Annotated in this window: 54 protein-coding genes (2 of these 54 running past the window's edge); 34 read left to right on the forward strand and 20 right to left on the reverse strand. The window is 37.8% G+C overall.

The features are described 5' to 3' along the window. From mfd to SHI21_RS01115, 8 genes are all read left to right on the forward strand, one after another. Positions 1-3,304 carry the 3' portion of a transcription-repair coupling factor gene (mfd, locus tag SHI21_RS01080; protein WP_323574259.1) on the forward strand. 209 nt of this gene lie to the left of the window's left edge, so only the last 3,304 of its 3,513 coding nucleotides appear in the window; the start codon falls outside the window, past its left edge; it ends in the stop codon at positions 3,302-3,304. Positions 3,305-3,400: 96 nt separating this feature from the next. Further along, the gene (locus SHI21_RS01085) at positions 3,401-4,255 is read left to right on the forward strand and encodes a peptidylprolyl isomerase (protein WP_323574260.1); all 855 of its coding nucleotides are present in this window, start codon (positions 3,401-3,403) and stop codon (positions 4,253-4,255) included. Positions 4,256-4,342: 87 nt separating this feature from the next. Continuing rightward, positions 4,343-5,263 (forward strand): peptidylprolyl isomerase, encoded by a 921-nt coding sequence (locus tag SHI21_RS01090; RefSeq protein WP_323574261.1) that lies wholly within the window; start codon positions 4,343-4,345, stop codon positions 5,261-5,263. A 12-nt stretch (positions 5,264-5,275) separates the two neighbouring features. Continuing rightward, positions 5,276-6,187, forward strand: coding sequence for a PdxA family dehydrogenase (locus tag SHI21_RS01095; RefSeq protein ID WP_323574262.1), 912 nt, complete (start codon positions 5,276-5,278; stop codon positions 6,185-6,187). Then, positions 6,171-8,990: an excinuclease ABC subunit UvrA gene (gene uvrA / locus SHI21_RS01100; protein ID WP_323574264.1), complete on the forward strand. Its 2,820-nt coding sequence runs from the start codon at positions 6,171-6,173 to the stop codon at positions 8,988-8,990. The genes SHI21_RS01095 and uvrA overlap by 17 nt, the downstream gene beginning before the upstream one ends. Next, positions 8,987-9,742, forward strand: a complete 756-nt coding sequence (locus SHI21_RS01105; protein ID WP_323574266.1) for a TrmH family RNA methyltransferase — start codon at positions 8,987-8,989, stop codon at positions 9,740-9,742. Before uvrA ends, SHI21_RS01105 begins: the two co-directional genes overlap by 4 nt. 8 nt (positions 9,743-9,750) lie before the next feature. Next, a complete protein-coding gene (locus SHI21_RS01110; protein ID WP_323574267.1) occupies positions 9,751-10,188 on the forward strand; it encodes an OsmC family protein in 438 nt (145 codons plus the stop codon). Between the two features lie 113 nt (positions 10,189-10,301). After that, a complete protein-coding gene (locus tag SHI21_RS01115; RefSeq protein WP_323574268.1) occupies positions 10,302-10,865 on the forward strand; it encodes a hypothetical protein in 564 nt (187 codons plus the stop codon). Positions 10,866-11,490: 625 nt separating this feature from the next. Here the strand turns inward: SHI21_RS01115 and SHI21_RS01120 are convergent. From SHI21_RS01120 to dnaA, 12 genes are all read right to left on the reverse strand, one after another. Beyond that, the gene (locus tag SHI21_RS01120; RefSeq protein WP_323574270.1) at positions 11,491-11,805 is read right to left on the reverse strand and encodes an ATP synthase F0 subunit C; all 315 of its coding nucleotides are present in this window, start codon (positions 11,803-11,805) and stop codon (positions 11,491-11,493) included. A 40-nt stretch (positions 11,806-11,845) separates the two neighbouring features. After that, positions 11,846-12,652, reverse strand: coding sequence for a F0F1 ATP synthase subunit A (atpB, locus tag SHI21_RS01125; RefSeq protein ID WP_323574271.1), 807 nt, complete (start codon positions 12,650-12,652; stop codon positions 11,846-11,848). Continuing rightward, positions 12,649-13,032 carry a hypothetical protein gene (locus tag SHI21_RS01130; RefSeq protein ID WP_323574272.1) on the reverse strand — a complete coding sequence of 128 codons (384 nt, stop codon included), beginning with the start codon at positions 13,030-13,032 and terminating at the stop codon, positions 12,649-12,651. The genes atpB and SHI21_RS01130 overlap by 4 nt, the downstream gene beginning before the upstream one ends. Further along, complete coding sequence (locus tag SHI21_RS01135; protein WP_323574273.1) at positions 13,010-13,207, reverse strand: hypothetical protein; 198 nt, start codon at positions 13,205-13,207, stop codon at positions 13,010-13,012. The genes SHI21_RS01130 and SHI21_RS01135 overlap by 23 nt, the downstream gene beginning before the upstream one ends. Continuing rightward, complete coding sequence (locus tag SHI21_RS01140; protein ID WP_323574274.1) at positions 13,207-13,737, reverse strand: GNAT family N-acetyltransferase; 531 nt, start codon at positions 13,735-13,737, stop codon at positions 13,207-13,209. Before SHI21_RS01140 ends, SHI21_RS01135 begins: the two co-directional genes overlap by 1 nt. Before the next feature lie 2 nt (positions 13,738-13,739). Beyond that, positions 13,740-14,552: a tetratricopeptide repeat protein gene (locus SHI21_RS01145; RefSeq protein WP_323574275.1), complete on the reverse strand. Its 813-nt coding sequence runs from the start codon at positions 14,550-14,552 to the stop codon at positions 13,740-13,742. A gap of 9 nt (positions 14,553-14,561) precedes the next feature. Further along, entirely contained in the window at positions 14,562-14,840 is a 279-nt protein-coding gene (locus SHI21_RS01150) for a YciI family protein (RefSeq protein WP_323574276.1), read from the reverse strand. Beyond that, positions 14,840-17,410, reverse strand: a complete 2,571-nt coding sequence (gene gyrA, locus SHI21_RS01155) for a DNA gyrase subunit A (RefSeq protein ID WP_323574277.1) — start codon at positions 17,408-17,410, stop codon at positions 14,840-14,842. The genes SHI21_RS01150 and gyrA overlap by 1 nt, the downstream gene beginning before the upstream one ends. Positions 17,411-17,442: 32 nt before the next feature. Beyond that, positions 17,443-19,926, reverse strand: coding sequence for a DNA topoisomerase (ATP-hydrolyzing) subunit B (gene gyrB, locus SHI21_RS01160; RefSeq protein ID WP_323574278.1), 2,484 nt, complete (start codon positions 19,924-19,926; stop codon positions 17,443-17,445). 51 nt (positions 19,927-19,977) lie between these two features. Further along, entirely contained in the window at positions 19,978-21,075 is a 1,098-nt protein-coding gene (gene recF, locus SHI21_RS01165) for a DNA replication/repair protein RecF (RefSeq protein ID WP_323574279.1), read from the reverse strand. A 4-nt stretch (positions 21,076-21,079) separates the two neighbouring features. Continuing rightward, complete coding sequence (gene dnaN, locus SHI21_RS01170; protein ID WP_323574280.1) at positions 21,080-22,195, reverse strand: DNA polymerase III subunit beta; 1,116 nt, start codon at positions 22,193-22,195, stop codon at positions 21,080-21,082. Positions 22,196-22,863: 668 nt separating this feature from the next. Next, positions 22,864-24,462, reverse strand: coding sequence for a chromosomal replication initiator protein DnaA (gene dnaA, locus SHI21_RS01175; RefSeq protein WP_323574281.1), 1,599 nt, complete (start codon positions 24,460-24,462; stop codon positions 22,864-22,866). A gap of 188 nt (positions 24,463-24,650) precedes the next feature. Between dnaA and rpmH the strand changes: the two genes are divergently transcribed. The 18 genes from rpmH (at position 24,651) to SHI21_RS01255 (ending at position 41,921) form a co-directional block, all read left to right on the forward strand. Further along, positions 24,651-24,803 carry a 50S ribosomal protein L34 gene (gene rpmH, locus SHI21_RS01180; protein ID WP_323574283.1) on the forward strand — a complete coding sequence of 51 codons (153 nt, stop codon included), beginning with the start codon at positions 24,651-24,653 and terminating at the stop codon, positions 24,801-24,803. A 5-nt stretch (positions 24,804-24,808) separates the two neighbouring features. Next, entirely contained in the window at positions 24,809-25,189 is a 381-nt protein-coding gene (rnpA, locus tag SHI21_RS20670) for a ribonuclease P protein component (RefSeq protein ID WP_410198806.1), read from the forward strand. Next, positions 25,186-25,401, forward strand: a complete 216-nt coding sequence (gene yidD, locus SHI21_RS20675) for a membrane protein insertion efficiency factor YidD (protein WP_410198807.1) — start codon at positions 25,186-25,188, stop codon at positions 25,399-25,401. Before rnpA ends, yidD begins: the two co-directional genes overlap by 4 nt. A 40-nt stretch (positions 25,402-25,441) precedes the next feature. Beyond that, positions 25,442-26,926, forward strand: coding sequence for a membrane protein insertase YidC (gene yidC / locus SHI21_RS01185; RefSeq protein ID WP_323574284.1), 1,485 nt, complete (start codon positions 25,442-25,444; stop codon positions 26,924-26,926). A gap of 17 nt (positions 26,927-26,943) precedes the next feature. Next, a complete protein-coding gene (locus tag SHI21_RS01190; protein ID WP_323574285.1) occupies positions 26,944-28,731 on the forward strand; it encodes a tRNA modification GTPase in 1,788 nt (595 codons plus the stop codon). Between the two features lie 70 nt (positions 28,732-28,801). Then, positions 28,802-30,658 (forward strand): tRNA uridine-5-carboxymethylaminomethyl(34) synthesis enzyme MnmG, encoded by a 1,857-nt coding sequence (mnmG, locus tag SHI21_RS01195; RefSeq protein ID WP_323574286.1) that lies wholly within the window; start codon positions 28,802-28,804, stop codon positions 30,656-30,658. A gap of 8 nt (positions 30,659-30,666) precedes the next feature. Continuing rightward, a complete protein-coding gene (locus tag SHI21_RS01200; protein ID WP_323574287.1) occupies positions 30,667-31,305 on the forward strand; it encodes a 16S rRNA (guanine(527)-N(7))-methyltransferase RsmG in 639 nt (212 codons plus the stop codon). Positions 31,306-31,357: 52 nt separating this feature from the next. Beyond that, positions 31,358-32,251: a ParA family protein gene (locus tag SHI21_RS01205; RefSeq protein WP_323574288.1), complete on the forward strand. Its 894-nt coding sequence runs from the start codon at positions 31,358-31,360 to the stop codon at positions 32,249-32,251. A gap of 16 nt (positions 32,252-32,267) precedes the next feature. Then, entirely contained in the window at positions 32,268-33,212 is a 945-nt protein-coding gene (locus tag SHI21_RS01210) for a ParB/RepB/Spo0J family partition protein (RefSeq protein ID WP_323574289.1), read from the forward strand. A 75-nt stretch (positions 33,213-33,287) separates the two neighbouring features. Beyond that, entirely contained in the window at positions 33,288-33,638 is a 351-nt protein-coding gene (locus tag SHI21_RS01215) for a bactofilin family protein (protein WP_323574290.1), read from the forward strand. Positions 33,639-33,771: 133 nt separating this feature from the next. After that, positions 33,772-34,215: a hypothetical protein gene (locus SHI21_RS01220; RefSeq protein ID WP_323574291.1), complete on the forward strand. Its 444-nt coding sequence runs from the start codon at positions 33,772-33,774 to the stop codon at positions 34,213-34,215. An 8-nt stretch (positions 34,216-34,223) separates the two neighbouring features. Beyond that, positions 34,224-34,772 carry a F0F1 ATP synthase subunit B family protein gene (locus SHI21_RS01225; RefSeq protein ID WP_323574292.1) on the forward strand — a complete coding sequence of 183 codons (549 nt, stop codon included), beginning with the start codon at positions 34,224-34,226 and terminating at the stop codon, positions 34,770-34,772. 6 nt (positions 34,773-34,778) lie between these two features. Then, entirely contained in the window at positions 34,779-35,318 is a 540-nt protein-coding gene (locus SHI21_RS01230; RefSeq protein WP_323574293.1) for a F0F1 ATP synthase subunit delta, read from the forward strand. Between the two features lie 31 nt (positions 35,319-35,349). Then, the gene (gene atpA / locus SHI21_RS01235; RefSeq protein ID WP_323574294.1) at positions 35,350-36,858 is read left to right on the forward strand and encodes a F0F1 ATP synthase subunit alpha; all 1,509 of its coding nucleotides are present in this window, start codon (positions 35,350-35,352) and stop codon (positions 36,856-36,858) included. Positions 36,859-36,883: 25 nt separating this feature from the next. Continuing rightward, on the forward strand, positions 36,884-37,753 hold the full coding sequence (gene atpG / locus SHI21_RS01240) for an ATP synthase F1 subunit gamma (RefSeq protein ID WP_323574295.1): 870 nt from the start codon (positions 36,884-36,886) through the stop codon (positions 37,751-37,753). Positions 37,754-37,765: 12 nt separating this feature from the next. Then, positions 37,766-39,184 carry a F0F1 ATP synthase subunit beta gene (gene atpD / locus SHI21_RS01245; RefSeq protein WP_323574297.1) on the forward strand — a complete coding sequence of 473 codons (1,419 nt, stop codon included), beginning with the start codon at positions 37,766-37,768 and terminating at the stop codon, positions 39,182-39,184. Positions 39,185-39,204: 20 nt separating this feature from the next. Beyond that, positions 39,205-39,630, forward strand: coding sequence for an ATP synthase F1 subunit epsilon (gene atpC / locus SHI21_RS01250; protein ID WP_323574299.1), 426 nt, complete (start codon positions 39,205-39,207; stop codon positions 39,628-39,630). 119 nt (positions 39,631-39,749) lie between these two features. Beyond that, positions 39,750-41,921, forward strand: coding sequence for a hypothetical protein (locus tag SHI21_RS01255; protein ID WP_323574301.1), 2,172 nt, complete (start codon positions 39,750-39,752; stop codon positions 41,919-41,921). A gap of 3 nt (positions 41,922-41,924) precedes the next feature. Here the strand turns inward: SHI21_RS01255 and SHI21_RS01260 are convergent, their stop codons facing one another. Then, positions 41,925-43,070, reverse strand: coding sequence for a hypothetical protein (locus SHI21_RS01260; RefSeq protein ID WP_323574303.1), 1,146 nt, complete (start codon positions 43,068-43,070; stop codon positions 41,925-41,927). A gap of 324 nt (positions 43,071-43,394) precedes the next feature. Here SHI21_RS01260 and SHI21_RS01265 point away from each other — a divergent pair, with 324 nt between their 5' ends. After that, entirely contained in the window at positions 43,395-43,820 is a 426-nt protein-coding gene (locus SHI21_RS01265) for a hypothetical protein (RefSeq protein ID WP_323574305.1), read from the forward strand. 52 nt (positions 43,821-43,872) lie between these two features. On the opposite strand, the gene SHI21_RS01270 is transcribed toward SHI21_RS01265, so the two are convergent. Further along, positions 43,873-45,051: a patatin-like phospholipase family protein gene (locus SHI21_RS01270; RefSeq protein WP_323574306.1), complete on the reverse strand. Its 1,179-nt coding sequence runs from the start codon at positions 45,049-45,051 to the stop codon at positions 43,873-43,875. 136 nt (positions 45,052-45,187) lie between these two features. Between SHI21_RS01270 and SHI21_RS01275 the strand changes: the two genes are divergently transcribed. The 6 genes from SHI21_RS01275 to SHI21_RS01300 are packed head-to-tail and all read left to right on the forward strand — an operon-like array spanning position 45,188 to position 50,962. Further along, entirely contained in the window at positions 45,188-45,499 is a 312-nt protein-coding gene (locus SHI21_RS01275; RefSeq protein ID WP_323574307.1) for a coiled-coil domain-containing protein, read from the forward strand. After that, positions 45,496-46,956, forward strand: coding sequence for a hypothetical protein (locus SHI21_RS01280; protein WP_323574308.1), 1,461 nt, complete (start codon positions 45,496-45,498; stop codon positions 46,954-46,956). Before SHI21_RS01275 ends, SHI21_RS01280 begins: the two co-directional genes overlap by 4 nt. 21 nt (positions 46,957-46,977) lie before the next feature. Then, positions 46,978-48,855 carry an NAD-dependent DNA ligase LigA gene (gene ligA / locus SHI21_RS01285; protein ID WP_323574309.1) on the forward strand — a complete coding sequence of 626 codons (1,878 nt, stop codon included), beginning with the start codon at positions 46,978-46,980 and terminating at the stop codon, positions 48,853-48,855. 9 nt (positions 48,856-48,864) lie between these two features. After that, positions 48,865-50,241, forward strand: coding sequence for a DNA repair protein RadA (gene radA, locus SHI21_RS01290; RefSeq protein ID WP_323574310.1), 1,377 nt, complete (start codon positions 48,865-48,867; stop codon positions 50,239-50,241). Beyond that, positions 50,241-50,393: a hypothetical protein gene (locus SHI21_RS01295; RefSeq protein WP_323574311.1), complete on the forward strand. Its 153-nt coding sequence runs from the start codon at positions 50,241-50,243 to the stop codon at positions 50,391-50,393. The genes radA and SHI21_RS01295 overlap by 1 nt, the downstream gene beginning before the upstream one ends. Continuing rightward, complete coding sequence (locus tag SHI21_RS01300; RefSeq protein ID WP_323574312.1) at positions 50,390-50,962, forward strand: DNA-3-methyladenine glycosylase I; 573 nt, start codon at positions 50,390-50,392, stop codon at positions 50,960-50,962. Before SHI21_RS01295 ends, SHI21_RS01300 begins: the two co-directional genes overlap by 4 nt. On the opposite strand, the gene SHI21_RS01305 is transcribed toward SHI21_RS01300, so the two are convergent. Then, entirely contained in the window at positions 50,955-52,445 is a 1,491-nt protein-coding gene (locus SHI21_RS01305; protein WP_323574313.1) for an FGGY family carbohydrate kinase, read from the reverse strand. The genes SHI21_RS01300 and SHI21_RS01305 overlap by 8 nt on opposite strands. A 32-nt stretch (positions 52,446-52,477) precedes the next feature. Next, on the reverse strand, positions 52,478-52,687 hold the full coding sequence (locus tag SHI21_RS01310) for a hypothetical protein (protein ID WP_323574314.1): 210 nt from the start codon (positions 52,685-52,687) through the stop codon (positions 52,478-52,480). A 34-nt stretch (positions 52,688-52,721) separates the two neighbouring features. On the opposite strand from SHI21_RS01310, the gene SHI21_RS01315 reads away from it, so the two are divergent. Continuing rightward, complete coding sequence (locus SHI21_RS01315) at positions 52,722-53,276, forward strand: TlpA disulfide reductase family protein (RefSeq protein WP_323574315.1); 555 nt, start codon at positions 52,722-52,724, stop codon at positions 53,274-53,276. A gap of 6 nt (positions 53,277-53,282) precedes the next feature. Here the strand turns inward: SHI21_RS01315 and SHI21_RS01320 are convergent, their stop codons facing one another. From SHI21_RS01320 to hutH, 4 genes are all read right to left on the reverse strand, one after another. Next, positions 53,283-53,639, reverse strand: coding sequence for a Kazal-type serine protease inhibitor domain-containing protein (locus SHI21_RS01320; RefSeq protein WP_323574316.1), 357 nt, complete (start codon positions 53,637-53,639; stop codon positions 53,283-53,285). Positions 53,640-53,684: 45 nt separating this feature from the next. After that, positions 53,685-54,896, reverse strand: a complete 1,212-nt coding sequence (gene hutI / locus SHI21_RS01325; protein WP_323574317.1) for an imidazolonepropionase — start codon at positions 54,894-54,896, stop codon at positions 53,685-53,687. A gap of 170 nt (positions 54,897-55,066) precedes the next feature. Then, positions 55,067-56,737 carry a urocanate hydratase gene (hutU, locus tag SHI21_RS01330; protein WP_323574318.1) on the reverse strand — a complete coding sequence of 557 codons (1,671 nt, stop codon included), beginning with the start codon at positions 56,735-56,737 and terminating at the stop codon, positions 55,067-55,069. Next, positions 56,737-57,671: the 3' portion of a histidine ammonia-lyase gene (gene hutH / locus SHI21_RS01335; RefSeq protein WP_323574319.1), read on the reverse strand. It continues 601 nt past the right edge of the window; only the last 935 of its 1,536 coding nucleotides appear in the window; the start codon falls outside the window, past its right edge; its stop codon occupies positions 56,737-56,739. The genes hutU and hutH overlap by 1 nt, the downstream gene beginning before the upstream one ends.

Genomic DNA, 57,671 nt, shown 5'->3' on the forward strand with positions numbered 1-57,671 from the left:
GATAAATAAAGATCAAAAAGAATTTGAATTGCTGTTTTATCCTGGGCTTGATGCATCTCTATATTCCGGAGTAATTTCGTCGGAGAAGAGTTTTTACGATCGGCTTGAGGTCCTAAGTAAATTAAGTCGAATCGATCAATCGAAAACAAAATTTATTCTTGTGACATCGTTTGAGGCCTTATCACTTCGAACTCCACCACGATCTTTCTTTAAAGATTTTAGTTTCAGTATTCAAACAGATGACGTGATTGCTCCCATTGACCTGGCAAAAAAGTTGGTTGGTATGGGTTATTCTTCGGCCACATCAGTCGAAGAGCCTGGGACCTTTATTCAAAAAGGCCAAATTTTTGATATTTACCCTGTTGGAGCACAACCTGTTCGTTTGTCGTACTTTGATGATTTGATCGAAAGTATTTTTCCGATTGATCTCGATACACAAAAAACAATGCGTGAAACTCCTTTAACAGAAGTGTGTATTACACCGGCCGCAGGAATTTTAGCTCATCATGATTTCCCAATCACGTTGCGAGAAAATCTTCCGCAGTTCGGCCCTTCATTCAAACAAAAATTCGAATTTAGAAAAGCATTATTTAACCGCTTAAGTGATGGACTGCTTTTTGAAAATTATCCAGTGTATCTTCCGCTGTTTTTTAAAAACCCGGAAACACTTTTTGATTACTTCAACATTGAACAAACACTAGTCACTGTTTTAAATGCCAATGAAACTGAAAGATCTCAACTAGAATTAGCTGAAGGACTTCGTTTTGATTATGAAAACAGTGAAGAGAATATTAACAGTGAAAATATTCTTCCGACTTACAATAAAATTTATGACTTTTCATACTTTGAACATATCAGAGATAAAAAAGCGATTCTTATCGATCAAGTCAATCTCGACATGGTGTTTGGCAATATTGCTGATTCAGTAGACCTGCGTTTAATTAAAACAAAAACATTTTTAAACGAACACATCAATCCGACATTAGCTAAACCTGAATACATTAAAGCGGCCTTAGACTTTATTAAAAAACACTTCCAATTCCAGGGAAAAATCTACTTTTCTTCGTATAGTGATTCATCGAAAAATGAAATTAAACATTTAATTGATTTACAGAATTTCGACAGCGATCTTAAAAAGAGAATTGAGTTTTTACCCTTTAGAGTTTCAGAAGGTTTTTATTACGAAGGTGAAAAATTTCTTATCATTAGTGATGGAGATTTATTTGCTGCTAAGAAAAATAAAGAGAAGAAATTTAAAAAAGTAGATCTCGATCTTTTCGCCGAACAACTTGCAACACTAAAGCCTGGTGACTACGTTATTCACAGTGAATACGGAGTAGGGGAATACTTAGGACTTGAAGCGCTTGATATCGGCGGCGACAAAAGTGATTTCCTTGTTTTAAAATACGCCGAGAACGATAAAATTTATGTTCCTGTTTATAAGTTAAATCTAATTCAAAAACATGCGGATGCTACGGCTTCACTAAAGTCGGATAGTCTTCGCACAAATAAGTTTACATTACTCAAAGCTCGCGCTCGAAATTCAGCTAAAATATTAGCTTTCGATTTGTTAAAACTTCAGGCCGAAAGACAGTCATCTGTCGCTTATGCATTCAATCCTCCTGATCATTTATACAGAGAGTTTGAACTTGCTTTCCCATACGAAGAAACTCCTGATCAGGCACGTGCGATTGAAGAAGTTTTAGAAGCTATGCAAAAGCCAGTGCCGATGGATTATCTTGTTTGCGGTGACGTAGGATTTGGTAAAACAGAAGTGGCGATGAGAGCAGCTTTCAAAGCTGTTGAAGATAAAAAACAAGTGGCAGTTTTAGTTCCAACAACGATTTTAGCACTTCAACATTTCAATTCATTTTCAAAACGATTTAAAGACTTTCCGGTAAGAGTTGAATTCATTTCACGCTTTAAAACGGCCAAAGAATCAAAAGAGATTTTAGAAAAAGCAGAAAGAGGCGAGATCGATATTTTAATCGGTACGCATAAGATACTATCGAGCAAATTAAAGTTCCAGGATCTGGGATTAGTTATCGTCGATGAAGAACAACGCTTTGGTGTTGGTCACAAAGAAAAACTAAAATTGATGAAAGCATCGGTAGATTTCTTAACATTAACGGCAACTCCTATTCCAAGAACATTACAGATGGCCTTCCTTGGTCTGCGCGATTTATCACTTATCAAAACCGCTCCACCAAGAAGACAGTCGATTAAGTCTTACGTTATTAAAGAAGACGAATTAACAATTCAGATGGCCCTACAAAAAGAATTACAACGTGGTGGTCAGGTCTTTATTGTTCACAATAAAGTTCACGATATTGAACAGTATGCTGCTTCAATCAGAGAGCTTGTTCCTGAAGCAAGAATCACTTTTGCTCACGGACAAATGAGTGAAAAAGAACTTGAAGATAGAATCAATTCTTTCTATAGCGGAAATTATCAGATCTTAATTGCGACAACCATTATTGAATCAGGTATTGATATTCCCAATGCCAACACAATGATTGTCGATCGTGCAGACACTTATGGTCTTGCTCAGCTTCACCAGTTGCGCGGACGTATTGGCCGCTCTGATAAAAAAGCATATTGTTATTTTGTCGTGCCACGTATGCGCGAAATTTCATCAATTGCTCAAAAGCGCTTGCACGCTCTTCAAACATACGCCGATATGGGTTCAGGATTTAACATCGCTTCTGTGGATTTAGAAATTCGTGGAGCAGGGGATATTCTTGGGGCCACTCAATCAGGCCATGTTGAAGCTGTTGGACTCGAGCTTTATATGGAACTTTTAAAAGACGCCATTAATGAAATTCGCGGTGAAAAGAAGTTGCTTAAAAAAGATATCGAGATCGTCACACCATATCCTGCCTTCATTCCAAATCACTACATCAGTGATGCAAGTGAGCGCTTGAAACAATACAAACGTCTATCAAACTGTGAAACGCATTCGTTACTTGAAAGTATCCGAGAAGAATTCCAGGATGTTTATGGGATCTTCAGCGATGAGCTTTCAAATCTTTTTGTGGTTCTTGAGACCAGAATTTATCTTCAAACTCTGGGACTAAAGTCAGTATCAGTTGGTGGATCGGCCATTACGTTACGTTTTGATAAGCAATTCTTAGAAAACGACACTGAACTAAGAGATCGCGTGGTGAACTTCTTTATCTCTCGTCCTAAAATCTATCAATTTACTCCAGATTACCGAGTGATCTTCAACCAAAAAACGGCCGTTACCCAAAATGATTTACTCAAGTTTTCAAAGACCATCAGTGAGCATTTAATTCCATCTTAGCGTTTTTATTCTTCCTTTTTACAAATTCTGTTATCATTAAAGAGAATTAAACATAAATCTCGTTGTGAAGAATTAACTTTTCTGAGGATATTAGTGATGAAAACATCAAATTACTTAGCGATTCTTGCCCTGGCATTTTCTGCGACTGCTTTTTCTCAAGATAAAGAGCAACCAGCAACAAATCCAAGAAACACAAATCCAGAAGCTGTCGTAGCAACTGTGAATGGTGTGGAAATTAAAAAAGGACAGCTTGACCAAGCTTATGAACAAAACCTTATGTACGTTTCCGATAAGATCGTTACAAAAGAAAAAGTTTTAAACGATATCATCAACCGTGAAATCGGGATTAAAAAAGCGAAAGAAGCAAACTACCAAAACGATCCTGTCGTGAAAGCGAAAATGGAAGACGTTTTATACCACGCTCAAATTTCAAAAGACCTTGAGAAGAAACTTCAAGCAATCACTGTAAGTGATAAAGAAGCTCAGGACTATTACTCAAAAGCTCGTGAATACCGCACAGCTCATATCCTTTTCCGCATCAGAGTCGCTCCAGATAAAGGCGAGACAGAAGAAGCAATGAAGAAGGCACTAGAAGTTTACAAACAACTTCAGTCAAAACCACAATTGTGGCCGGAACTTGCTAACAAGTACTCACAAAGTTCAACTGCACCAACTGCAGGAGATCTTGGTTACCTTCCAGCTGTTAAGTATGCACCTGAATTCTTCAAAGCTATCAACGGTAAACCAAACGGTTACATCTCACCACCAATCAGAACTCAGTTCGGACTTCACATCATTAAAGTTCTTGGCGTGAAAGAGTGGAAAGAAGTTGACCCAGCACTATACAAGAAGATTGTTTACGATCAAAAACGTGACAGAATTCTTGATGAGTACTTTGCTGACGCACGTAAAACTGCACAAATTAAAATTAACAAAGAATTCTTAAAATAGATCGGACTTAGCTCTTGCGACTTGCGTAGTAGAATCATATAACTTACTCTTAATAGCCAACAAAGCTATAATTTTGAGTAGGTTAAAATGAAACTCGCAAGTCGCTTTTTTTTTGTTTTCACAGTTCTTTGCTCGTTATCTGCACAAGCAAAACTTCTCGATAAAATTTCTGCCATCGTCGACGATAATATCATCACAATGTCTCAAGTTAACCGCACGGTAAGTAATCTTGCGATTAAGAGAAACGTGGCGCCGATGATTTATGACAAAACTTCGTTCACTGCTGCTGAAATTCTTCAAATCTCAATCAACAAATATTTAGTAAGATCAAAACTTACAGAAATTGGTTACACAATTACTGATGATCAGGTTGATGCTCAAATTAAGCAAAACCAGGAACGTCTGGGTGTTGATAGAAAAGCTTTAATGGGATTCTTAAAACAACAGGGAACTTCGTTTGACGAATACTTCGAGTCTTTAAGAGAAGCTATTGAGTACAGCTATTTCGTTAACCGTGTTATCTCTCCGATGATTTCAGTCTCTGAGCAAGATGTAAAAAACACTTACTACAAAAACAACATCAAAGACTCGCGTATGAACTTTAAATACACGTTAGTCGATTACGCTATCCCTCAAGAAAATATCGGTAAACCCGGTAAAGGTCAGATGGAAGATGTCGTAAGACAATACAGAATCAACAGTAACCTTCCTGAAGCTTACTCAACGATGACTGTGAACAACCTTGATGACATTACTGAAGAAGGAATCACGGCTGAGTTTAGAAACCTTTTAAAGTCTACTGATGAAGGTGCTCTAACAACTCCAATCGTTATCAACAATCAATATCACGTTTTCTATCTTGCTAAAAAGGACCTGGTTGAAACTGAAGCCTTTGCTTCTCAAAAAGATAAGATCAAAGATCAGCTTTTTGAAAAAGCAGTAAAAGCAGAAATCGCAGTTTGGTTTGAAAGAGAGAGAAACAAACACTACATTAAAATTTCTCTATAATGGATTCTAGAAATGATTTATGTAACTCAAGGCCATGAAAAAGGAATTGGTTTAGAAATCTTTCTAAAATCGTTTTTAATGTTATCTCGTGAAGAAAAATCTCAAGTGGTCCTGGTCGCCGATAAAAGCGCCCTGGACCAAAACCTAAAAGATCTAAAATTATCTAAAAGCAGTTTTAAAGACCTGAACGTTGTTTCTCCAAAAGCCGATGCAACTCTACCATTATCGACAACAACACTAGTCCACGCGCTTAATATCATCACACCAGATGATATCTTAATCACGCTTCCAACTTCTAAAGATCAGTTAATTTTAAATGGTAAAAACATGGCAGGTTATACAGAGTTCTTCAGGAGCTTTTATAACAACCCCAACATTGCCATGACGTTTAGAGGAATCTCACAAAACGTTTTATTAATCACTGATCACGTCGCACTTAAAGATGTGCCCAACATAATCACTAAAGATTTAATTGTTGAGAAGACCAATACGACAATTGAGTTTTACAAAAAGTACTTTTCCACATTTGATGAAGTGATCTTCTCTGGAATCAATCCTCACGTAGGTGAGAATGGGATTTTAGGAAAAGAAGATTTTATTATCAAAGACGCCATTGACCTTTTAAAAAAGAACCACATCTTAAAATTCAGCGGCCCTTATTCTGGCGATACATTACACATGCATAATGATCCATCAAAAGATCAACTTTTTGTTTATATGTTTCACGACCAGGGACTAGCGCCATTCAAAGCAATGCACGGCCTGATTGGATTAAATATTTCCATGGGTCTTCCTTTTCTTCGTCTAAGCGTTGATCACGGAACAGCTTTTGATTTGTATGGTAAAAATAAGGCGAACCCATCAGGAATGATTTTTCTTTTTAAACAAGCTTTTGAGGTTACCAAATATGTCATCAATCAATGAAATTAACGTAGTTAAAGCTGCCGTTCATAATTTAAAAGATGTCTCTATCTGTATTCCTAAAAATACTCTGACGGTTATTACCGGGCCATCTGGTTCTGGAAAATCGTCACTCGCTTTCGATACTATTTATGTTGAAGGGCAAAGAAGATATATCGAATCTCTTTCAAGTTATGCCAGACAATTCTTAGGTCAATACCAACCACCAGAAGTGGAATCAATTACAGGATTAAGTCCCGCGATTGCTATTGATCAAAAGACATCAAGTAAAAACCCAAGATCAACAGTTGGAACGACAACTGAGATCTATGATTATCTTCGCGTTCTTTATGCTCGTATCGGAACTCTTTATGATCCGGATACTGGAGTTGAAGTAAGACGTTACACTCCCTCACAAATGACTCGTGAAGTTTTAAAGGTTGGGGATAAAGCTAAATTGCAAATTTTAGCTCCTATTCCATACAACGATAAAATTAAATTCAAAGACCTATCAAGCAAGTTCCAGACTATGGGATTTACTCGCGCTCGCCTTGATGGAGAAATGGTTTCACTAGAAGATGCAATTAAAGCTCCTAAGGGAAAGTTCCAACTTGATATTGTTGTCGATCGTATCGTTCTTAAAGATGATATTGAAAAACGCTTAACTGATTCAATTGAATACGCTCTTAAACTTGCTGAAGGTAACGTTCAAATTCTTGTTGATGACAAAAAAGTTCTTAACTTCTCTGAACACAATAAATCTACAAATGGTGACAAGATCTACCCAGAACTTGAACCAAGACTTTTTTCATTCAACTCACCAATTGGTGCGTGTGAAGTGTGTAACGGTTTAGGTGAGACAAAGATTTTTGACTTAGACCTTATGCTCTTCGATGAGAACCTTCCACTTCTAGAAGGGGCCATCACTCCTTTATCAAAAAGAAATTCATTCCTATATAAGATGGTTGAGTCGATTGCCGATGCTGAAGGTGTAGATGTTTCTGTACCTTTCAAGAAACTTCCAAAGAAGATGACTAACATTCTCTTTAACGGTTCAGAGAAAGTTTACCGTTACTCTTTTACTTCTGAAAATTCACACTTTGAATTCTCAAAAGCTTTCCCGGGACTATCGGCCTGGCTTGAAAAGAAATACCTGGAGTCTGGATCTGACAAAGTTCGTATTGAACTAGAAAAGTACATGAACATTAAATGCTGCCCAAGCTGTAAAGGACTTCGCCTAAACCGCGTTGCTCTTTCTACATTGATCGGCGACAAAAACATCATGGAAATCTGTACGCTTTCAATCGCAGAGTGTTTCACATACTTAAATGCCATTAAGCTTGAAGGTGAAAAGAAAATCATCGCGGATAAACTTTTAAAAGAGATTATCTCACGCTTAAAGTTCCTGCTTGATGTTGGTTTAAACTACTTAACATTAAATCGTGGAGCAGTGACATTGTCTGGTGGTGAGTCTCAACGTATTCGTTTAGCGACTCAAATCGGTTCAGCTCTATCAGGAGTTCTCTACGTTCTTGATGAGCCAAGTATCGGTCTTCACCAAAGAGATAACGACCGTCTGATTAAAACTCTAAAAATTCTAAGAGACCTAGGTAACACTGTTTTGGTTGTTGAACACGACGAAGACACAATGAATGCCTGCGACTATTTAATTGATATGGGCCCTGGTGCCGGTATTCACGGAGGAACAGTTGTTGCTCACGGAACATTGGAAAAAATCCTAGCTGATAAAAAGTCCCTTACAGCAAGATTCTTAAACGGAACAGATCGTATCCCGGTTCCCACAACAAGAAAGAAGGCCACTAAGTTCTTAAAACTAACAGGGGCCACTGAACATAACATTAAAAAACTTAATGTTGATATCCCTCTTGGTGGACTGGTTTGTGTAACAGGAGTTTCTGGTTCTGGTAAATCAACACTGATTCACAAGATCCTGGTTCCTGCTGTTAAAACTTATTTAACAAACACTCACAAAACACTTTATTCAAAAGCTAATTACAACGCTCTTTCTGGCGTTGGTGAAATCAAAACGATTATCGAGCTTGATCAATCACCAATCGGAAGAACTCCACATTCTAACCCTGCGACTTATACAGGTCTCTTTGATGAAATCAGAGAAATTTATGCTTCAACTAATGAATCACAAATCAGAGGTTACAAAATCGGCCGCTTCAGCTTTAACGTGAAGGGTGGGCGATGCGAAGAATGTGAAGGTAACGGCGTAAAGAAAATTGAAATGCACTTCCTTCCAGATGTTTATATTACTTGTACAGAATGCAAGGGAAGACGCTACAACGCTGAAACTCTTTCAGTTCTTTATAAAGGAAAAAACATTTCTGAAGTTTTAGAAATGTCGATCGAAGAAGGTTTCGAGTTCTTTAAAAACCACATGAAGATCAACCGTGTTCTTGGAACACTAAACTCAGTTGGTCTTGGTTATATGAAACTAGGTCAGCCAGCGACAACACTTTCTGGTGGTGAAGCTCAAAGACTAAAACTTTCTCGCGAACTCTCTAAAAGAACTAAAGGTCATTGTTTGTATGTTCTTGATGAACCCACAACAGGACTACACTTCCAGGATATCAAAGTTCTTCTTGGCGCTCTTCAACAGTTAGTTGAACAAGGCCATACATTACTTGTTATCGAGCACAACCTTGATGTTATCAAGACTGCCGACCATGTTATCGACCTAGGGCCTGAAGGTGGATCTGGTGGTGGAGAAGTTGTAGCAATCGGAACACCGGAAGAAGTAGCAAGAAACCCAAAATCAATTACCGGTAAATATTTAAAGAAAGTACTAAAAGCATGATTAAGATAACTGAAAGTACCGATCCAAGGATCGCTGAGTTTATTTCTATTAGAGACCACGTATTAAATTCGAATGATCTCATAGTCGCTGAATCAGAAAAACTATTCCTACAATTTAGAGCAAGTGGCAGAACGATTCATAAAGTTCTGGCCACTCCTGCTTTTATCGAAAGACATCAGCTTGCTGGTGAAAATATCTTCGCTGCCGACAAAAACGTTTTAGAAAGTGTCGCTGGATTCAAAATTCATTTCGAAGTTCTTCTACTGGCCGAAAAACCAAAAGATGTCCCTCTGAATGAACTTGATAATAGAATCATTCTTCTAAACGGTTTAAGCTCTCCTGAAAATGTTGGAAGCATCGTCAGATCGAGTGCTGCCTTCGGAATCAAATCAATGATCACCGATGAGCAAACTTGTTCACCTTTTCTTCGCCGTTGCATCCGCGTTTCTATGGGAAATATTTTTGCCATGAAAACTCACCATGCAATTAATGTAAGAGGGGATTTAAAGAAGCTTAAAGATTTAGGTTACACAATTTTAACTACAGCAAACATTCCCGGATCCATTGATCTTGCGACTTACACTTTCCCTGAGAAGTGTGTTCTTATTATCGGAAGTGAAGGACATGGTGTAAACCAGGACATATTAGATTCTTCAGATCACATTCTAAGAATTAATATTGATCCTCAGGTTGCCCATTTGAATGCATCTAATGCTGCTGCAATATTTTTATCTCATATGAGTACTATCTAGGAGTTTTTATGGAAGCCAACGTTAAGTGGAATTCAAAGTTAAGTTTTACTGGTTACGTACGTGGACATGAAACGATAATGGATACCTCACTTGCTAATGGAAGTTTAAATAGAGGCCCAAGCCCAAAAGAAATGTTACTGAATGCCATCAGTGCATGTGCTGGAATGGATGTTGCTTCGATATTAGAAAAGAATAAAAAAGATCTTCTTAACTTAGAAATTCTTGCTAAAGCAGACATGACTAAAACAACTCCGTCATATTTTTCGATTATTAACTTATCTTTCAAGCTAAGTGGTGGCGTAGATAAAGAGTGGGCAATCAAAGCTTGCGAAGCTTCAATGACGAAATACTGCGGTGTAAGTTATATGCTTAGCAAAGCATGTCCTATTCATTATGAAGTATTACTTAACGGTGAAAAAGTTTTCGCTGGTGAGTCTAAGTTCTAGGTCATACTGACACCAAAATAATTTTTATACTCTCATAATCTGACAGACCATTGTCGGCTTCAATAAATATATCCTATGTTAGGTTAGTCACTAATCTTCCGGGGGGAAAATTTATGAAATGGCTTCTACTATTAACATTACTTTGTTCTCAATCACTCTTTGCTTCTCAACTATCTGACCTTTCATTTCTGTACTACAAAGATCAGGCCCAAAACATTGCTCACGATAAATCTTTTGATAATCCCGGACAATGCAATCCTCAATCTATGAGCTGTCTTAGAGCGACTTGCTCAAGACTGTCTCCCAGTAATTGTGATGATGATTATGAAATCAAAAAAGTTATTGATATGTGTAAAGGTGGGGTAAGTGGAGACTGCGTTTTTAATTCTACTAAAAGAATGAGCCCATCAAACGTTGACGACATATACGAAATGGAAAAAATTGTTAATGAATGTAAGAGCAATATCGGTGGATCGTGTATTGATGTTTACATCACAAGATTATCAGAGAGTAGTGTTGATGATAGTTATGAAGTGACTAAATATTTAAAAAAATGCAGTGGCATTTCCAATGATGTTGCCGACTGTGCTTCATTTACTTGTTCTCGATTATCAGCAAGCTCTTGTGATGATGATTACGAAATCGATAGAATTATAAAAACTTGCAGTAATTTATAAATTTGAGAAGGGGCTTAGGCCCCTTTTTTATTTTCTTACCCACTATTGACAAAAATCTAAACACCATTTATTCTGAAAAAAGTTATTACCATTTTCACAAGGGAGGTACATTCATGATTCTAATTAACAAAATGATTTGTACTGATCTTAGTGTTTCCGATTGTGGCACCGTCTACTAAAGTTACCGCACTTTAAATCATTACATTCATCTAATTAATTAAACAGCTTACTAACTTAGTTACAGTATCGACGTTTTTTAATTTTTATTAGTTCTCTTATTTATGGAGTTTTTTATGGAACAAATGTTTCACAGGCATCTATTTGCCTTTTTTCTAGAATTCAAACAGTTCGGATTTTATTTCAGTAAAGCAGTTACAAGTTTTCTGAAATTGAATTGGGACGTATTACGCCTAAGTGTGTTTCTACTTCGTTCAGCTGCCCACATATTATTTGTCGGCCCATCTATGATCAAGTGGTATTCACCAACTCAAATGAGTCCAGTTGACCGGAACTCATTCGAACACTTTCCAAGGAAATTCTAATTTTATGGAAACACTTTTAGGCAAAAAAAAAGGGAGCCCGAAAGCTCCCTCTTTTTTATCTTTCAAATTCTTTCGAATTAGAATTACACAAGGAATGTAGAGATAAGAGCGAAAATTACAAGTGATTCCATAAGTGCAAGACCTAGAATCATTGGAGTTTGGATCTTATCAGCAGCAGCTGGGTTACGAGCGATACCTTCTAGAGCAACTGAAGCAGCTTTTGATTGTGCTTGAGTTCCACCGAAAACAGCGATCCCTAGAGCGAAGAAGTAAGAGATGTACTTAATAGCTACATCTGACATACCTGTAGCAGCAGGTCCACCTTGAGCGAATGCTTGAGAAGCTACAAGAGAGAAGAAAAGGATGAAAGCTAAAATTACTGGAAGTTTCTTTGACATGATAATCTCCTGGTCAAAAAGTTTAATAGTTGGTCTTCAATTAGTGGTGCGCGTGCTCAGCATGATCGTGATGAGCAGTAGCTAAACTAACATAAACCATTGATAACATCGTAAATACGTAAGCTTGAATAAATGAAACCAGGATCCCAAGAACCATAAACACGATTGGTACTAACAACGGTGCAAGGTTAGAGAACGTTCCAAGTACCATGTGATCCCCGTACATGTTTCCATATAGACGAAGAGCAAGTGAAACTGGACGAATACAAGTCGAGATGATCTCGATTGGGAAAATTAGAATTGCCATGTACCAAAGTGGACCAGCAAAGTGTTTTAGATAATTGATTGTTCCCATTTCTTTACAACCTTTGAAGTTGAAATAGATGAATGAGAAAACACCAACTGCAAGAGTTGTGTTGATTGATTCTGTTGGAGGTAAGAATCCTGGAATTAATCCGATCATGTTTGAAAGGAAAATTACAATGAACATAGTCGCAACGAATCTGTAATATTTTGGAGCTGATTTTTCTCCAAGTACTGCGCGTGCTTGTGTGTAAATGAATGAACCGTAAAGTTCAACGATGTTTCTGTAAGTGATTCCACGATCTGGAATAACTGCTGCATCGATGTTCTTAGTTTTAGCACGGTAGTAAAAACCAGTCGCAACTAGAACTAATAAAACTAATACGAAAGTTGGGATGTGTTCGTAGTGGTGAAGACCAGCTTCGTGAACAGCATGTTCAGCGCCAGTTACTTTCCCAAGTTGAGTCATCCAAGTAAATCCACCTTCTGCATGTGCATTAGATGTAAGTAGAGCAAGAAGAGATACTAGCGAAAATTTTCTCATTTATTAGACCCTTGTTCCTCCCCAGATTTCTTCATACTGAGGTAGAGGACAACTATTTGTAATACATAAATTAACACTGGAATTATTATCCGTTTTCCCATAATTTGTACACCGAAAATTAGCGCGACAAGTAGCACAATAACCTTACCGATGAACAACATAATTAAGTTAGTTTTATCAGGTGCTTCCTTTCCGCTAGCAACATTTGTAATTTGCATTACACCATTCACTAACATCCATTGATTTAGGCACGCAGCAAGAAAAATCGTTAACATGACTTTTAGTTCGGCCATATCACGAGCTAGAAAGTAGTCGATAGCAAGAAGAACTGCGGATAACAGTGCGTATTTTTTAAGATTAATTTTTTCGGCGATAAGCATAATAAACCATGAGGAATAATAATCCTCCAATAATGAACAAGAAAAGTAACACTGCTTGTGTCTGGGTTAGTACCCCGATTTTCGCGAGATGCATAGCCCCCCAGACGGCCACAAAGATGGTCGAAGGCAAACTCATGGCAAGACCCATGATCTGTAACCATTTTTTATTTTTCATTATTTTTTCTCCAGGTCGATATCATCCCAGACTAAACATAACTCAGTCATTTTCTGATCGGCCACGTTTTCTTCTTTTGAGTGGCCTTTGTAAACACCGCCGGCCTTTTTATAGAAGTCGATCGTGGGATTGCCATCTAAAACCCAAAGGTAGCCCTTGGTGAATCCTCGAGCTTTAAAAACGTTGAAGTAATTTTTTAATAATTGAAAGCCTAAGCCTTGATGATGATATTTCTTTAGCAGATAAATCGCATAAACTTCTGCGTAATCTTTATACTCAGGATCTCTTGCAACTTTTCCGTTAGCAAACCCAACTATTCCATTATCACTACATTCAGCGACGAAGGTCACTTGTTCTGGATCAGTCGTTACTCTTTTCCAAAGTTGGTATCTATTTTTAAAATAGAGGGGACGATCATCTAAGAATTCTTGTGGAAGTAATCCAACGTAAGCTTCACGCCAAGAATTGATATGAACGTTGGCAATCTCAGCTGCATCTTGATGTGTTGCTTGTCGAATAATAACTGCCATATTTAACGTCTTCTCGAAACTCGTCTCTGATAAAGAGAGTTCAATCTATTTTGAATAACATCCGGATTCGGATAGTCATTAGCAATCGAATAATAAATATCGTAGGCCATCTTCAAATTCTCAGTCGACTCATAAGCATTCGCCACCATGAATTTCGCCTGCACGATATACTCTTTTTTCGTTTCACGCTTCAAGTATTCCTGCCAAACATAAAGCGCCTTATTAAATTCTTTCTGCTCAAAGTAAATCAACCCTGAGTAATAAAAAGATCTAATAAAGTATTCGTGATTGGGGTCAGCTTGAATTTTCGTTAACTGATTTAAAGCAGAATCTTTATCATTCAAATAAAAATACGAAAGTGCGATCTGCAGCTGAAAGAAATCAAAGTTTTTTAATTTCGGTGTGAACTGAGAAAGGCGAGTGTAGTTCTTAATCGCAACTTTATAGTCCTTCACATAGTTAAAGTTCACATCAGCAAGTTTCTCTTCAGTCTTAATCAACCAAAGTGGATCTTCCGTTAGTTCCTTAACTTCATTGTAATAATGAACGGCTTTTTTATACTGGCCCAGATAAATAGAGTAGAGCTCACCTAACTGGTAACAAATCTTCAAGCGTAAATCCTGAGAGGGATTACTCTTTAAAATATCTTCGTAAAGATAAGCTGCTTTCGCATACTTTTGTTCAGTAATGTAGTTTTGAGCGTCGATAATTCTGCGGTTAATTGGGGGAGTGAAGTCACAAGACGCAAGCAATATCAGAGCAGTTAATACTACTGTGAAACTCATCAAAGGAAATTTGCGTATCCTTGCAAACATGAATCCTTCCTAGTAATTAAAAGTCGCTGATCTCTTGGTAACGGCAAAGTCTGTGATCTTAAATTCAGAAATTCCCTCAATGAAGAATGGATCAAGAGCAATTATTTTATCTAATTCACTTCTTTCCATCTCACGAGCGAGGATCACTCCACCATCTCTAGGGTTCTTAGGCCCCGAAGCAATAAAGGTCCCATTAGCATACTGATCATCTAAAAAAGTGCGATGAGCTTCCAGGAATTTATCCGCTTCACTCATCGCTTTTTTATAAGTCAGTTCAATTATAAACATTATTCTTCGTCAGTCTCTGGAGCATCAGTTTCAACATCGTCAGCTTCTACAGCTTCAGTTGCCGGAGCAGCTTGAACAGCTGGTGCTGATCCTTCTGCCGCTACTACTGTTTCTACTTCTTCATCCGGATCAATAATTTTCTCAACTGCTACAACTGCTTCGCCTTCTTTCAGCTTAATCAGACGCACACCTTGAGTCGTTCTTCCCATTAGAGAAATACCAGAAATTTTCGTTCTGATTACTTGTCCTTTATCAGAGATGATCATTAGATCGTCTTTATCTGTAACTGGTTTAATGTCGATGATTTCACCGTTTTTCTCAGTTAATCTCATCGCTAGAATCCCTTTACCACCACGAGATTGTTTTCTGTATTCAGAAACACTTGTACGTTTACCGTAACCTTGTGAAGTAACAGATAGGATTTCTACTGAGTCATCGATAATTTCCATACCGATAATTTTTTCGTCTTCAGTTAACTCAATCCCTTTTACACCTTGAGAAACACGTCCAAGTGGACGAGCATCTGTCTCAGCGAAACGGATGATTTTTCCTGAAGAAGAACATAGAAGAACATCTTTTGTTCCATCAGTAATTCTTACTGATAGAAGATTATCTCCTTCAACGATCTTGATTGCAGTTAATCCTGATTGACGGATGTTTTTGTATTCTGAAAGTTCAGACTTTTTAACAATCCCTTTTTCAGTTGCGATCATTAGGAATTTCCCTTCGATAACATCAGGAAGAATCATAATTTTCTTAACAGCTTCACCAGCTGGCATCTGAATTAAGTTAACAATATTTCGTCCCTTAGTCGTACGATTTCCTTCTGGGATGTTGTAAACCTTAATCGAGAACACTTGACCTTTATTCGTGAAAATAAATAGAGTCGAGTGAGTGTTGGCCGTGAAGATTGATGTGTAGAAATCGTCATCAGCTCCGTCAGCACCTTTAACACCAGTACCACCACGTTTTTGCGTGCGGTATGTATCCATCGCCATACGTTTTACATATCCCTTGTGAGTGATAGTAACGATAACGTCTTCTTGTTTTACTAAATCTTCCATGTGGATTTCGTCAGCTTTAGCGACAATTTCCGTTCTACGTTTATCACCGAAGTTCTCAAGAATTTCCTGGCACTCAGTTTTAATAATCGCAGTAATTTCTTCATCACTTCCAAGAATTAACTCTAAACGAGCAATTTCTTTCATGATGTCGTTGTAGTCTTTAATAATCTTATCGCGCTCAAGACCAGTTAAGCGTTGTAGTCTCATATCTAAAATAGCTTGCGCCTGGATTTCAGATAGAGAGTAGTTACTCATTAACTTAGTTTTAGCTTGAAGAGGTCCTTCAGACTTTTTAACAAGTTCAACAATTTCGTCGATGTTATCAACGGCAACTTTTAAACCTTCTAAAATGTGAGCACGCTCTTTTGCTTTCTTTAATTCGTAAACAGTTCTTCTAATTACGATTTCTCTTCTGTGGTCTAAGAAATATAGAAGTTGTTCTTTAATGTTTAGAACTTTTGGCTGACCGTTAACGATCGATAGGAAAATAATCCCGAACGATGTTTGAAGTGGAGTCGACTTGTATAATTTATTGATAATTACAGTCGCGATTTCACCTTTTTTAAGGTCAATTACAACACGAATCCCTTCTCTCGAAGATTCATCGCGAAGATCTGAAATCCCTGTGATTTCTTTTTCGTTAACAAGTTCAGCAATTCTCTCGATAAGTTTTGCTTTGTTAACCTGGTAAGGAAGTTCAGTGATAACAATTGAATCACGGTCTTTCTTAGCATTGTGTTCAACGTCCATTTTTGCACGGATTTGAAGAACACCTTTACCAGTGTGGTATGCAGAACGAATTCCTTCTGTACCGTGGATTGCTCCAGCAGTAGGGAAGTCTGGTCCTGGAATAATTTTCATTAATTCATCAATAGACGTTTGCGAGTTATCAATCAACGCCAATAGACCATTCATGATTTCAGAAAGGTTATGTGGAGGAATGTTTGTTGCCATACCTACAGCAATACCAGATGAACCATTGATCAAAAGGTTTGGAACTTTTGTTGGAAGAACTTTTGGTTCAACCAAAGAGTCATCATAGTTGGGTTGCCAGTCGACAGTTTCTTTATCTAAATCGGCCATCATTTGTTCTGACAGCTTCTTCATTCTGATCTCTGTATACCTCATCGCCGCGGCGTTATCACCATCGATCGATCCGAAGTTCCCTTGACCATCCACCAGAGGATATCTCATTGAGAAATCCTGAGCTAGACGAACGATTGCTCCGTAAACAGCAGAGTCACCATGCGGGTGATACTTACCGATAATATCACCAACAACTCTCGCTGATTTCAGGAAAGGTTTGTTGTGATAGTTATTAAGAGAGTCCATAGCAAAAAGTACGCGTCTGTGAACTGGTTTCATCCCGTCGCGAACATCTGGAAGAGCACGTCCAACGATTACCGACATTGCATAGTCTAGGTAACAGCTTTTCATCTCATCCTGGATTACTACTGGTGTAATATTCCCGTGATTGATTGGTGTGTTGTTGTTGTCATCAGCCATATTATTTTATTCCTTTAACTTAATACTAAAAATTAGACGTCTAGATTTCTTGCATTCAATGCATTTTCTTCAACGAATTTTCTACGCGGTTCAACTTGATCACCCATTAGTACTGTAAAGACTTGATCCGCCTCTAAAGTATCTTCAATCTTAACTTGAAGAAGTGTTCTGTTTTGCGGGTTCATAGTAGTTTCCCAAAGTTGCTCTGGGTTCATTTCTCCTAGTCCCTTATAACGTTGAATGTATGCGCCTTGTTTACCATCTTGAATAACGAACTCAGAAAATTCCGTAAGAGATGTGAACTCTCTCGTGTCTTTTTCACGTTCAATTTTAAAAGCGGCCTTAGCGTATTTCTTGATCCCGTCGAAGCTGTTAACTAAATCAGCATACTCAGGAGAGCGTAGGAAGTTTGCACTAATTTTGAATTTCTTAGTTCTTGAAGCCGTCTTAATTACCAGGCGAAGTGATGAAATTTTTGTATCAACATCTTCTTCAGCAACAATTGAGTAAAATTTTAACGTTTGGTTTTCTAGAGGCTTGAAGTAGTCAGTTAATTTCTTAGCTGCAGCTTCAACTTTAGAAAAATTCGTTAAATCATCAGGACGAAGATCAGCATCTTCAACTAATTTCTTAAGAAGATCTGTATCGTAATGAGTGTCGTAATAAGAAAGAGTTTTTCTATAAAGACTTTCTTTATTGATTAGAAGTTTTGCAGCTTCCCCAGTGATTAACTCACCATCAATTGTAATTTTTGAATCTTGAGTCGCATTGTTAACCAGGTATTCTTCAAGACGTTTATCGTCTTTCAGATACGTTTCCATCTTACCTTTTTTATATTTATAAAGAGGTGGTTGAGCGATGTAGATATACCCTTGTTCAATCAATTGCGGGAATTGACGGTAAAGTAGGGTAAGGATCAGCGTTCTAATGTGCGATCCATCGACATCGGCATCGGTCATGATAACGATTTTGTGGTATCTAAGTTTAGCAATATTGAATGTCTCTTTACCAACACCAGTACCAAAAGCTTGAATCAAATTCTTGATCTCTTCTGATGCTAACATTTTTTCGTAACGAGCTTTTTCAACGTTAAGAATCTTACCTTTTAGAGGAAGAACAGCTTGTACTCTACGATCGCGACCTTGTTTTGCAGATCCGCCCGCAGAGTCCCCTTCTACGATATATAGTTCACACTGAGCAGGATCTGATTCCTGACAGTCTGCCATTTTCCCTGGCAAACCAGAGAATTCTAAAACGTTTTTACGACGAGTAAGTTCACGTGCACGACGAGCAGCTTCTCTTGCAGCAGCAGCATCAACTGACTTTTTGATTACAGCTTTACCAATTTCCGGATTTTCTTCCAGGTATTGTTTGAAACTTTCACCAACCAGTGAGTTTACGATCCCTTCAACTTCAGAGTTACCAAGTTTAGATTTTGTCTGCCCTTCGAATTGTGGCTCTTTTAGTTTTACAGAAACAACAGCTGTTAAACCTTCTCTCATATCATCACCCGTTAGAGCGATTTTGATGTTTTTAAGAAGATTATTATCTTTTGCGTAGTTGTTTAGAACACGCGTAAGTGCCGTCTTAAATCCAGAAACGTGAGTTCCACCTTCTGGAGTAGAGATGTTGTTTGCGTATGAAGTGATGACTTCGTTGTACGAATCAGTCCACTGAAGTGCAACTTCAGCTTCGTAATCATCTTTTGTCTGGATGAAATATATTACTTTTTTATGAATCGCACTTTTGGCACGATTTAAGTAATTAACAAATTCAGAAATCCCACCTTCGAAGTAGAATAATTCACCTTTGTCATTTCTTTCGTCTTTCAAAGAAATCTTTAAACCACGATTTAAAAACGCCATCTCGCGGAATCTGTTTGCAAGAGTATCGTAGTTAAATTCATGGAATTCAAAAATTTCGTTATCAGGTTTGAAAGTAACTTTCGTTCCTGTTTCTTTTGGATTTTCAAGTGTACCAATTTCTTTAATAACAGCAGTTGCCTTACCGTGATCGAAATTTAGTTCGTGAAGTTTTCCGTATTTTTTAATTTCTAGTTTTACCCATTTTGATAGAGCGTTTACAACTGCGGCACCTACACCGTGCAGACCACCTGAAACTTTATAAGCTCCACCGTCTTCGTTGAACTTTCCACCAGCGTGAAGTTTTGTGTAAGCAAGTTCAGCACCTGAAACACCTTCTGTCGGGTGAATATCTGTTGGGATTCCACGTCCGTTATCCACAACTGTAACTGAGTTATCAATGTGAATAGTAACGTCAATAAAAGTACAATATCCTGCTAATGCCTCATCTACTGAGTTATCAACAATCTCATACACACAGTGGTGAAGTCCGCGCATACCAGTATCACCGATATACATTCCGGGTCTTTTTCTAACAGCATCTAATCCTTCAAGGATTTTGATTTGACTAGATCCATACTCAGTCGAGACTTTCGAAATCGACTCGTGCGCCTCATCTTTGTGGTCTTTGCTATGTTCTTTATTTTCTTCCAAAGCGGTACTCCTCTCTACGTTCTAAATTCCATTTTTTGTGTGTGAGAAGTTTTAGTGAACTAGGGAACCATTCTTGATGTGAATGTTATTGGCCCCGCTGATTCGATCTAATTCTTCCTTAAATTTCTCATTGGCCGTAGTTATCAAAACTTGAAATTCACGTTTTTCTAAATACTCAACAAGTCTTCTCCATCGATGCTGATCTAGCTCGCCAGAAACGTCGTCAATTAGCACGATTGGATAGGACATATATTTATACCGAAAAAGCTCTATATAGGCAAATAACAGGCTTAAATAACTCATCTTTTGTTGGCCTAAAGAGCAGAAATCGAAAGAATTTAAACCGTCAAAAAGGAGCACATAGTCATCCTTGTGAGGGCCGTAAGAAGTATGGCCTCTGTCACAGTCTGTTTCTAGGTTGTTGGCGAATAATTTTTGAATATTTTCCGCAGACATTCCAATAATTCGTGAATCAAGATTGATTTTTAAATTATGCTTTTCTGAAAAGAGTGACTGAAACGTTTCACCAATCAATGGTTCTAACGCTTCGAGGAATTCAACGCGCTTTTTAGTTAAGTGAAATGAAAGTTGCGCCAGCTCGACGTCGCCGGCCAAAACTTGCTCTTTAAAACGGCTTGGTTTCTTGTTTAAGAGCGTATTTCGAAATCTTAAGGCCAAGGTATACTTCGCCAGATTTTTCTTATATTGGTCGTCTAATTGGCTTAAAAAATAATCCAGCCATTCACGGCGGTCACTAGCACTGTTATGAAATCCGTAGGAATCAAACGGATTGATGAACACAACTTTGATATCCAGTTTTCTTTTTATGGGTGCTCCATCTAAAAACCAAAGCACATTATCATTGGTCATTTTAGAGGTGTAACTAACGGGACCATTGTCATCGTTTTCCACAACAGAAGAAAATATTATTTCAGGTTTTCCACCATCAATGGACAAAAATTGTGGAAAACTCGTATTTTTACGGAAGGATTTTTTGGTAGCGAGTACATTGATCGCTTCTAAGATATTTGTCTTTCCATTACCGTTCTCTCCGATGATGCAATTAATGCCAGAAGAGAAGGTAATGATGTCGGGATTTAAATTTCTAAAGTTAGTTACTTGGAGCTTAGAAATTTTATAGTTGTTCATGGGCCTATAACTTCAGAGGCATCACGATGCAAAGATAGTTTTGATTCTTAGTCGATCTAATAACAGCTGGTGAAAGCTCATTATTAAATTCCATTCTAATATCTTCATCACCAAAGATTGAAAGAATATCCATTAAGAACTTAGCATTGAATCCAATTTCAAATTCTTTACCAGAATAATTAATCGGGAACTTTTCAAATGCATCCCCTAGAGAAGGGTGATTTGCAGCGACAGTCATTTCGCCTTCTTTCATAATCAACTTAACACCGTTAGATCTTTCGTTGGCCATAATCTTGATACGTCTTACAGCATTTAAAAAAGAGTTCTTATCAATGTCAGCATGGTTATTCGTTTTCTTAGGAATGATCGCCTGATACTTCAAGTATTCTTTCGCAATCAATCTAATAGCTAATAAATAAGTATTATTAGCGTTCAAATAAATGAACGATTCATCAACTGAGATACCAATCATTTGATCAGGGTATGATTCAGCGATTTTCTTAAGTTCAGCTACACCTTTCTTTGGAATGATAATTCCATTAATCAGCGCTTCAATCTTATTGTTTGATAATTCAGTTTCTACTAATGAAAGTCTGAAACCATCTGTAGCTACAGCTCTAAGCTTGCCTTCAATCTCTTGAAGATAAATACCACTTAGGAATAATCTCGTTTCATCATTTGAGATTGCATGTGATGTCTTGTTAATCATTTCTAAAATTTGAAATGTATTTAACTTAAACTCATTAGCATTCGTACCAAATTGTAGGTGAGGGAATTCTTCGCTTGTATAAATTAGAAGTGTGAAATTAATTGATCCACAAGTTAACTTTAAATTATTTGAACCTTCTGGAAGTTCAATTGTTAATTCTTTTTCTGGAAGCTCTTTTACAATATCAAATATATTTTTAGCATTTACACAAAATACACCTGGCTTTTCCACAATACAGTTAGCAGTAACTTTTGCTGATACTTCTAGATCTGTTGCAGTCATTTCAATTTTATTCCCAGATGCTTGGATCTGGATGAAGTTTAAAATTAAACGAGTATTTTTCTTATCAACTACAGATAAGATTTTATTTAATGTTTCTTTTAATTCATGAACTGAAATTTTAATTAGCATTGAGAGTTTTCCAAAAATTTATATATAAGTTTTTATCAACAATGGAACATTGATTCAAGCTTCATTGGGTCTAAATGAAGTTCTAAAAGCTAGAAAAATATAAAGTTTAAGTTCTGCAAATTTGAAATCAAATTTAGAGCTCTGTCGAAGTCATCTCTGTCTTATATATATTTATATTATTAATACTTTTATTATTACACTGTGGATAAGTGGAAAAGATACGAAAGCTTTTTGATTTCAATCCTTTAATCAAAACACCTACCTTGATATTTTGGGATAACTTTCCCACATTTTCAAAAAGCTAACGGATATTCTTTTTACTGGGGCCATATTTTCACTTTTATCCACAAGTTATCCACGGCCTTCTCACATTACTTCATAGATAACTTTTATTGGCCTCATTGGGCCTCGTTTCACAAAAGTTTTCCACGGCCTTTTCCACATTGTTGATAACTTTTTGTGGATAACTGAGGCCCCGAAGTTTACTTTTGGCCCAGGGCCACAAACAACTGTTTTTTGCATGGCCATGCGCCATAATCTCGGCCGTTATGTGAACAAGGCCGTGGAAAGGCCGTTGATAGGCCGTGGATAACTTTTGTGAATAAGACGCAGTTATGCACATACATATTCACATATGTTCATAACTGAGATTTATATTTTAATATTTTTTAGAGATTAGATTCGATCGCGTTGATGTCTTTTGACAGCGATGAATCAGTTTTAACTTTTTCTGAGATCGTATTAACAGCATGGATTACAGAAGAGTGATCGCGCCCACCAAAGTAAGCTCCAATTTCCTGTTGTTTTGCATTGACGACTTTTCTAGCAAGGTACATGGCCACGTGACGGGCCTTAGTAATGTCCTGGTTTCTACCCTTAGACTTTAAATCTGCCAGCGGAAGTCTGAAGTATTGAGCTGTAGCTTTGGCCACAGATTCAATCGTGATCTCTTTTTCGTTCTCGCTATTAGGAAGCATTAACTGCTCTTTTACGAGGTCGACTTCGATTTCGACATTCATCAACTCACTTACAGCTTTTAAACGCACTAGTGAGCCCTCAAGCTCTCTAATGTTGGTTTTAATTCTTGAAGCAATCAATGTTAGAACATCTTCATTAATATAAAGATCCAGAGCTTCCATTTTACGACGTAAAATAGCAATTCTAGTTTCTAGGTCGGGTGGTTGAATATCAACTACCAGACCCCATTGAAGACGAGACTTAATCCTTTCTGAGATCCCGGTAATTTCTTTCGGGTTTTTATCAGAAGTGAAGATAAGTTGTTTTCCCTTGTTGTGCATTTCATTGAACACATGGAAAAACTGATCCTGAGTTCCTTCTTTGTTTTTTAACTCGTGAATATCATCGATCATTAGAACATCGACTCTTTCCGTGTATTTTTTGAAGAAATCATTAATCTTGTTAATTTTCATTAATCCAATCATCTCTTCCATGAAGTCACGAGTTGTGATCAGGCAGATGTTATAACTTGGATGTTTTTCAGCAATTTCATTGGCAACAGCGTGCAGAAGGTGAGTCTTCCCAAGGCCTGAATTACTGTGGATATATAAAGATGGGTATTTCCCGTCTTTTCCTGGATTAAGTGCCACTGCTTTTGAAGCAGCTTGGGCGATGTTGTTTGTCGGGCCCACGATAAAGTTATCGAAGGTCTTAGATCTATCAACTCTGATTCCCGATTTATTAGGATTCATGTGCTCGATATACTCAGCATCCACGCGCGACTTTAAATCGTCTCTAGTAGGGGTTAGATCAAGCGTAAACTTGGTAGCTCCCATCGCTCTAGGCCTGTCACTTGTATCTTTAATGTGAAAGTTCGCTGAACTAAAATTTGGTGCCACATCGTTTGATTGATCTTTGGCGTTAATAATAATTTCGTACTGAGTTCCCAGAACATTATAGATAGATTTGGCGATTTCTTCTTTATATAGCTCGGCCGATTTTTTAATGAAGGCCGTGCGCACTTCAAAGATCGCATTTTGGTTAGCGATCGATTTAAGCTCTAATGAGTTTTCGAAATATGTGCTGAATTTTAACTCAGGCACAATAGTTCTTAGGTGGTTTAAAACTTCCTGATTAATGAGACTTAGCTCATCTCTAGATTCTTCAGACTCATTATTAGTTGTTTCGATACTTTTATTTTGAGATGTTTGTTCATTAGAGAATTGACCAAAAAAATGATCATTCGGCTTAGTTTCGTTTCCGATAGAGAAAAAATGTTTAATCAATTGAGATGGAAACTCTTGCGCCATTATTAACCCCGAAATATCTTCTGCCTGAAATGTGAGAGCATTTTGTAGCATGGCCCAAAAGTTATGAGCAAGAAAACAGATTTTTACATTTTCTTACATGTAACGCGCGTCGTTTGTCATTGACCTTTCATAAAAGAAAATATAGTTCTATCAGTTCAAATTATTATCGATCTAGAAAGGATAGCTGTATGAGCAAAAGAACTTGGCAACCAAAGAAACTAAAAAGATTAAGAGTACACGGATTTCTTAAGAGAATGGCTAGCCCAGGTGGAAAGAACGTTATCAGAAATCGTAGAGCGAAAGGTCGTTCTCGTTTAACGGTATCTTCAAGCACTAAGTAATACTTGTGGCCGACTGTAAGTTTGAAAAAAGCTTTCGACTTCTGTCGGCCCGAGACTTCGATGAATTAAAGGTCGGATCTTCTTCGTATAAAAAAGCCGCACTGATAGTTTACTTCAAAAAGAATTCTTATAATCAATCAAGAATAGGTCTTTCTATACCCAAAAAGATAGGTAAGTCACACGATCGCAATAGACTTAAACGTTTAATGCGCGAATTTTTTCGTACATCTCCTTATAAATTTTTAGGTTACGATATTTTACTGGTCGTTTCATGGTCGAGAAATCTTCTTCCTGAATCTTCAGAGGTAAAAGAGGCAACTTTATTAAAAAATCTCAGAGAATATTTCAATTATCTAGAAGATCAGAAGCTACGGTCTGATCCATGAAGTTTATATTCTTAGGAATTATTCGTTTCTATAGATATTTTATCTCCCCATTATTTGGCCCTAAATGCCGCTTCTATCCAAGTTGCTCATTATATTCAAAAGAATGTTTCGAGCGGTTTCCCATTGGACGAGCAGTATGGTATTCATGTCGACGAATTAGTAGATGTCATCCTTTCTGTGAAGGTGGTCACGACCCCGTCCCAGAAGAGTAATTAATTAAAATAATATAACGTTATTTTTGGAGTCCATTGCATGTTTAATACAGATCAAAAACGCGCTTTTATCGCCGTCCTTTTATCAGGGTTGGTTCTTTTTGGGTGGCAATATTATTTTGCTCCAAAAACACCAGTAGCAACAACTGCTCCTGCGAATGAAATCGCAACAACAAAAGACTTAACAGCACAACCAACAGCAGCTAATCCAACAGGTGCAGCGACTATGGCAGCTGGAACTCCTGCAGCTGAAGCAGCACCAACAACTCTTCAAGCTTTCACTCTTAAAAAAGACCAATTTGAATTCACAATCCACAACGATTTATCAGTTGTAGATATGAAAAACCCTAACTCGGTTTTCGATTTCAAATCACTTTCTGATTCACAACAACCATTAAAGATTCAAGTTGTAACTGATTACGGTGCACTTGATTTATTCTTCAACATGGTTCAAGAAGGTCCGAATAAAATCGTAGGAACAAACGCAAACTACGGTGTAAATTTCGAAGCATTCATTAAAGATAACGGTCGTGTTCACGTTGCTCTTAGCTCTGCTAAAGCATACAAATACCGCTTAATTTTCACTGCTACAAAGAAGAAACTTGATAACGGTCAAGTACGTCACTTCACAATTTTTACTAAAGATGCAAAAACAATTGCAGTTGGTGATGATAAAGAAGTTGATGGAAACGTTAACTGGCTTGGAACAGATTTCAACTTCCATTTATTCGCAATGGTTTTACCAAAAGATACTCCAGCTCGTTACAAAACAACTGAAGCAGGACAAATGTTTGTTGAAATTCCAAATGCAACGAATACTTTCGGAGCAGATCTTGTTTTCACAAAGAAAAACTACGATGAGTTAATTTCATTGGGAGATAACCTACATTTATCTGTAGATTTCGGATGGTTCGCTATCCTTGCAGTACCAACTCTTAGAGCTCTTCAATTCGTTTACAGATTTATTCCGAACTACGGTATCGCAATTATTCTTGTAACGATTCTAATTCGTTTAATCACTTTCCCTCTTCAATACAAGTCATTCAAGTCGATGAAGAAGATGCAAGGAATCCAGCCGGAACTTGCAAAGATTAAAGAAAAGTACAAAGATGAACCGCAAAAAATGCAAAAAGAAACTATGGATCTATTCAAGAAAGCTGGTGCGAATCCACTTTCCGGATGTCTTCCATTACTTCTGCAAATGCCATTTTTCTTTGCTATTTACCGCGTACTTTATAGTTCGGTAGAACTTGTTGGTGCTCCATTCTTCGGATGGATTCACGACTTAAGTATTCACGATCCATTCTACATTTTACCAGTGTTAATGGCCGGAGCAATGTTCGCACAACAGAAGCTTACTCCAACAACTACAATGGACCCTACACAAGCTAAGATCATGATGTTTATGCCTGTAATTTTTGCATTCATTATGAAGAGCTTACCAGCAGGACTTGTACTTTATATTCTAGTTTCTACAGTAGTAGGCGTTCTTCAACAGATGATCGTTTACAAAATGGCTGACTAGGGTTTATTACATGCCATATGAATTTTTATACCGATGATAAAACTATAATTGCTTGCAGTACTGGAACTCAATCCAATACTGCAATTGCAGTTTTAAGACTCTCGGGATTTAAAAATTTAATCGATCTACAAAAATTTTTCTCCTTCGATCTCTCAAAAACAATCAACCGCAAATCACATCTCACAAATATAATTTTCGAAGATAAAATCTTTGATAATGGTCTTCTAGTTTTCTTCCCTGAAGGGGGGAGTTACACAGGAGAAAACGTTCTTGAATTATCAATTCACGGAAATCAGCTCAATATTCAAAGAATTCTCGAACTTTTTGTGAATCACGGTGACTGTAGATCAGCAGCTCCTGGAGAATTCACATACCGAGCTCTAAAAAATAAGAAACTAAGTCTTTCACAAGTGGAAGGCCTGGACATGCTTTTAAACGCGAACTCAAGTTTGATGCTGTCTCAGGGTCTAGACATCCTGCAAGGCGACCTGCATGCCCAATACTTGGCCCTTTATGACGCCTATTTGAAATTAAAAGCGGCCGTTGAGATCTCGATCGACTTTTCTGAAGATGTTGGGGTGGAAGAAACTCAAAAACTTTTCCAGGACTCATTCGCCAAATTCTTCAAATTGATCTCGAGCCTAAAAACCAGGACCGAAGGAAATATCTCGTCGTTGCTTTCACCAGAAATTGTCCTGGTAGGGCAGACCAACGCGGGTAAGAGTTCTTTGTTTAATATTCTTTTGAAGCATGACCGATCGATTGTTTCAAATATTGCCGGGACCACTCGCGATTATGTATCGGAAGTGATCCACATTGATGGAACCAATTTCAAGCTGGTCGATACGGCCGGGATTCGTGAATCGAGTGACGTTATTGAAAATATCGGAATCGATAGGGCCATGAATATTTTATCCCGCTCTTTTTACAAAATTTTAATCGTAAATCCATACGAAACGAACGCTCAATATTTAGCAAAATTCACTGATGTAGATTTCGACTTTTTAGTCGTTTCTCACAGTGATAAATCGGATTTTGATTCGCAAGTTTCTACTGTAGATTTCTCAAAAATTAAGACAAAAAATATAGCGAAAGCTAACTTCAATTCACTCGAAGGTGGTTCTATAGGACCATTAACTATTCTTGGTCCTATGGGACCACTTATGGATTCTGGTTCTATAGGACCAGACTCAAAAACCGCCGGTCCTATAGAACCAAATTCGAAAAATCTTGGTCCTATAGAACCAGATTTCGCAAAAACTGGTCCTATAGAACCAGTTGAAAAAAGTGTTTCTCCAATGAAGAATGAAAAAGAGGGTAGTGCGGATTCAAAAAATTCAGCACAAATTTTAAAGAGTGGTTCTATAGAACCATCTTCAAAAAACCCTGCCCCTATAGAACCAAAACTCGAAAAAAGTTCTTCGAATTCGCAAAGTGGTCCGATAGGACCAGGCCCGGTAGGGCCGCATCCCAACTCCGAAAAAGTTGCCCCTATAGGACCAAAAAATGAAAACCAATCTGGTCCTACTGGTCCTATAGAACCAGTTTTAAAGTCTCATATTATTAAAAAATTCGACATTTCCACGGCTAATAACCCGATATTACTGGAAAGACACAGAGATGTTATAAATAAAATTTATAGTAAATCCATTGAATTTTCTAGTAATATCAACGAGATAGATGACGTTGCGATACTTTCTTCTGAAGTAAATATCCTCGGACACTCGTTAACTGAGTTAATTGGGATTGTTTCTCCAGACGATGTACTAAATTCCATATTCGCGAATTTCTGCATAGGGAAATAGCCAATCGCTTCTTTTTGTACTAATAATCAATCCTATTAAAGATCGCAATGTTCTACGTGGAACAAATTATATGAAAAACAATTTCGACATTCTTATTATTGGTGGCGGTCATGCAGGCTCAGAAGCCGCATGGATTTCATCGCAATTCGATTTAAAAGTTGGACTGATTTCTGGTCCGGGCGCAACTCTCGCATCGACTCCATGTAATCCGGCAGTCGGCGGAGTAGGGAAAGGACAAGTGGTTCGAGAGATCGATGCACTTGGTGGACTGATGGGAATTGTCGCAGACAAGGCCGGAATTCAGTATCGCACTTTGAATGAGTCAAAAGGTTTTGCCGTTCAATCGACAAGAGTTCAAGTCGACAAAGAACTTTACACAAAATACGCCGAAGAACTTTTATCTCAAAGAGACAATCTCTCGATCATTCGTGAGATGGTAAAGTCCGTGAGAAAAGAAAACGATTCGTTTATTATCGAGACTGAGTCGGGAAAAACTTTCGAATCTAAAAAAGTTATCGTTACAACAGGAACTTTCTTGGCCGGAAAACTTCACACAGGTGAAGAGCAAAACGCAGGCGGAAGAGTAGAGTGTAAAGAGTCTGTTGGTCTGAATGATTTATTCGCGGACATCAAAACAACTCCAAATAGATTCAAAACCGGAACTCCACCGAGAATTGATCGTAAAACGATTAACTACTCTGTGATGGAGCCGCAAGAAAGTGATTACAGCACAAGAAACTTCCATTCTTTGTCTGAACCGTTTGAGCGAAGCTCAGAACAAGTCGCTTGTTATCTAACAAGGACAAATTCGGAAACTTTATCGATTATTAGAGCTAATAAAGAGAGATCTCCTATCTTTAACGGACAAATCAAAGGTGTTGGACCAAGATATTGTCCTTCAATTGAAGATAAAGCTTTCAGGTATACAGAAAAAGACGTTCATCATGTCTTCGTTGAACCAGAAGGATTGAATCTAGAGACGATTTATCCTAACGGAGTTTCAACTTCTCTACCAAAAGACGTGCAAGAGAGCTTTATTCGCACTATTTCTGGTCTAGAAAACGCAAAAATCCTCGTTCATGGATACGCAGTTGAATACGACGTTGTCGATACTTCAGAATTATCGCGATTGATGGAGTATAAATCTATTCCAGGACTCTTCTTTGCGGGACAAGTTTGTGGGACTTCTGGATACGAAGAAGCAGCAGGGCAGGGAATTGTAGCGGGAATTAATGCTTCTTTAGCATTTTTAGGGAAAGATCCACTCGTTTTAGATAGAAACGACTCTTATATTGGAGTTATGGTCGAAGATTTAGTCACAAATAAGCGTGATGAACCTTATAGACTATTCACCGCTAGATCAGAAAACCGTCTTTACGTAAGAGAAGATAATACAATTCAGAGAATGAATAAATATAGAAAGGTTCTTGGATTGTCTGGGAAGCTAGATTTCTACCAAGAAAGTATCTTAGATGAAGTAGAAATCCTGGAAAAACTAATCGAAGAGACGATGTATTACGCAACAACGCCTTCGAACAAAGTATATTTCGCTGAAAAGGAATACGGAACTCTAGAAAACAACATCAGCTTAAAAGAACTTCTTCGCCGCCCGAATTTAAATCCAGTAAAAGTACTGGAAGCTGAATGTTTAAAAGTAGGGGCGAGTTTCAATCTAGATGTTATCAGAACTGTGGCGATCGCCGCGAAGTACGAAGGCTATATTGATAGAGCAGTAATTGAGAGTGAAAAGATTAATAGAATGAGTAAGAAGAGAATCGACTGGGAAATCCTGGCTGATTCAAAAAACATCTCCTTCGAATGTAAATTAAGAATTAAAACGATTAGGCCGGAAACTTTCGGTCAATTACAACGAATTGAAGGAATCAGACCCGCTACCCTAGCATACGTGGCCGGAAATCTGGTTTAAGGCAAAAAATGAAAGAATTCGCTAAAAAGTACCTCGATTTGTTGACCGGTGAATTTGCCGGCATCAATTTAACAAGAATTGAATCTCCTGAAGATTTTTACAATAAACAGATCCTCGATTCGGTTATGCCGATGACTGAGAGTAAAGTTTTTAGAAATGCTTTGGAAACTACCAAACTTGTAGTGGATGTTGGATTTGGTGGGGGATTTCCAATCCTTCCTCTGGCATTCAAAAACCCAGACGTAAAATTTATTGGAATGGAAGCGCGCGCTAAAAAAGCACAAGTTGTTCAAAGTATCGCGAACAGTCTTGGTTTAACCAACGCAACACTGAAACACCAAAGATTAGACTTTGTGGACTTTGATGTCGACACCGTCATTACTTTTAAGGCCGTCGGAAAAGTTATCGATTTTTTACCGATGATCCGCACGGACAAAACCGTCTATGTCTTTTTCTATAAAGGGCCAAACTTTTATGAGCTAGAAGATATCGAAGAACTTCTGGAAAAAAATTGGGAACTAATTGAAGAGAAATCATACGACGTACCAGGAACTGAAGGACGCGTCTTGTTAGGATTTAAGAACAGAAAAGTTCTACGTGGAACATTGGTTACGGAAAAAATTATTAAATTTTCATCGTTACTTTAAATATAAAAAAAGATATATTTGAGTCTTAAATAGTCAAAAAGGGGTACCATAAATGGCTAAAATTATTGCTATGATGAACCAAAAAGGGGGAGTTGGTAAGACTACTTCTTCAGTTAATCTTGCAGCGTGTCTAGCAGTAGCCGAGAAAAGAACTCTACTAATCGACCTGGATCCACAAGGAAACGGAAGTCTAAGTATTGGTCTGGCTAAAGAAACATTTAAAGAAAAGAATATTTACCACGCTCTTATTGGTCAGATTGATTTGAAAGAAGCGATTTACGAAAGTGAATTACCATTTTTTCATATCTGTCCTTCTGATAACAATCTTTCAGGTGCAGAAATTGAACTTGTTTCATTATTCGCGCGTGAATCAAAACTAAAAAATGCATTCAAGTCTGTAGACAAAGATTATGACTACATCATTATCGATTGTCCTCCGTCACTTGGACTTTTAACTGTGAACGCACTAAACGCTGCTCACTCTTATATTGTTCCAATGCAAACTGAATATTTAGCAATGGAAGGTCTGGCGCAGTTATTAAATACTGTTCGTCTTATCAGAACATCACTAAATCCAAATTTAGAGTTAGATGGAATTCTTCTTACTATGTACGACTCACGTTCGGGTCTGCATAAGCAAGTTGCAACAGAAATCAAAACGCATTTTGGTGACACTGTTTTCAAAACAATTATTCCGAGAAACGTAAAGCTTGCTGAGTGTCCTTCATTTGGGAAACCAATCATTCTTTACGATATCGAATCAAAAGGCAGTGAAGCCTACTTAGCATTGGCCAAGGAAATAATTCTTAAAGAACGTTTCAAAGGAAACACTGAAGCTTCTAAAGAGAGTGGGTCAGACAAAGAACCGGAAGATGTATTGATGAACTCTATTCCAGATTTATCAAAGATCAATCCTGCAGATGAACCACCTATTTTTGAGCAGTAGGCTCTAAGGAAATTTTATGGCTAAGAAACTTGCTTTAGGAAAAGGAATCGCATCACTACTTCACGATGCAACTCCAAACACTGTTGTTAATCAAACTTACAATTCTCACTATGGAAATCCACAAGAGCATGCTCCGGCCGCTCCTGTAGAAAAAGAAATTGAGATTAGATATGAAAACACTCCGCTCCTGGTAAATGTTGGATCAATTAAAACAAATCCAAATCAACCACGAAAAATTTTCAAGGAAAAAGACCTTGATGAATTGGCAGAGTCTATTAGAGAAAACGGAATCATTCAGCCGCTAATCGTTGCTGAATTAGAAAACGGTGAATACGAACTTGTGGCCGGTGAACGCCGTTTACGTGCTTCGAAAAAAATCGGATTAGAACAAGTTCCAGTTGTAGTGAAGAGAGCGACTGATCGTGAAAAAATGATCATGTCTATTATCGAGAACGTTCAACGTTCGGATCTTAACTGTGTTGAAGAAGCTCTTGCTTACTACCAACTGATGAACGAATACAAACTGACTCAAGAAGATGTTGCTAAGAAACTTGGGAAAGAGCGCTCGACTGTAGCGAACTTCCTTCGCGTATTAAATCTTCCACGTCCAGTTATCGATCTTCTTCAAAAAGAAATGCTTTCGTTTGGACACGCTAAAATTTTAGCCGCTGTTAAAGAGCGTGAGGATGCCACTAGACTCGCTAACGAAGCTGTTGCTAAGTCATGGTCAGTTCGCGAACTAGAACAGGCCATTAAGGCTAAAAAGCCGCTTAAAGAAAAAGCGGGTAGAACAAATCCATTTTTCGAAGAGAAACTTGACCAATTTAGAAAGACTCTCGAGCAAAAAACTGGATACCATTTCGCTTTATCGAGTGGTAAAAATGGATCCGGACAGATTTCGTTAAAATATAGCAATGAGGCAGAATTTAACGATATATATGAATTCCTTCTATCGAAGTAGAATGTATTCTAGAGAACATAATTTTTTATAAATAAGTGGTCCTATAGGGCCACTTTTTATTTGAGGACGTAGTTTATGGAAAGACGCCGTGGTGAAGTTTCAGCGATCATTGAAGAGGGTTGTAAGTTTGAAGGAAACCTTTCTTTCAATGGAACTGCAAGAATTGCGGGCATCGTAAACGGGTCAGTGTTTTCAAATGACACAGTTGTTATTTCTGAAGGCGCTATTATCAACGCCGATATTAACGCAAACATTATTATTATAGCCGGTTCCGTAAAAGGAAATATCAAGGCCAGCTCTCGAGTAGAAATATTGAAGCCCGCGCGATTTGAAGGGATTATAACGACTCCAAGTTTAATTGTGGAAGAAGGCGTTATTTTTCACGGTACAACAAAAATGCGCGACAAGAAAAATACTCAAACTTAACTCGCGTCAAATGTCCCGAATCTCTAAAATTCCTTGACGAAAACCCCTAGAACTATTATCTATTAGTGGAAAAAAAAGTTCACACAATTCAATAAAATTTTTTATTGCGAAAGAAAACGGGGTTTTCAAAACCATGAATACAATTGTCACTATTCTTAACTCACTTAAGATCGATCAAACGTTCCTAATTCAATTTGTACTCTTCGTAGTGTTTTTCAATATCATCGCGCCAGTTCTATTCAAAAGACTGCAGGAAGTATTGGACCTAAGAGAGCAAAAAACAACTAAGTTAGATTCACATGCTAACCATGTTTACAGACAAGCAGATGATCTTGCTGTTCAATACAAAAACTCAATCGAAAAAACTCACACAGATTCTCAAGCAGTAGCGACAAAGAAAAAATCAGAAATCGCTGCAAAAGAAAAAGCTATCTTCGATAGCGCTGAAGAGAAACTTACTGGTGAATACGAAGGGAAGAGATCTTCACTTCTAAAAGACCTTGCTGACAAAAGAATTACAGTTCTTGCTGAAGCAGAAAAATTATCAAATACACTTGTAGAAAAATTAACTAAATAAGGAATTAAATGAAAGCTCTAGCTAAATATTCATTTATGTTCATCGCTCTTACTGCAACTGCAGTCGCAGCAGAAAGCGGCGCTCACCATGAACCGTCAATTAAAGACCTAATGTACCCGGCAATTAACTTTGCTGTTCTTGCGGGATTTCTAGTTTGGAAATTAAAAAAACCAATGCACGAAATGTTCACAAAGAATGCAACTGAAGTTGAAAGCCTGATGAACTCAGCAGCTCAAAAGAATAAAGATGCAGAAGAGAGATTAAAAAATCTAACTTCGAAAATGAATAATCTTCCAGCTGAAGTTTCTAAAATTCAAAATGACTATGAATCAGACGTTAAGACGTTTGCTCAAACTCATGGCCAGGAAACTCAGGATCATATCGTAAGAACTGAAAGAGACTTCGATAAGAAACTTGAAGGTGAGAAGAATGAATTAGTTGAAAAACTAAACGAAGATCTTCTTAACAATGTAATTGCTAAAACTAAGCAAACAATCAATGGAAATGCCGACATGAAAACTCGTGCAACTTCTAAAATTGTTTCAGAACTGAGATAGGCCCAAATGAAAGAACAAATTATTGCTAAAGCTTATGCACAATCAATTGTTGAACTTGGAGTTGAGCTAAAGTTAGACGTAGTGTCTGACCTTACAAAACTTACAGAAGTAATTAACAAAAATAACGATCTTGAAACTCTATTGTTTCTTGATGTTTTTTCAGCTGAAGAAAAACTAGGTGTATTAAACGAAGTTATGAAAAGACTTGGTTTAAGTCAAATGGTTGTAAACTTCATGCAATACCTTGTACAAGAACAAAGACTTGGTTTAATGCCAATGATCTTCAAAAATGTAATCGTTATCGACGATCACAATAAAGGATTTCTTCGTGGAACAATCGAAGGATCTGAAGAAACGATTCCAGCTGACGTAAAAGAAAAACTAAAAGTTTATCTTCAAGGAAAGCTTGGAAGAGAGCCAATTCTTGAATACAAAAAAAGTGCAAACGTAACAGCGGGATACAGAGTAACTGTTGAAGATCTTCAGTTAGATGCATCTCTTGAAAATCAATTAGATCAATTTAAAGACAGTGTTTTAAATTCATAATAGCCCAATAAAAAGGACTAAGAGGTAAAAAATGGCAATGAATCCAGAAGAGATTACAAGTATTATCAAAGAAAGAATCTCAAACTTTCAAACTAGACTTCAAGTAGACGAAGTTGGAACTGTATTAACTGTTGGAGATGGTATCGCGAGAGCGTTCGGTCTTAAAAACGTTATGTACGGAGAGCTTGTTGAGTTCGAATCGGGCACAACAGGAATGGTTCTAAACTTAGAAACAAATAACGTAGGTATCGCTATTCTTGGTGAAGACACAAGAATTAAAGAAGGTTCTTCTGTAAAGAGAACTGAAAGAATCGTAGCTGTTCCAGTTGGTGACGCTCTTCTAGGAAGAGTTGTAAACGCAATCGGAGAGCCTATTGATGGAATGGGAGAAATTAAATCAGAGCACTCACGTGTTGTTGAAATTAAAGCTCCAGGGATCATCGCTCGTAAATCAGTTCATGAGCCTCTTCAAACAGGTATTAAAGCAATCGATTCTATGATTCCAATTGGACGTGGACAAAGAGAGCTTATCATTGGTGACCGTAAGACTGGTAAAACAGCAATCGCTATCGATACGATCATCAACCAAAAAGGTAAAAACGTAATTTGTGTTTACGTAGCTATTGGACAAAAACAATCTACAGTAAGACAAGTTCAACAAAAACTAAAAGACGCTGGCGCTCTTGATTACACAATCATCGTTTCAGCTACAGCTTCAGCTTCTGCTCCAATGCAGTTCCTTGCTCCATACACTGGTTGTACAATGGGTGAGTACTACAGAGACAGCGGTCGCCACGCAGTTATCGTTTATGACGATTTAACTAAGCAAGCACAAGCATACCGTCAAATGTCACTTCTTCTTCGTCGTCCACCAGGACGTGAAGCATTCCCAGGGGACGTTTTCTTCCTTCACTCAAGACTTCTTGAGCGTGGATGTAAACTGAACGATGAATTAGGAAACGGTTCACTAACTGCTCTTCCAATCATTGAAACTCAGGAAGGTGACGTTTCTGCATACATTCCTACAAACGTAATTTCGATTACTGATGGTCAGATTTTCCTTGAGTCGGATTTATTCAACTCTGGTATCCGTCCAGCTGTAAACGTTGGTCTTTCAGTTTCACGCGTTGGTGGATCTGCTCAAATTAAAGCAATGAAAAAAGTTGCTGGTACACTTCGTCTGGATCTAGCTCAGTACAGAGAGCTTGCTGCTTTCTCTGCTTTCGGATCTGACCTTGATGAAGCGACTAAGAGACAGCTAAACAGAGGTGAGAGACTAGTTGAACTTCTAAAACAAGATAACTACGCTCCAGTTGATGTTATTGACCAAGCAGTAGCAATTCTTGTTGCAACTAAAGGATTACTAGACGTTGTTCCAACTCCAAAAGTTAGAGTAGCTGAAAAAGACATCCTTGAATTTTTACACTCAAGACATGCTGACGTTATGACTGATATTTCTAATGCAAAAGAAGTAAAAGCTGATAACGAAACTAAAATTCTTGAAGCTGTTAAAGGTTTCTTAGCTACAAAAAAATACTAAGAAAGAAGAATTAGGAATATAAACCATGGCGAATATTAAAGAGCTGAAAAAGAAAATTAAAAGTACGAAGAGTACTTCTAAAATTACACAAGCTATGAAGCTTGTTTCGGCCGCAAAATTAGCTAAGGCTCAGAACAATATTTTGAACTCACGTCCATACGCACGTGAGCTTGAAGATACAATTAAGACGGTATCTGCATTAGTTCAAAATTATGATCATGAGTTTTTAAATGAAAAGAAAGATAACAACAAAGCTGTGCTTCTAGTTATCTCTTCTGACAAAGGGCTTTGCGGATCGTACAACTCTCAGCTTGCAAAAAAAGTTAGAAAGTTTTTAGAAGAAACAAACCTTGATGTGAAACTTATCTTCATCGGGAAAAAAGTTAGAGATCTATTGGCCGCTGATCTTAACAAAGGGAAAACATACTCTTTCGTTAAGAACGAACCAACATTCATGGAAATGGAGCAAGTTGGGGTAGAGCTATCTGAGTTATTTAAGACTGGGGAAGTTGGACACGTATTCGTGGCATTCAACCATTTCCTTTCTGCGATTGCTTTTGATCCGACAGTAAAACAATTACTGCCGTTAACTTTAGATACTGCTGAAAAAGAAACACTAAAAGAAAAGTTTCCATTTGATTTCAAGTACGACCCAAGTGCGACTGAAATCTTAAACACTCTTATTCCTCAAACGTACATCAGTACGCTATACACTGCTCTTTTAGATGCAGTAGCGGCTGAGCACGGATCGAGAATGAGTGCGATGGACTCTGCTTCATCTAACTGTAAAAAAGCAATTAGAACGTTATCAATAAAAATGAATAAACTGAGACAAGCAGCGATTACAACAGAGTTATCTGAAGTAGTGTCTGGTGCTGAGTCACTGAACGGTTAAGGGGAATCACCAATGTCTGAAAATTTCGGTGTAGTAAAACAAGTAATGGGGCCCGTTCTGGACGTAGAATTTTCTAATGGAAAAATTCCTGCGATCTTCAACGCTCTAAAAATTACAAACAAAACAATTTCGAAAGATGAGTGGAATTTAACTGTTGAGGTTTCTCAACACTTAGGTGACAACATGGTTCGTTGTATCGCTATGGATTCAACTGAAGGTCTATCAAGAGGATTAAAAGTTCTTGATACTGGAAAGATGATTCAAGCTCCAGTTGGAAAAGAGTGTTTAGGAAGAATTGTTAACGTTATTGGAGAGCCGGTTGATGAAGCTGGTCCAATTGGCGCTAAGAAAACTTACGACATTCACAGAGCAGCTCCTGGATTCGATAAACAATCAACAAAACTAGAGCAGTTCTATACAGGGATCAAAGTTATTGACCTTCTTGCTCCATACGTTCGCGGTGGAAAGATCGGTCTTTTCGGTGGTGCTGGAGTTGGTAAAACAGTTCTAATTCAAGAGTTAATTAACAACATCGCTACTGAGCACGGTGGATACTCTGTATTCGCAGGTGTAGGTGAGCGTACTCGTGAAGGTAACGATTTATTCCACGAGATGACTGAGTCTGGAGTAATCGCGAAAACTGCACTGGTTTTCGGACAAATGAATGAGCCACCTGGAGCTCGTGCACGTGTTGCTTTAACTGGTCTTTCAATGGCGGAATACTTCCGTGATGAAGAAAACCAAGACGTACTATTTTTCGTAGATAACATCTTCCGCTTTACTCAAGCAGGATCTGAAGTATCAGCTCTTCTTGGACGTATTCCTTCAGCAGTAGGTTACCAGCCAACTCTAGGGACGGAAATGGGAGCTATGCAGGAACGTATTACATCTACACTTAACGGTTCGATTACATCTATCCAAGCTGTATACGTTCCTGCGGATGACTATACCGATCCAGCTCCAGCTACTACGTTTGCCCATTTAGATGCAACTACAGAACTTTCACGCCAGATTGCTGAGCTTGGAATTTACCCTGCGGTAGATCCACTTTCATCTTCATCGTCGATCTTAACTCCAGCTATCGTTGGTCAAGATCACTATGATACTGCTCGTGGTGTTCAGAAAATTCTTCAAAAGTACAAAGAACTTCAAGATATCATCGCGATTCTTGGGATGGATGAACTTTCTGAAGAAGATAAGTTAATTGTTGGTCGTGCAAGAAAGGTTCAAAAATTCCTTTCTCAACCGTTCTTCGTAGCTGAGCAATTTACTGGTCTAAAAGGTAAATTCGTAAAGATGGAAGATACAATTAAAGCATTCAAGGCAATTCTTAATGGTGAAGTTGATGAACTACCAGAGCAAGCTTTCTACCTAGTTGGTGGACTTGAAATGGTTTACGAAAAAGCTGCACAAATTAAGGCCGGTAAATAATTAACTTGGGTTCTAAAGATATGAAATATTATACAGTTGATATTCTGACGCCTTCTAAAATTATTGCTAAAGCAATCCCTGCTGAATCGTTGCTAATCCCAACGGTTCGCGGGCAGATCAACGTTCTTGAAAATCATACTCACATCGTAACGAAACTTGCGACTGGGATTTTAACGGTTTTCGGTGGACCAGATTACGCTGATAGAAACTTTTTACTTTCGTCAGGTGTTTGTAAAATTTTAGAAAACAAAGTCATCATCCTTGCTAATACTGCAGAAGAGAGCACGGAAGTTAATGTTGAGAGAGCTAAGCTTTCTCTTCAAAACGCTGAAGACAGATTGAAAAATACAGAAGGTCTTTCTATTGAAGAAGTTGACCATTATGTTCAGAAAGCTGAAAGAGCTAGATTACGTATTCAGCTCGCAGAATTCACAAGATCACACTAAGCTATTTGTGAGTACTCAGGGTTTTTGGCCTTGAGTACTCATTTTCTTCATTTCTTACTAGGCAAAAGCCTCACAATCCTTGCAACTCTTCCAAACCCCTTTAAACTTTAACAATAACTATGATGAACAAATCTATTTTTGTTAAAACGTTTACGTGCCTTTTTACGACTACATTAGTGGTAGGCGCCCTTACGTATTCAACTGATAGATATGAGCCCAAAAAAGTGGATTTCTCGGCGTTTAAAAACGCGGCAGCAAACATCCAGCACCTTTCTCAAAAAACTGAAATTAAGGCCGACGTTGTTAGGACTGATGTGACTGCGGGAATCGTTTCTACGATTGAAAAAGAAATCAAAAGTAAAATTTTAAGAACTCGCTATGCGATGGTACCTAAAAAGGTTGAATTCAAGCATGCGGTTATCGCTAAGAACTGGAATGATATTAAACCAGAAATCGCGGCCGTTGATATGACGATTTCAGATCGTCTAATGAATACTAATTCAACTGATGAGTCTGGTTCTGAAATTAATAACAATGAATTAATTAAACTTTATGGATATGAAGTCGACTCTCTTCAATATGAGACTTTCGCAAATACATTAATTGCATCTGTAGATCCAGTAGCGACAGAAGTTGTAGGCGTAACTGAAGCCACTTCAAAACAAGAAATTGTAAAAGAAGATGCAGTGAATGTGGCCCAAGCTTCAACAACAACTCATGTTGTAGAAGAGATCACAGTCGATGCAGCGATGAAAGAAGAAATTGCTCGCGCTGAAGTCGCGACAAAAGAAAACCCAGTTAATGATGATCTTGTGATGTTTGACTACTCAGCAGCTGGAGAAAAAGAAACAGCTCCGGTAGCGAATACTCAAAAATTAAAAAAAATCTTCGATGCTCCAATTTCAGCTTCAGTTAAAGGAGCGATTGAAAGAGCGGTACATAAATCACCAATGGTAGCGATGAATACTCAATCAGCTCCATCAAAAAGAATTGCTTCTTCTATAGAGACGACAACTGAAACAGATGCTCTAGAGCAAGCGATGGCAGATGAAGACAATCTTGTTTTTGACTACTCAAAAAAGACGCAAGCTTCGGTAGCAAAAACGACAGCAAGTGAAATTTCAGCATTCATGGCAGCTGCCGACGCAGCACCAGCAAATCAAGTGGACTTCACTGTTAAGGCACGCGAAATCAATCTGGCCACTCGCAAGAGTACTCAGGTGCTTGGATTCGAATTTGTACCAGACTATGATAGAGCAGAAAGAATGGATGATCAGACTTCGGGAGAAATCAAACTTGCTTACTCATTAGCAGGGGACGTGAGTACTCAGACAGGTGTGATTCAAGCGCAGGGATTAATTCCTACAAGAGTTGAATTAAATCTTTTAACAAGCGGTATTGAAGTTCCTCTTCTAAGTGAAGAAGGTATTCAAAGATTTTTATCTAAAAAACAAACGGGTGTAACAGGTAATCTTCTAATGGTTGCAGTTGATCCAAGTATTGCTGATGTAGAGATTGATTCTGAATACCAATATAAGTTGTTCTTCTCTGATAAGTTTAAAATGCAACAGAATCAAGACAATGCTGCTTACGTATTATTTCTTGGTGTGAAAACTGGAAACACTCTTATTAGATATCTTTTAGATAACAAAGAAAGCGCTCAGAAAATTGTTTATGTTGGTGATGGCGAAATGTACTTTGAAGACCCGGATTTCGTGGGTACTCAAAGAGAGCTTTACACTTTTACGACAAGAAGCCTTTTAGGAAAAACAGTAAAAGAACTAAACATCAACGGAACGGATGTTTCTTTCTTTGGAACAAAAATTACAGCGAAGAAAAAGACTCTTAATGCTTATGAAATCAAAGTTCCTGAGCTTGTGGATAACTCGAGAAAATATCTAGAGTTTAAACACATGGGAACAAGTCTTTTTGTTGGAACGAAGAATACAAAAGAAATCGAAATTCCAGGACAGGACTTTATCAATAGAGTTATGCAGGCCAACGAGTTAAGTGAACTTGGTGAGCGTTGTATGGTTCAGATCAATCTTAAAAAAGACCTGAGAGATATCAAAGTTAGTGGAAAAAATAGATCTGGTGAAATGTTTGCTGAGACAAGCTTCCTGGATACTGAAGGAAACTTCACTCGTGATAGCTCTGAATTAGCTGAGAAAGCTTTTGTTTCTGGTGACCTTGAAGGGATATTCAGTGTCCGCCTGGATTATGCAGACGGAACGACTGACTTCCTTAAAACTTTCTGTTCTGAAGGTGCTTATCTGATCGAGCAGCTTTAAAGCTTAATCTTCTTTTGACAAATAACGAGAATCCCAGCCGAATGCAATTGGATTTTCACGTCCAGTATAATAAAGAACATATTGTCCATCATCTTGTAGACCATAAATGACAGCATGAAGCTTATTGTGATTGTTATAAACTTTATCACCAACGCAGAAATTTGCATCGCAACCAGAAGGTAAAGCAAGAGATTTAATGCTTACGAGATTAAGAGGTCTCGAATCTATTGATAAGTTAACGACATCATCCCAAGCGTATTCAATTGTAGCTTCTCGCACATAGGATCCGTTGTAGTATAAAACGCTATCCCCAATGCAAAAAATTCTACCACATGAAGCATTGCCAATATTTGATATTGATTTAAGTGCAGCTAGTGAAACATCATCAATTTTCATACTTCTTGCAAGTCTCTTCATTTGTCGAATATTTGAAAGCGCTTTAGCATCATTAATATTTTTAGCAGGGAAGCCCTTTAAAGCATTATTAATCTTAACGATTTGTGGAGCGAATGCTTGATTGTTTAGACTGCGGTAAAGATCCCACTGAAACCATTCAAGTGCTGTTTTTTGAATTGCATATTGAGCTGAAGCATCAAAGATAGAGTTATTTAAATCATTTAAAAAATTAAAATATTGAAGACCAAAAACAGCGAAATCAGCTTTCTGGTTTTTTGTTAAGGTCTGTAGATCTAAATCATAATATCTTAATGCCATTTTAATAGAAGAAATAAGAACTCTTAGTTTTACATCTGCGGCCCCAACATCATCTTTATTAACTTCTTCGGAAATTGTTTCATTGATAACTAGTGCACGGTTAAGAACATATCTCATAAATAATTCAGAATTCTTAGATGACACTTCAGTTACAACAATTTTAATTCCATCACTTAGTTTTTCTGCTTTCTCCGCTGAGCTTAATAATTCAACACTTTCAAGAAGGTCTTTTAAATACACTTGAGAATTTTGTGCCCAAGGTAGTAGTTCAGCAATCTGATCTTTGGTTAGAATTCGTTGAGTTCCTTCCTGAAGAGCAGCTGGTTTTGTAATAACGGGAAGGATGATGTCGTCGGCCTTTAATATTGATGCAAAAGATATTGTAGATATCAATGCTAGAATCGCGGCCAATTTTAATAATTTAATGTTCTTCATACTTCATCCGGGGAGAGGTTACATTAATTGAGACTAATTTAATGTGTATTTAGATTTATCTCAACGCTCTATAGGTATGAGTGTATTAATTCCAGCCTACTGTAGTCAGCACTCTTGCTAGTTAAGTGGCAGTAATTTTGAGAATTTTGGATGGCAACTATTTGTAATCAGAGTCTCTTTTTGTATTAAAAAAAGTGTCTAAAATTTAGACACTCAAAAAAGGTGTTTAAACTTTTAACACCCCTGGAACATTTTTATAGAGTGGCCCAAAAATTACAGGTTCTGATTTAATATCGTAAAAAACAAACCTTCTTGGGAGCCAACATGAAATCACTTCTTGTATTACTAGCTTTAACTTTAACGACATCTGCATTCGCTAGAGATAACAATAGAGACGGAAGAATGGGAACGAATGATGGTGGAACAATTATTAGAATTGAAGTTGGTAATGATAGAGATACAGATTCACGTGCGACAATGAAAAGAATGATTCAGCTTGAAAGAGCTGTTCGTGAACTACAAAATAGAGTTTATGACCTAGAAGACGATGCAAGACCACAAACAAGAGAAATTAAAGTTTATACTTGTGAAACAACTTCAGATTTTGGAGAAGGATTTCTTGGAGCTCCTGCATTAACAGAACTTGAAGCAAGAAGTAATGCTAAGAAAGCATGTATGCAAAGAAGAAGTTCAATGTTTTGTGAAAATGTAGCAAGATGTGAAACAAGAACTGAAATTCAAAAAATTTAATTTAAATTACTTCTAAAGCGAGAATGGTACCCTAATACCACTCTCGCTTTTTTTATTCTAGCTTTTTAAAAACTTCCAAAGTCTTCTTATAACCTGCCGTCATAATATACTTCGCTTTGTTTGGATCTAACGAGAATGAATTCGTAAAGAATAGTTTGTAGTGAGAGTGATCCGGATAAATATCAATAAACTTAACATTCGGATTGTAGTTCATTTTGCGCTCTAAAATAGAAGTGATCTTCGTTCTATCCTTCGTGCTGAAGTTTTGCGAGGCCATGTAATCATTAACTGTATCGATAATATCTTTAGCTAGAATGTTCTGGCTTCTTGAAGCAACAATCTTCTTTTGGATCATTAGATAAATGGCCTGCATACAAATAGCAGGGATACCAAAGTTGATCAAAGATCCGATTTCATCGTGGTAGTGATAAGGCGTGTGAGTCCATGAGCTAATAACGTAATCACATTTATTATCAACAGCGACGTGAGTAGATAATGTCTCTCTAATTTCGCCATCGATATAATAATCTGTCTGAGATGTTCTAGGATTTTTAATCGGGAATGGAGCATAAAAAGGTGGAACACTCATGCTTGCTGAAACAGCTTGAGAGACATCTACACCAGTATAATACTCGGCAGTCGAATCATGAATCGGACTTGGGTAATTATATTTCCCGAAAATAACTTTTCGAGAGTGATCGAGTTGAGTCGCAACGACAAACATATCGGCAGCGTATTCATCAAATGACTGAGAGATGATGACATTCTTTTGCATGTATTGGTTTAGGCCTTCAGTTGAAAACAAACCAGAGAGCGAAAGAAGCGGTTTAGACATTTGCTTAATTAGAGAAGGGAAACCTTCAAGCGGATTATAAAAATCGAAGTTGAAAGGATTCTTCATCGGCATTTTGCGAGAAAGCATATCTGCGTAGGTGATAGGCTTTAGCGATGTCTGGGCATTCTTGCGATTTAAAGTAGCATCAATGACATCAATCGGGCGGAAGCCTGAAGCGAAGTAAAGATTGATTAGTGAACCGGCACTTGATCCAACATAAGTTGAAATTTCATAATCAACATCATGTGGCGATTTATTGTGTTTTAAAACAAAGCCTAATTCTTCGAGGGCCAGGGCAACACCCAAATGCCATGAAGCTGCTTTTACAACTCCACCAGACAAGACTAGTGCGGTTTTTTTATTTTTGAATTGGCTTAAATCAACATCATGATACATGTTGATAGAATAACACTCCTTTTTTAAGTTTGAGAAATTAATTAAATACCAGAGTATCTTGCACGGATTATTTTTTTTCAACCAAAGTCCCAATCTAAGTTAGAATATGAGTACTCACCAGAATGGAGAAAGACTCATGAATCAAGATGGAATTTGGTTATCAATTCTCGACTACGCTAACGTTAAGAAGACTTCAATCTCGACAATCCGTAGATCGATCAAAGCAGGTCACATTAAGCACAAAGAAGAAAACGGAAAGTACTTTATCTGGACTAAGGAAATAGCCGTAGAGAAAGTCGAACTTTCTTTAAAATTGGAAAACGAATTTCTAAAAAGAAGAAATCGTGAACTAGAAGAAGAAATTAACGACCTGAAGATGCTTCTGCAGGTTTATGAATCAAGTATTCATCAGGACCAGCTTCCGCCATTGCCAGAGATAGAACTATGAAAAAATTATTACTGATTGGCCTTATGGCCGCATCTTTCAATATCTTCGCTTCGGAGTCGATGAGACATTGTATGCTTCTTCCGGTTACGGATGGGGCAGATAATAAAGTTGGATTCAGGGTTTTTGAAGATATCGAAAGTTATATTAAAGATGGGACTTGGTGTACATATAAGTCGAATTCGGAATTGATCAATATTTTAGGTCAGTATTCGAAATCACTTGAAGGACATTTAAATAATAAAGATGTTTTAAAAGTTGTAGCAGATAAAACTAAGGCCGGAACACTTATTAGAATCTCTCTTGCTCTTGGAGCAAGTGCAACTGAAGTAAAAGTTGAAATCATTGGTGAGAATGGTGAAGACAGATACTTTAAAGAGCAGACTCAGTTAAAATCAACAGACCCAACAGTGATTTCTCAAACGGTAAAAAACTGGCTAGATATATATGAGAAGACAATTCCTTATAACGGAAGAGTTAAAGGCGTTCTTGGTGATCAGTTTACAATTGATATTGGAAAAAAATCTCAAATTTTCAATGGAAGTGAAATTGTCATCGAGAGACCAACGGCAAAAAGACAACATCCTCTTTTAAAAGAGATCATTGATTATCAAACTGAAAAAATAGCGGACGCCCGCGTTTTTGATGTCGGTGAAACACAAGCTCAAGCGAAAGTTTTAAGTTATGAAGGAAATAAAAAACTTAAAATTGAAGACTGGGTAAAGGTTCGTTCAGTTGAATCGAGAAAAGTTGTTGAGCAAGTTGCCTACGGTGATAAAGCAGATAATGAATTTGGAAAATTAGGTTCACTTGGGATTTTTCTAAATCTTGGAAGTGGATCAGTGACCAGAACTGGTAACGGTGAAAAATCAGTAAGCGGAATGCTTTATGGTGGAGATCTTGAAGCAGAACTTTGGGCCACAAGAAACTTCTGGGCCGGATTGGATTTTGCAAAAAAAATCGGAAGTTATAAAAAAGATGTCGGGACTTTTACCAGCGATAGCAACAACACAGACAACTCAGCTGTGCGTGTGAAGTTTGGATACAAGTATCTTCCTTTAGGATTCTTCTATGGCCCTCAGATCGACGTCTATGGTGGATATGGAAGTTACACTTACGGAATGAGCACAAATACAACAGACGGATTTACTGAATTTACATTTAGTGGATTACTGCTTGGTGCTAGAGGAAGTATTCCAATTTATGAAGCCACTCGAGTATATATGTTAATTGATTTCCTTTTAACATCTGCATACAAAGAAAAAGTCAGAGTTTTTGGCCCGGATGAATCGAGTTCAAATTACCGTTTAGAGTTTGGTGGACAATATAACTTAGAAACCAACATTACGCTTCAGGCCGGATTACAAATTTTATCTAATAAGGCGAGCTTTACTGGAAGTACAAAGGAAGAGCAATTTAAAGATACATCTGCTAAAGTAGGGGCGATATTCACATTTTAAAAAACCTTGGGGTTAGTAAAAATGAGTCGCATCCAGACACTAGAAAAAGAAATTATTAAACACAAGGCGCTCTATTATCAAGGGCGCCCCGATATCTCTGATAGCGACTATGACAAGCTAGAAGAGGAATTAAGAAAACTCGATCCAAAAAATTCTACACTGTTAATCGTTGGGACGACCACTTCGGCCAGCGACAAGATTAAGCATGATAAAAAAATGCTTTCTCTTGAAAAGACTTATGTCGTTGAAGACCTGGTTTCATGGAAAGGCAATGAAGACATTTTAAGCACTATGAAGCTTGATGGAATCAGCTGCTCGATCATTTTTGAAGATGGTCACTTAACTATGGCCAAGACTAGAGGTGATGGGACGTTTGGGGAAAACATAACGAAAAAAGTTATGTGGGTATCTAATGTTCCAAAGTTAATAACATCAAAAAATAAAATCGAAATTAGGGGAGAACTTTTTTGTGATGAAAAAAGCTTCTTTGATTTAGCCCAGGAAATGACTTCTATCGGTCTTGAAAAACCAACTAGCCAAAGAAATATTGTTGCTGGTTTGATGGGAAGAAAAGATAACCTGGAACTTTGTCGCTACATCAAGTTCATGGCCTTTGATTACTTAAGTGATGAAAGACTTGAAACTGAAGATCAAAAATTTAAAATTTTATCTAAGCTTGGTTTTTTAATTCCAGAAGTGGAAATTCATACAAGCAAAGAAAGTATTCAAGATGTTATTTTGAAGGCGCGAGAATTTATGTCAGAAGGAGATTATCAGATTGATGGACTCGTTTTTACATTTAATAAAATGTTTTTGCATGAAGAGTTGGGGGAAACATCTCACCATCCTCGTTATAAGATGGCCTTTAAGTTTCAAGGTGAATCAAAGAATACTATTTTAAAAGAAATTATCTGGTCGGTGTCACGCAATGGGATTCTAACTCCAGTAGGCGATGTTGAACCGGTGGAATTGTCGGGAGCGATGATTTCGAGAGTGACTTTGCATAATTACGGCATGGTCGCTGCGAATAATTTGAAGGCAGGGGATGTGATTGAAATCATCCGCTCTGGTGAAGTTATTCCAAAGTTTTTATCGGTTGTGACTCCTTCAAACAATAAACTCGAGATTCCCGAGTGTTGCCCGAGTTGCCATTCAAAAGTTGAGATCGTAGATATCAGACTTTTTTGTAAGAACGAAAATTGCCCAGGAAAAAACAAAGAGATCATTTTAAATTTCATTCAGAAGATTGGCATTGATGATTTAAGTGGAAAGAGATTGGAGGAATTAATTAATGCTAAATTAGTTAAAACCATTCCAGATTTATATCGTTTAGAAGCAGCAGATCTGATGAAGATTGATAAAGTTAAAGATAAGTTAAGCAATAAACTTATCGAATCAATTCAAAAAACTAAGAATGTAGATTTAATTACCTTTCTGGCCGCACTTGGAATTTCTGGTGGAGCATTTAATAAATGTGAAAAAATTGTGAGAGCTGGTTTTGATAACATCACAAAAATTAAACATTTAAGTATCGAGCAACTAATGAAAGTTGAATCTTTTGCTGATAAATCAGCAACAGACTTCCTTTCTTCTTTGCGCGAGAAAAAAGATATGATCGACGAGTTAGTCGAACTTGGGTTTGAGTTTACAGTAGAGGAAACGCGAGAAACGGCCGTTACTGGAAAGAAAATTTGTATTACTGGAGCGTTGTCAGAAAAGCGCCCGGTGATTGAAGATATGATTAGAGCTGGTGGCGGAATTGTTGTTTCATCAGTTTCTAAAAATACAGATATCTTAGTTACAAATGAAACGGATCCTACTTCAAGTAAATTTAAGAAAGCTTTAGAATTAAAAATTAAAATTATCACTGAAGCTGAACTGCTAAAACTTTTAGCGTAGGAAGACCTCATGGCCAAAAAAATAAGTACCTTCGTTTGCCAAAGCTGCTCATATCAGACGTCTAAGTGGATGGGGAAATGCCCTGAGTGCGGATCGTGGAACTCATTCGTTGAAGAGACGACATTATCTGCAAAAGACACAAATAGAGCTCACAAGAGAACGGCACTTGGAAGTGAAGAGCCGAAACTGATCAACGATATTGTTTTAGAAAAACAATTTAGAGTTGTAACAGGGATGAGTGAGTTTGACCGTGTTGTTGGTGGTGGAGTTGTTCCAGGGTCATTGATTCTTATTGGTGGAGAACCGGGAATTGGTAAGTCGACGCTTTTAACAAGTGTTATGGGAAAACTTTCTCAGAGTCATGCAGGACAAGTTGTTCTCTACGTAAGTGGAGAGGAGTCTGTTAATCAGGTTGCAGAGAGATCTAAAAGAGTTGGAGTGAATACTGCTAACTTTTATATTTATAACGAAACAAATTGGCAGAAAGTTTTAGAGCAAATCAATAAACTTCAGCCTAGATTTTTAGTTATCGATTCAATTCAAACTACATCGTCTTCAGAAATAGATTCAGCACCAGGGAGTGTGTCTCAAATTCGTGAAGTAACGTATGAGTTAATGAGTCACGTGAAGGCCAATGGGATTACTTGTTTTGTTATTGGTCACATTACAAAAGAAGGATCAATTGCCGGCCCTAAGATTTTAGAACACATGGTTGATACGGTTATTTATTTTGAAGGGGATCAGTTTGGTCACTATAGAATTCTAAGAGCTATGAAAAACCGTTTTGGAAATACTAATGAAGTTGGTATTTTTGAAATGAAAGAAAGTGGACTTGCTGAAGTTACAAATCCTTCTCAGTACTTTTTAGATGATCAGCTGAAAGATTCTTTTGGTAGATCACTTACATGTATCATCGAAGGGTCTAGATCGCTCTTTATTGAAGTTCAAGCACTAGTTGTGGACAATAAGTTTGGAAACGGAAGAAGAACCACTCACGGGGTTGATAACAACCGTCTGTCGATGATGGTTGCCGTTATTGAAAAATATTTCGGAATCCCTATGGGATTTAATGATATCTACTTGAACGTTGTTGGCGGAATGAAGCTCACGACACGTGAATCGGATTTATCGATCATCGCTTCACTCCTTAGTTCATACAGATCTAAGCCTATTGATTCGAGCACGATTTTCGTGGGCGAAGTTGGGTTAACTGGTGAAGTACGATCTATTCCTCAAATGGAAATGAGAATTAAAGAGATGGCCCAACTTAATTACAAGCGAGTTGTGACTTCTGAAAAAACGGCAAGAGAGCTTAAAGGTAAATTTGATATCGAAATCGTAGGATTGAGACAGGCGAGAGACCTGGATCAATTTATTGGCAAATAATGTATACGAGAAAAAATGCCATTCGTGTTTTACTTGTAACGATTGTGATCGTTGTTCTTAGAATGATCTGGGATGTTCATTCTTGTCTGAAAACAGGCGGGAAGTGGAATGCGCAAAAACAAGTTTGTGAATTAGAAATAAAAAAGAAATGAAAGAATTAAAACGCTGCTTTTGGGCCGAAGGAAAAGATGCCGATTATGTGAAATATCATGATGAAGAATGGGGGCGTCCGGTTCATGACGATAAAACTCACTTTGAGTTTCTGATTTTAGAAGGGGCCCAGGCGGGTTTAAGTTGGGCGACAATCCTTTCTAGACGAGAAGGTTATAGAAAGGCCTATTCTAATTTTGATGTTGTTAAAGTGGCGAAATATACGCCAAAAAAAATCGAATCCTTAATTCTTGATCCAGGAATTATCAGAAATAAATTGAAAATTAACTCTAGTGTGACAAATGCTAAGCTTTTTATTGAGATTCAAAAAGAGTTTGGAAGTTTTGATAAATACATCTGGGGTTTTGTGGGAAATAAGCCAATTATCACCAAGAGAAAAACTCACAAAGAAGCTGTGGCCACGACTAAAGAAAGTGACGCCCTATCGGCAGATTTAAAGAAGCGTGGGTTTAAGTTTGTGGGCAGTACGATTATGTATGCCCACATGCAAGCTTGTGGTTTATTCATGGATCATGAAGTTGGATGTTTTTGTTACAAACAACTTACTTAAAAAAAGTCTGAATCGTTTTATTCCATAATACTTTTTTATCTTTGATATACGGAAGCAGGTCCTGCTCGATCGGAAACTCGCGGTCTTTTTTCCAAGTCGTCTCAAGCTTTTCAAAATCAGTTAATCCAGCACCGATTGCTGCCGCCATGGCCGCTCCAAAAGCTGTAGTCTCAATAACCTTAGGGCGAATGATTGTTGTCTCTGAAATCGTCGCTTGAAGCTCCATAAGCAGAGAGTTTGCAGCAGCTCCACCGTCAACTTTTAAAGTTTTGATCGCAAGTCCAGTATCTTTTTTCATTGCGGATAAAAGATCATTGATCGACATCGCAATTCCTTCTAAGCATGCATAAGCGATATGACTGCGAGATGAATCACGAGTCAGACCTGTCAGAGCACCCTTAGCTTCAGCATTCCAATAAGGAGAACCGATACCAGCAAAAAATGGAAAAAATTGAATATGTTTTAACTCATCCATATTTTTTACTTCGCGTGCCAGAGGCTCAACTTCAGTACTCTTTGAAATAATTTTTAAGTTATCGCGAAGCCATTGAACAGCAGCACCTGCGATGTAGCTTGATCCTTCAAGAGCGTAAACAGCTTTACCTTTGTGACGGTATTCAACAGTCGTTAGAAGTCCTGACTGAGAATAAACTAAGTCACTACCTGTATTGAGTAAAACGAAGGCCCCTGTTCCGTATGTGCACTTCATATCACCTTTGTGAAATCCTGCCTGACCAAATAAAGCAGATTGTTGATCACCAAGAATTCCAGTGACAGGAATTCCATCTGGTAAAAATCCTAAACCTTTTGTTACGCCGAATTCACCGAATGAATCTTCAATTGATGGAAGAGTTTCGCGTTTAACAGAAAAAATTTCTAAAAGCTCTTTATCCCAATCACAAGTTTTCAAATCCATAAGCATGGTACGAGATGCATTTGAAGCATCTGTCTTGTGAGAGACATTTCCACTTAACTTATATAATAAAAAGGTATCAACAGTTCCGAATAATAAATTTCCAGAAGCATTCGCGCCAGATACAGCTGAATTATTTTTTAACAGCCAGTTCATTTTTGTCGCAGAAAAATAAGGATCAATTGGAAGACCTGTTTTTTCTTTAATTTTTTCAGAAAGATTTTTATCGCGAAGTTCCTGGCAGAAATCGGCAGTTCGTCTATCTTGCCAAACAATAGCATTGGCTAGAGGAGTTCCTTTTTTATCAAAGGCACACGTTGTTTCTCTTTGATTTGTAATCCCAATGGCCTTAATCATCTGACCTTGAATATTGTGATTCTTTAAAAGTTCTTTAATCGTCACTTCAACTGTCGACCAAATATCATTTAGGTTATGTTCAACCCATGAAGGCTTAGGATAAATTTGCGGGTACTCGCGACTTACTTGTCCTAGCATTGAGAAGCTAGTGGCATCAATTAAACAAGCTCTCGTTCCAGTCGTCCCTTGATCAATGGATAAAATATAATTCATAAGTCCTCACAGAGATTTAATATAAGAATAGTTTATTGTGGAAGTTGGATTGTGTCTTGATTCGGGCGGGCAATTATTTTAAGCATAATTTCCCAACGCGTACCAATCAGATAGTTGAAGCCTCGCAAGAAGGCGAAGGATATCGTAACGAGAATCATCAGAATGAAAATGAATTCAAGAAAAGTTTGACCATTTTGGTTTTTTAAACGCGATGGTTTATGTTTCGGTCTCGTTTTAAACATAGTATAATTTTGAGACCAAAGAGGAGCCGGATCAATGAAGAAATTTTTACCATTAATTATATTTGCTATCGTATTTGCAACTGTGCTTGCCGGACAAGTGGCCTTTAAAATGGTGAATAACATCGCAAGTGTGGAAAAAAATCCGGAATATGACCAATATGAAGAGCTTTTCCTTCATGGAAGCTATAAATCAATCGATGGCAAAAGTGTCGAGATGACAAAAATCAATGCTCCGGTTGTTATCTACAACTTTTGGGCCTCATGGTGCATTCCATGTTTGGAAGAAATGCCTTCAATGATCGCGCTTAAGAAAAAATTTTCGCCTGACCAGGTTCAGATTATTGCTTTCAATACAGATGAAGATGATCAGTTAGCAAATATCCAAAAGACGATGAAAAAAATCGACATGAAAGATGAATTTACTATCGTTCCGGATAAAGAATCAAAGTTAGTCACTCAATTTAAAATTTCTGCTATTCCGGTGACGATTGTTTATCACAGAGGAAAAGTGGTTCATTTTAGCAATGGGCCGATGGATTTTAACTCGGAAGAGTTTCAAGAAAAAATGAAAGAATGGGTTGCGAATTAAGAGCGATTACTTTCTACAGTCAGTAAACTTTACGATTCTTTTGATCTTGCCCTGGCGATAAGCATCCTGGGCATCGCATTCAGTATAAGTCACACCGTTGTCACCGCACACAGGTCTTTCACTACAAATACAATTTCCAGGCGAAGTCTGAGTGACGTTATAGCATTTGGCGATAGAGATGTTATCGTAAGTAATGTTGTTCACACCGCAAACAGGTGAATACTCTGACGTAAAAGAGCATTCTCCATTAAATGTGCTAACTGAAGAACCAGCGGTACTAGTTGAATTGTCTTTCCCGCATGAGGATAAAATCACCAGCGTTAGTAGACCCAATGAATACAGAATTTGAGACATTCTTTTCATGTAGTCTTTATCGGATATTGTTGTAAAAAACTAAAATCGAATGAGCTAAATAGCTAGATTTTTACCCCAGTTATAAGTTACTCGATCAATTGAGTCGGTATTAAATACCGTAAATCGAGGCCTTAGACCTGGAATCAGGGCACCTTGGTTTCTAATCCCAAGTGCGTGAGAAGCATTTAGAGTGATGGCACACCAAAGTTCGGCCATGTTCATCTTGTACATCGGTGCTGCCAGAGAAGCGATCATCAGAACGTTATCGCAGTGGCATGAACCTGGGTTGTAGTCAGAAGCAATCGCAACTTTAACACCGGCATCTAAAAAGGCACGAGCGTTTGCTTGAGTCTTTCCTAAAAATAATCCAGTACCAGGTAGTAGAGTCGCAACAGTATTTGAATTTTTTAAAGCTTCAATTCCATCAGCACCAGTCGCAAGTAAATGATCAGCAGAAAGGGCCTGGTATCTTGTCGCAAGGATTGCGCCTTTATTGTCGTTGAATTCATCAGCGTGAATTTTAACCGGAATGTTTAAGCGGTTAGCACGCTCAAAAAGAGAGATCACATCTTCTTCGCTGAAATAATTTTGTTCATGGAAAATATCTACGCAATCAATGATTTGTTCTTCGGCCATTCTATCAAGAAGAGGAAGAACTACTTCTTTCATATATAGGTATGAGCTTGCATAATCTTTTGGGATTGCATGAGCGGCCATGAAAGTATTTATGATTTGAACATCAGGACGACAAATATTTTTTAAGTCATGAATGATGTGAGTCAGTTCATACTCTTTTTCAAAGTTTAAACCATATCCTGATTTAACTTCGATTGTTCCAACTCCGTAAGAAGCAATCGTCTTAATTCTTTGTTGAGCGAGTTTTAAAAGCTCAGTTCTCGATAACTCATTAGTACCAGTCATTGAGTTTAGAATTCCGCCACCGGCCGCAGCGATTTCTTCGTAAGTCGCACCGTTGAGTCTCATGCTGTATTCGCTAGCACGATCTCCACCAAAAACAACGTGAGTATGTGAATCGACAATTTCAGGAACACAAGATTTTCCAGATGCATCGATAGCTTGAATATCAGCATACTCCTGAGGGAATTCTGAATCCGGGCCTACCCATAAAATTTGCTCTTGATCGTAAACGATTGAAGCATTTTTAATAATGCCAAGATCAGATGGTTTTAGATTTCTTCCATCTTTTTCATGAGCTGGTTTAAGAGTTGCGATTTCTGAAAAGTTGCGAAAAATTTTAATTGTCATAAGTTATTTTTAATCTCATCAGAGTTATTTGGGTTTCAAGGAGTATAGACCAAAACCTCTTGTTGCTGGAAGAATAAATTCATAGGACATGACAGAAGGTGAGGAAGTTGCTCGGTCTTTAATCTAAAGCACTTGTAATTATTTTCAAATCACAAGTGCTCCGGATATTTTTATGAATTAATTTTTAGTGACGGCAATTTTAGTGCACTGTTTTTTGCAGTTGTGCGGGCCAGTTCGTAACCTGCGTCAGCATGTCTTGCAACACCCATCGCTGGATCAGAATTTAAAACGCGCTTAAGCCTTTCATCCATATCTTTTGAACCATCAGCACAGATTACCATCCCAGAGTGCTGAGAATAACCAATACCAACTCCTCCACCGTGGTGGAATGAAGTCCATGAAGCACCATTCATTGTGTTGATCATAAGGTTTAATAATGACCAGTCTGAAACTGCGTCAGTTCCATCCATCATGCCTTCTGTTTCTCTGTTTGGAGATGTTACAGAACCAGTATCTAAATGGTCGCGGCCAATAACGATTGGAGCTTTTACTTTTCCTTCTCTTACTAATTGATTGAACATTAGTCCCGCTTTCTCGCGTTCACCGTAGTTCAGCCAGCAGATACGAGCTGGAAGACCTTGGAAGGCCACCATCTCTTGAGCTTTATCTAACCAGTTGTGAAGTTTTTTATTTTCCGGGAAAAGTTTTTTCATCGCTTCGTCAGTGACACGAATATCATCAGGATCACCTGAAAGTGCTACCCATCTAAATGGCCCTGAGCCTTTACAGAATAATGGTCTGATATAAGCAGGAACAAATCCTGGGAAGTCGTAAGCGTTAGTTACACCTGCAGTTTTTGCACCTTCACGAAGGTTGTTTCCGTAGTCGAAAACATGCGATCCTGCTTTTTGGAAAGCAAGCATTGCAGAGACGTGATCACCCATAGTCTTGTTAGCAAGATCTACATACTTTTTAGGATCTTTCACTCTTAGAGCAAGAGCTTCTTCAACAGTCATTTTATTTGGAACATATCCGTTTAATGGATCGTGAGCAGATGTTTGATCTGTGACTAGATCAGGAACAATTCCTTTATCAAAAACGTACTTAAAGAAATCAGCTGCATTTCCAACAACACCAATTGAGATGGCCTTGTTTTCTTTTTTCGATTTTAGTGCAAGATCAATTGCCTCGTCGAAAGAGTCACAAAGAACATCTAGGTATTTTGTTTTTAATCTTTTTTCAATACGCCATTTTTCAACGTCGCAAGCTAAGCACACGCCGTTTGCCATTTTTACAGCAAGAGGTTGAGCTCCACCCATTCCACCGATACCAGCAGTTAAAACTAATTTACCTGTTAGATCTTTTCCATCTCCGTAGTGCTTTTCAGCAGCGGCCATGAATGTTTCATATGTCCCTTGAAGAATCCCTTGAGTTCCAATGTAAATCCATGATCCAGCAGTCATCTGACCGTACATCATCAGACCTTCGTCTTTTAATTTATTGAAATGCTCCCAAGTTGCCCAATGAGGAACAAGGTTTGAGTTAGCGATTAAGACACGTGGCCCGTGTTCATGAGACGGAAGGATTGCAACAGGTTTACCCGATTGAATCATAAGCGTTTCATTGTTTTCTAAATTTTGTAGAGCATGGATAATATCTTGAAGAGCTTGATGGCTTCTTGCTGCTTGTCCGTTTCCACCGTAAACAATTAGGTTGTCTCTGTCTTCAGCAACATCAGGGTGAAGGTTGTTAAGCAAACATCTTAATGCCGCTTCCTGGTGCCAGCCTTTCGTTGTTAGAGTAGATCCTGTTGGAGGTAATGGGATATGATTTGTAGTCATTAGTTTAATGCTCCAATTTTTGATTCAGCAGCAGCGACAACTTCGCCACTGTTAATAACTTTAATAATATTGTTGATATCTTTGTAAAATATTCTGTCTTCTTCAATTGTAGGAACAGTCTTTCTAACAAGAGCGTAAACCGCTTCAAGTGGAGCAGATGTTGTCTCTGGTCTTTGTAGGTCAAGAGCTTGAGTATTACAAAGAAGTTCAATCCCTAAAACTGATTTTGCGTTTTCTACAACTTCGTGAAGTTTTCTTCCAGAAGTTACACCCATAGAAACATGGTCTTCTTTGTCTGTTGAAGTTGGAACTGAGTCCACGCTTGCAGGATGGCAAAGATATTTATTTTCACTTACAAGGGCCGCCGCTGTTACGTGAGCAATCATAAGCCCTGAGTTTAAACCAGAATTCTTAGTTAAGAATGCTGGAAGCTCAGAGAAAGTTGGGTTCATCATTTTTTCAATTCTGCGCTCAGAGATATTGCAGATTTCAGCAACACCCATTGCAAGGTAGTCCATAACAAGAGCTAAAGCTTCACCGTGGAAGTTTCCACCTGAAATAACCTCACCGCTATCCACGAAGATAAGTGGGTTGTCTGTTACGGCATTTAATTCTGTATTGATAACTTCTTCTGCGTGAATAAGTGTTTGTCTGCAGGCCCCGTGAACTTGAGGAACACAACGAAGAGAGTATGGATCCTGAACTTTATGACAGTCAGGGTGTGAATCTTTTAAATGTGATCCAGCAACAAGTCTGTTTAAGTTTTCCATACATGCAATTTGACCTGGGTGAGGTTTCAGCATTGTAATTTTTGGATTGTAAGCTTTATCTGTTCCTTTAACTCCGTCCATTGTTAACGTCGCACAGATATCAGCAAGCTTCATAATACGACGAGCTTCAAATACAGCTAGTGCTCCAAGAGCGGCCATACATG

It is taken from the genome of Bacteriovorax sp. PP10 (assembly GCF_035013165.1).
Taxonomy (GTDB): domain Bacteria; phylum Bdellovibrionota; class Bacteriovoracia; order Bacteriovoracales; family Bacteriovoracaceae; genus Bacteriovorax; species Bacteriovorax antarcticus.

Bases quoted from the DNA above. Each gene is read 5' to 3' on its own strand.
- SHI21_RS01085 (WP_323574260.1), top strand. From the start codon at position 3,401: ATGAAAACATCAAATTACTTAGCGATTCTTGCCCTGGCATTTTCTGCG.
- SHI21_RS01090 (WP_323574261.1), top strand. From the start codon at position 4,343: ATGAAACTCGCAAGTCGCTTTTTTTTTGTTTTCACAGTTCTTTGCTCG.
- SHI21_RS01095 (WP_323574262.1), top strand. From the start codon at position 5,276: ATGATTTATGTAACTCAAGGCCATGAAAAAGGAATTGGTTTAGAAATC.
- uvrA (WP_323574264.1), top strand. From the start codon at position 6,171: ATGTCATCAATCAATGAAATTAACGTAGTTAAAGCTGCCGTTCATAAT.
- SHI21_RS01105 (WP_323574266.1), top strand. From the start codon at position 8,987: ATGATTAAGATAACTGAAAGTACCGATCCAAGGATCGCTGAGTTTATT.
- SHI21_RS01110 (WP_323574267.1), top strand. From the start codon at position 9,751: ATGGAAGCCAACGTTAAGTGGAATTCAAAGTTAAGTTTTACTGGTTAC.
- SHI21_RS01115 (WP_323574268.1), top strand. From the start codon at position 10,302: ATGAAATGGCTTCTACTATTAACATTACTTTGTTCTCAATCACTCTTT.
- SHI21_RS01120 (WP_323574270.1), bottom strand. From the start codon at position 11,805: ATGTCAAAGAAACTTCCAGTAATTTTAGCTTTCATCCTTTTCTTCTCT.
- atpB (WP_323574271.1), bottom strand. From the start codon at position 12,652: ATGAGAAAATTTTCGCTAGTATCTCTTCTTGCTCTACTTACATCTAAT.
- SHI21_RS01130 (WP_323574272.1), bottom strand. From the start codon at position 13,032: ATGCTTATCGCCGAAAAAATTAATCTTAAAAAATACGCACTGTTATCC.
- SHI21_RS01135 (WP_323574273.1), bottom strand. From the start codon at position 13,207: ATGAAAAATAAAAAATGGTTACAGATCATGGGTCTTGCCATGAGTTTG.
- SHI21_RS01140 (WP_323574274.1), bottom strand. From the start codon at position 13,737: ATGGCAGTTATTATTCGACAAGCAACACATCAAGATGCAGCTGAGATT.
- SHI21_RS01145 (WP_323574275.1), bottom strand. From the start codon at position 14,552: ATGTTTGCAAGGATACGCAAATTTCCTTTGATGAGTTTCACAGTAGTA.
- SHI21_RS01150 (WP_323574276.1), bottom strand. From the start codon at position 14,840: ATGTTTATAATTGAACTGACTTATAAAAAAGCGATGAGTGAAGCGGAT.
- gyrA (WP_323574277.1), bottom strand. From the start codon at position 17,410: ATGGCTGATGACAACAACAACACACCAATCAATCACGGGAATATTACA.
- recF (WP_323574279.1), bottom strand. From the start codon at position 21,075: ATGAACAACTATAAAATTTCTAAGCTCCAAGTAACTAACTTTAGAAAT.
- dnaN (WP_323574280.1), bottom strand. From the start codon at position 22,195: ATGCTAATTAAAATTTCAGTTCATGAATTAAAAGAAACATTAAATAAA.
- dnaA (WP_323574281.1), bottom strand. From the start codon at position 24,462: ATGGCGCAAGAGTTTCCATCTCAATTGATTAAACATTTTTTCTCTATC.
- rpmH (WP_323574283.1), top strand. From the start codon at position 24,651: ATGAGCAAAAGAACTTGGCAACCAAAGAAACTAAAAAGATTAAGAGTA.
- yidD (WP_410198807.1), top strand. From the start codon at position 25,186: ATGAAGTTTATATTCTTAGGAATTATTCGTTTCTATAGATATTTTATC.
- yidC (WP_323574284.1), top strand. From the start codon at position 25,442: ATGTTTAATACAGATCAAAAACGCGCTTTTATCGCCGTCCTTTTATCA.
- SHI21_RS01190 (WP_323574285.1), top strand. From the start codon at position 26,944: ATGAATTTTTATACCGATGATAAAACTATAATTGCTTGCAGTACTGGA.
- mnmG (WP_323574286.1), top strand. From the start codon at position 28,802: ATGAAAAACAATTTCGACATTCTTATTATTGGTGGCGGTCATGCAGGC.
- SHI21_RS01200 (WP_323574287.1), top strand. From the start codon at position 30,667: ATGAAAGAATTCGCTAAAAAGTACCTCGATTTGTTGACCGGTGAATTT.
- SHI21_RS01205 (WP_323574288.1), top strand. From the start codon at position 31,358: ATGGCTAAAATTATTGCTATGATGAACCAAAAAGGGGGAGTTGGTAAG.
- SHI21_RS01210 (WP_323574289.1), top strand. From the start codon at position 32,268: ATGGCTAAGAAACTTGCTTTAGGAAAAGGAATCGCATCACTACTTCAC.
- SHI21_RS01215 (WP_323574290.1), top strand. From the start codon at position 33,288: ATGGAAAGACGCCGTGGTGAAGTTTCAGCGATCATTGAAGAGGGTTGT.
- SHI21_RS01220 (WP_323574291.1), top strand. From the start codon at position 33,772: ATGAATACAATTGTCACTATTCTTAACTCACTTAAGATCGATCAAACG.
- SHI21_RS01225 (WP_323574292.1), top strand. From the start codon at position 34,224: ATGAAAGCTCTAGCTAAATATTCATTTATGTTCATCGCTCTTACTGCA.
- SHI21_RS01230 (WP_323574293.1), top strand. From the start codon at position 34,779: ATGAAAGAACAAATTATTGCTAAAGCTTATGCACAATCAATTGTTGAA.
- atpA (WP_323574294.1), top strand. From the start codon at position 35,350: ATGGCAATGAATCCAGAAGAGATTACAAGTATTATCAAAGAAAGAATC.
- atpG (WP_323574295.1), top strand. From the start codon at position 36,884: ATGGCGAATATTAAAGAGCTGAAAAAGAAAATTAAAAGTACGAAGAGT.
- atpD (WP_323574297.1), top strand. From the start codon at position 37,766: ATGTCTGAAAATTTCGGTGTAGTAAAACAAGTAATGGGGCCCGTTCTG.
- atpC (WP_323574299.1), top strand. From the start codon at position 39,205: ATGAAATATTATACAGTTGATATTCTGACGCCTTCTAAAATTATTGCT.
- SHI21_RS01255 (WP_323574301.1), top strand. From the start codon at position 39,750: ATGATGAACAAATCTATTTTTGTTAAAACGTTTACGTGCCTTTTTACG.
- SHI21_RS01260 (WP_323574303.1), bottom strand. From the start codon at position 43,070: ATGAAGAACATTAAATTATTAAAATTGGCCGCGATTCTAGCATTGATA.
- SHI21_RS01265 (WP_323574305.1), top strand. From the start codon at position 43,395: ATGAAATCACTTCTTGTATTACTAGCTTTAACTTTAACGACATCTGCA.
- SHI21_RS01270 (WP_323574306.1), bottom strand. From the start codon at position 45,051: ATGTATCATGATGTTGATTTAAGCCAATTCAAAAATAAAAAAACCGCA.
- SHI21_RS01275 (WP_323574307.1), top strand. From the start codon at position 45,188: ATGAATCAAGATGGAATTTGGTTATCAATTCTCGACTACGCTAACGTT.
- SHI21_RS01280 (WP_323574308.1), top strand. From the start codon at position 45,496: ATGAAAAAATTATTACTGATTGGCCTTATGGCCGCATCTTTCAATATC.
- ligA (WP_323574309.1), top strand. From the start codon at position 46,978: ATGAGTCGCATCCAGACACTAGAAAAAGAAATTATTAAACACAAGGCG.
- radA (WP_323574310.1), top strand. From the start codon at position 48,865: ATGGCCAAAAAAATAAGTACCTTCGTTTGCCAAAGCTGCTCATATCAG.
- SHI21_RS01295 (WP_323574311.1), top strand. From the start codon at position 50,241: ATGTATACGAGAAAAAATGCCATTCGTGTTTTACTTGTAACGATTGTG.
- SHI21_RS01300 (WP_323574312.1), top strand. From the start codon at position 50,390: ATGAAAGAATTAAAACGCTGCTTTTGGGCCGAAGGAAAAGATGCCGAT.
- SHI21_RS01305 (WP_323574313.1), bottom strand. From the start codon at position 52,445: ATGAATTATATTTTATCCATTGATCAAGGGACGACTGGAACGAGAGCT.
- SHI21_RS01310 (WP_323574314.1), bottom strand. From the start codon at position 52,687: ATGTTTAAAACGAGACCGAAACATAAACCATCGCGTTTAAAAAACCAA.
- SHI21_RS01315 (WP_323574315.1), top strand. From the start codon at position 52,722: ATGAAGAAATTTTTACCATTAATTATATTTGCTATCGTATTTGCAACT.
- SHI21_RS01320 (WP_323574316.1), bottom strand. From the start codon at position 53,639: ATGAAAAGAATGTCTCAAATTCTGTATTCATTGGGTCTACTAACGCTG.
- hutI (WP_323574317.1), bottom strand. From the start codon at position 54,896: ATGACAATTAAAATTTTTCGCAACTTTTCAGAAATCGCAACTCTTAAA.
- hutU (WP_323574318.1), bottom strand. From the start codon at position 56,737: ATGACTACAAATCATATCCCATTACCTCCAACAGGATCTACTCTAACA.